This window comes from Cytophagales bacterium, from assembly GCA_019456305.1.
GTDB lineage: Bacteria > Bacteroidota > Bacteroidia > Cytophagales > VRUD01 > VRUD01.
In genome coordinates this window covers 1-57671 of sequence record VRUD01000017.1, presented here as the reverse complement: position 1 = coordinate 57671, position 57671 = coordinate 1, and the positions used below count along the sequence as shown (strand labels likewise).

Below are 57671 nucleotides of genomic sequence, written 5' to 3'. Positions count from 1 at the left end.
ACCCGTACGTACAGTGGTGTGAGAGCCTCACCCCGTCAGGATTTGGCGGGGCGGGCTACTCGATTGTGCTTAGTGCGGTTTCTGTCCGTTATTTATTCGGATTCTATTTTTGTTAGTCGTTTACGGGATTTTGACTTTCGTTTCTGTTTTAACTTACGTATATATTCACTTAAGTCAGTTTGTTCTTTAGCAGTCAACGGTCTACTCTGAATCATAAAGTCAACTCCCTTTGGCTCTTTTATTAGTCCCATGTTTTATGTTTTAAAATATTTGTCAATTAGTTTTTGTGCAGCATCAGTTGTAATGACCATTAATTGTCCTTTAAAATGGTACGCCCCTAATGTTCTTTTATAATGTTCTATTAGCTTACTCTTGGAATGAAACGAAACCAACCCGTCATTGTCATGCTGAAAAGATATTTTACAGGTAAACGCCACAAGATTTCCCGGTACTCCTTCGTAAACTTTGTCTTTTCCTCTGTTAAACGGTGAACTTTCCAAAAGATGCATGAATACATGGTCACTTTTAATAGTGAAGCTCAGTAGTCCCTGAATGATATCCGGATTGTTAAAAATTGTCAGTTTATAAACGTCCCTGTCATTTTGTTTAAGTTCACTTTTCCAGTCAAAAGCCCAACCATTCTTATTTGTCACCTGTTTTAAATCCAGTTTTGTTAGTCGTACAATATTGGTTTGAAAACTGTCCCCGCTATATGTGTTTAAAATTGAGTCGGTCAGCTGGTCAATGATAAAATCGAGCTCAGTGATTCTCTGCTTCTTCATATGACAAATTTACGAATTTTTTCTGAATATCGTAGGTGTTCAGTAGCATTAAGCAAAACGGTCAATGCTATGTGCCGTTGCGGTTTAAGAACTACGTCACTGTCTCCGAAATAAACCGCTTGTTGAAAACACTAAAGTACGAATATCCTCGTCAACCGCAATGGCATATAGATTATCTTCTGTTTTGCTCAATTTTCAGTCCACAGTGTTCTTATTTTTCCACTATCTTCTTCTGTCTCTTTTTCAGGTATCTTTCTTACTGCCGACTGCTGACTGCCGACTGCCAATTGCCGACTGCCGACTGCCAATTGCCGACTGCCGATTGCCGACTGCCAATTGCCGACTGCCAATTGCCGACTGCCAATTGCCGACTGCCAATTGCCGACTGCCGACTGCAGACTGCCAATTGCCGACTGCCGATTATATCCTCACCCCAATCACCAATATATCATCAAGCTGCTCTTCATTTCCTTTCCAGTCCTCAATAGTTTTATCAAGGACGTCATGTTGTTCAGACATCTTCTTATCCTGCACAGAAAATAACAGTTCCCTGAATTGACCGGGACTGAATTTCCCCCCCTCAGATCCACCAAACTGGTCTTGATAGCCATCTGAAAAAATGTAAAGAGTATCTCCCTTTCGCAGTTGCAGGTGGTGGTTGGTAAAAGGTTTTTCATTATCTCCATAATAACCAACAGGCTGTCTGTCCGCTTTTATTACCTCCAAACCATTCGCATTATCGCTGTTTTTTATATTCCGAAAGATATAAAGAGGATTGTATGCACCTGCGTATTGCAGTGTAGCGATGCCATCGCTCGTAGCGATGGCATCGCTTTTTCTAAACTTTAAACTTATTAGCGCCATATCCATACCATCCTGCTGCTTGCCTGTAGCCCCTGCCTTGCCAAACGCGTGTATCACACCCTTGCGGAGTTGATTTAATACCTGAGCTGCATCAGTGACTTTTTTGTCATATACGATGTCATCAAGCAACCGGCTGCCTATCATGCTCATAAAGGCGCCCGGTACGCCATGCCCCGTGCAATCACAGGCGGCTATTACAGTAGTATCCCTCACCTTTTAAAAAAATAGAAATCACCACTCACGATATCCTTTGGCTTATACAATATAAAAAAGCCTACATCTTCAACAGGCGAGAGTATTTCCCTGATGTACTCATCTGAAGGTAAGATTGCCTTTTGAATCCGTTCTGCGTAGTGAATGCTGTCGGTGATGTTTTTGTTTTGTTGTTTGATCTTTTCTTCCGCTTTTTTGCGTTCAGTAATATCACTACCAACTGAAATATATCGTATAATTTCACCGGCATCATCTAATACCGGAGTAACGTTAGTATAAAGCCAAACCGGCTCACCCTTTTTATTGTAATTGAGAATTTCTGATGTAAATGGCTTTTTTGTTTTTGCCATTTTATCAATTTTTTTTGCCACTTCAGGGTCTGTACCATCGCCTCTTAAAATAACGGAGGGATGCTGGCCTATAACGTTTTTCAGTTTAAAACCCGTAATGCGTGTAAACCCCTCATTAACCCATTCAATTTTATCATCTTTATCGGTAATTATCACGTAGTTGTCTGTTTTTCTCGCTACTAATGAAAGCTTATCTAATTCAATATTCATTGTTTCTAACTCTTCCTTTCGACTTTCCAATACCTCATTTTGCGTTAATATCTCTTCTTTTTGCGTCATAACTTCTGCGGTTCTTTCTTTAACCGTATGCTCAAGCTTCTTTTTGTCCTGTTCTAACTTATAGGCCCCTGCCTTTTGAACTCCGAATATGAACAGCGACAGCCCCAGCCAGATGCCTGCGTATATCAGGTATTTGAGGTAATACAGCGGGTTGGGGAGGTAGCTGAACATGTAGCGGTTTGCACCCCGCTGTACGAAAATATTGGGGTGCAGGTCTCCGTTTCGTTTAATTTCCAATGCTAAATGACCCCCTGTATTCGGTACATCCGCGGCAATGGGATGCGAAAAATCGTTGCGGACGATAATGATCCTTTGCATGTCCTCGCTAAAAAAACACAGTTCATCTTCCCCATCACCGTCTGCATCAATAAAGTGCGGAAAGGAGTGCACTAGCGGTTCAATTTTATATTCATTTATTGTTTCAAATTCTTCATTTAATTGTTCTATATTTCCTTTGAAATCAATTAAATACAATCTGTCTCTTTTTTCTGAATTAAGTGATATGATGTTTAGTGCTTTCCAGTTATATGCTTCAGGTAATATTTTTTCTTTTACTTTCTTTCCTTTGATGTTATATAGATATAAAGCCGGCTTTATATTTTCTGTTCCGGTATACCGGTATAAAACAGCAATGAATGTCTCGCCTTTTATTCTGTATGGAACTGCTAGTACATTGGATTGAAACAGGGGAAATTCAATCGGGTCAAAGAAAAAATTTAACTTATTGTCAAAGACCATCAGCCAGGCGCTGTTGTCTGAATACGGAAAATCTTCCGGCAAATTACCAGCTGCAGTATAGCCCTTAATAATTTCAATTTCCCCATCATTATTCAAATCATAGAAAATTGGACTGCCATAACCACTGTGAGCACCACTTTGAGGAGATTTCAAAATGGTGTCATTGATTATATCATAAGCATACATATTACGGGGCTGTTGTGCAAAACCGGTATGGATACTAAAAATCACTTCTTTGTATCCATCGCCATTCAAATCATAGAATTTGGCTTCCGAAATTCCGCCAATCTCATTTTTATTATTTTTCCATACTTTGTCAACGTATTTGGGTTTTGTAAGTTTTCCTTCGCATCCTTTTCCTTTGTAGGGGTCAATAAAGCGCTGAATAAAAATGGAGTCGTTCCTGAAAGTAAAAAAGTATATTTCATTGAACCCGTTATTGTCGCAGTCACCAAATGACACCCTGCTGCGGCGATGCAAGCGGGTTGTGAAATTCAACTGGCATATTACGCCATCTTTATTGTCAGATAGAATGAAATAATCATAACTCCCTGGTGATTGCAAGGATAAAATACCGCAGCGAACTTTCTCACTTTTCACGTCATTGTTGAGGTCGTTGTAAAGAACAATGCTCCATGATTTTTTGTCCGGTGTAACAAGAGCCGTCTGGCTGTCAATAAGTTCCATTTTGTATTTGTCAAAGGTTTGGGGTAAAAAGGGGATAATAATAGCGGCAACTACGAGAGCTATAAAGAGGGGGTTTTGGAGTATGTTTATTAACTTGTTCAATTGATTTTAAAATTGGGCAAAATAGAAGATAACGGGACGCGCATATGTTTCGTTGCGGTTTAAGAACTACGCACCTGTCCCAAAAACCAACCGCATATTGAAAGTGTAAAGATACATGTTTTTTCGTCAACCGCTATTGCTTATAGCCCTTGTTTTAGGGCAAATTTCTGTCTGCCGAAATACAGTTATTTTATACCAAATACCAAAAAATTTTGTTTTTTAGGGGGTATATTTTCTTCATGTGGCTGCGAAATGCGGCTATTCTTTTTCTAATATTTCCTTCATTTTATTCTCAAGTAATTTTTTGTCCGGGAGGTAAAGCTGGTATTTTGAAACAAATATCTTATTTGAAAGGCCACCTGTTGCATATTTTACCAATAGCTCATTCTTGTCTGCTGAAATGATAATGCCAATTGGTGCATTGTCGCCTTCTGTGTTTTCTTCTTCTATAAAATAATTCAGATAAAGATTCATTTGTCCTATGTCCTGATGCTTGACTTTTCTGATTTTCAGGTCAATCAATACAAAGCATTTTAGGATTCGGTGATAAAATACAAGGTCAACGTGAAAATGGTCATTATCAATGGTTACTCTGAATTGTCGGGCAACGAATGAAAATCCTTTTCCAAGTTCAAGAAGAAATGTTTGCAGGTTGTCAAGCAGCTTCTTTTCCAGTGCTTTTTCAGAAACTCTCTTGCTTTCCGGAATATTCAGGAACTCAAATACATATGGGTCTTTTACAATATCCTTTGTTGTCGCAATTTCGTGTCCGTGAGTGGATAGCTTTAAAACCCCTTCTTTGTCTTTGCTTAATGCGATCCGTTGAAAAAGTCCTGAAATTATCTGTCTTTTTAGCTCTCTTACCGACCAATTTTCTTTACTGCATTGTTTCTCATAGAAACTCCTGGTCAGGTCGTCCGAAATGCCAAGTAATTCACAATAATGCGACCAGGTCAATTTACCAGATGTCTGGTATTTTTGAGATTTACCAGACGTCTGGTGAATTTCAGACGATTGGAATTTTCCAGACTTCTGGAATTTTGGGTAATATTGATAAAACAACCGCATATATTGTAAATTGCTCACGCTGAATCCTTTGCCATAACGCATTTTTAGGTCATTAGATAAATCCTTTAATAATTCAGTCCCATATTCAGCCCTTTCAAGTCCGTGTTGCTCAAATTCAACAATGTATTGGCCGATTTTCCAATAGGTAGCAAGTAACCGCTCATTAATAGCTGCCAAAGCGTTTTCACGACCCATTTCAATAGCAAAACCAATGGAGGCAAGCAGTTCCGTGTATTTTTGGTTGGACGATATCTCGTTTTTTTTCTTAGCCATGTAAAAGTTTATATAGTGTTCCCAATTTTTGAAATTGTTTACTTTAAATTCCTTAATTATGTTTACAAAAGTAACTGTAGAATGGGGCTAAAACCGCAGCGAACTTTCTCACTTTTCCCGTCATTGTCAAGGTCGTTGTAAAGAATAATATTCCATGATTTTTTGTCCGGTGATACATAAACTGTTTCACTGTCAACAAGTTCCATTTTGTATTTGTCAAAGGACTGAGGTAAAAAGGGGATAATAATAGCGGCAACTACGAGAGCTATAAAGAGGGGGTTTTGGAGTATGTTTATTAACTTGTTCAATTGATTTTAAAATTGGGCAAAATAGAAGATAACGGTAGGCAAAAATTGCTAATGGGAGTCCCACTTATGGGAGTCCCACTTCCCGTGGGGCTCCCAATCAAGGGATTGGCAATCCTTTATTCGGAGCCCCACTTGGAGTGGGACTCCGAGAGTCGGGCTCCCAATAGGGGACTATGGCAATCTTCATTCGGAGCCCCACTTGGAGCAAGTAACTAATTTGTCAACTGTTAATCGTCAAGTAAAAAGTAAAAAGTAAAAAGTATAAATTCACTTTTTCCTTTTTCCTTTTTACTTTTTACTTGTCAACTGTCAATTTCTTTTCTACCCTAATACCAACCGCTAATATACCAGGCAACGGGTCTTTACGCATGTATTGCTTTAAGATTATTTTGTATGTGCCGGCAGCATTAAATTTAAGATCATGGAGTAATTCGAATTGATGATCATATATATCGCCAATACCGGAACCTAACGGTCTGCCTGTTTTCGCATCCATCAAAAACATTTCATGCAGATAAGTTGAAAGGGTTGAACCAACTGAATCTTCTAAATAATACCGGGTATAAAGATTATAATAGGGGTATGTATTCGCGTTACGAATGTTGTAGTAGATATTATACCTTAGGCTTGTATCCTGGATATTAAAACCAAATGTAAGCACCGAATCAACATACCAGCCTTCATTAGTCAATTCAACGTTTTGCTCATAAATACGGTTTTTATCGCAAGCAGTGAAGGCTAATAATATGGGTAACAGATATTTATAATAATTCACCGATAATGGTTATTAGTTTGTTAGTTTTTGGTTTTAGTTTGTTAATTTTAGATCAATTGTCATTAGTTTTGATAAACCAAAAAACTAAAACAAGTAACCAATCAACCATAACTAAAAACTAATAAACTAATAACTAAAGCGCTATGCGCTTAATGATCCCGGCTTTTCTCCTTTCTTATTCATCTGCATTATTTCATTTACCCTATCAGTAGTGATCGGGTGCCAGGTATTTTCATTTTCAAAAGCAAACCACATGATTTTTCTAAATATATCAGTCTTCTGGAGCTGGGCTTCTCCTGTTTTCGTTAATAATGGTTCTTCAACCGTTGGTATTTCTTTAAGAGCCTCCATATAAGTCTCTAATTCATAATTTAAACAGCATTTAAGTTTACCGCATTGGCCTGCCAGTTTGGTTGGATTGAGTGAAAGATTTTGGTAACGGGCTGCTGTTGTGAAAACAGATTGAAAATCGGTCAGCCAGGTAGAGCAACATAATTCTCTTCCGCAATCTCCTATACCTCCCAACCTTCCAGCTTCCACCCTCAGGCTAACCTGCAGCATTTCAACACGAATATTGAATTCGGCAGCGAGCATTTTGATTAATTCCCGGAAATCAACCCTTTCTTCTGCAGAATAATAAAATATGGCTTTGGTATTATCGGCCTGAAATTCTATGTCTGACAATTTCATTTCAAGTCCCAAATCTTTGATGATCTCCCTTGTTCTGAACAGACAGGAAAGTTCCCTTTCCTGTGTTTGTTTATATTTTTCTATCTCATTTTCAGAAGCTTGACGATAAATAATTCTTAGATCATCAGTTTCTGAAATTTTCTTTTTCTTCATCTGCAACCTTACCAGCTCTCCCTGTAAAGAGATAAATCCAAAGTGATGACCTTTCTGTTCCTCTACAATCACAGCATCACCTGTCACCAATTCAAGATCATTGGCATTGTGGTAATACCCCTTTCTGCCTCCTTTAAAACGAACCTCAACAATATTAAAAGTATCAGGACCGTAAGCATAATCCATATTGCCAAGCCAGTCAAATACATTCATTTTATTGCATCCGCCTGTTAAGCAACCCCCATTGTTATTGCAACCCGTTACTGTGTGACAGGCACCACCTGATGAACATGTATTACATCCCATAATTGTTTCGCTTAATTTGTCAAATCAAATCCTATATCTTTCCTGTAATATTTACCTTCCCAGTCAATCATTTCTGCCGCTGCATTAGAGAGATGCAGCGCTTCCTTCATATTTGAACCCAAGGCTGATAACGCCAATACTCTTCCCCCGTTTGTGATCACCTTGCCGTTGCCATTCGTTGTAGTACCTGCATGAAAAGCCATTACGAATGAAGAATTATTCGTAATTCGTAATTCGTCATTCGTCATTCTTTCAAGGCCTGTAATTTCTTTTCCTTTTAAATATTTCCCCGGATATCCTTCTGATACTAACATAACGGCAGCAGCGGTTCGCTCATCAAATTCAATATTAATTTCACTTAACCTGTTTTCAGCTGCAGCATAAAAAATATCCATAAGGTCTGTTTTTATTCTTGGTAAAACCACTTCGGCTTCCGGGTCGCCAAGTCTTACATTATATTCAATAACGTAAGGATCACCGTTTACGTTCATCAGACCAAAATAAATGAAGCCGCAGTAATCAATATTTTCCTGCTGCAGTCCCTCTATAGTCGGATCAACAATCCGCTCTGTAACTTTGCTCATAAAATTTTTATCAGCAAATGGTACCGGTGAAACAGCGCCCATACCACCCGTATTCGGCCCAGTATCTCCCTCACCAATACGCTTATAATCCTTAGCTTCCGGCAGCAGCTTATAACTGCGTCCATCTGTGATCGCAAAGACAGACACCTCTATGCCATCAAGATATTCCTCTATTACCACTTTAGCGCTTGCTTTGCCAAACTTTTCATTGGTGAGCATTTCTTTAAATGTTCTTTTTGCACTATGGATCGAATCTGCAATGATCACCCCTTTGCCAGCAGCTAATCCGTCTGCTTTTAATACGATATGCCCCGCCAGTTGGCGGGGCCATGCATCATGCGATTCTATATATTCCAATCCCTCCTGTAAAGAGTCCTTCGTGAAAGTTTTAGACTTTGCCGTTGGTATGCCATATTTACGCATGAAATTTTTGGCAAAATCCTTACTTCCTTCCAATTGCGCGCCTAGTTTACTTGGACCAATAATATTAATATTGTTCAAATCATCATTATCATTAAAATAATCCCAAATTCCTTCAACCAAAGGCGCTTCCGGTCCAACAACGATCATATCAATATCGTTTTGCTTTGAAAAAGAGGCAATTTTCTCAAAATCATTTACATCAATTGAGATGTTTTGAGCTATTTGTTGCGTGCCGGCATTACCCGGAGCTACGAACAGTTTTTTACCACCTTCCGCGTGGTCACCTGCAGCGTGAAATTTTCTGCTTTGCAATAGCTTCCAGGCAAGAACATGCTCCCTGCCCCCTGAGCCGAGGACTAAAATATTCATCCAATATCACTTAATTAAAGATCATTAAAAATTCAGTTATTGGTTTATTAGTTAATAGTTTTAGTTAGTTGGTTACTGGTTTTGGTTAGTTAGTTTTTTATAATTGCAACCCACCACTAATCAGGTTTTGAACCAGGATATTATTGTTTGCAAAAATATTTATTTTCAAATATCTAAAAAAAAACTCATTTATTGTTTTTTTATAACTTTTTTTTTATATTTGCACCGCACAAAATTTATCCCCCGGGCATTCCCCGAGAGGATCGGGGCAGGCGGGAGTATAGGTTGTGCGTGGGTTATTTAATAATCAGAAAATAAAAGCATTATGAAAAAAATCACTAAACTCTCGGTATTCATTACGTTGTGCGCCTTATTATATAGCAATAATAACTTTGCACAAGATGATTACGTTAAGCAAATTGAAAAATTAAGAAACAAGAAAGATGTTTTTTTCAAAAGCGACAAGGGCTCTCCGCTTTCTAAAGAGCGGAAAAGTAATTTTGAACATTTAGCCTATTTTGCTGTGACAGCTGAATATAAAATAAAAGGAGAATATAAAAAGTTGAAGAACCAGCCTCCTTTTATGATGACAGGCTCTACCGGCAAGTCATCTTTGTATGTTAAGCATGGAGTAATTTCTTTTAAGATCAATGGCGTTGATTGTAAGCTTTTTGCTTATCAGGATCCTAAGTTGGCTCAGAAAGCTAAGTGGGCAAATTATCTGTTCGTACCTTTCAGAGACCTGTCCAACGGGGAGGAAACGTTTGGAGGCGGCAGGTATATTCAATGGAGCATTCAGGATGCTGAAAAAGGCGAAATTGATTTTAACAATGCCTTTAATCCTAATTGTGTCTATAACATCAAAAAATTATGCCCCATACCCCCCGATGAAAATACACTTGACGTAAAGGTTGAAGCCGGAGAAAAGGATTTTGACTGGGAATCCGGAACTTAAGTATCACGTTGAAAAAGTTATCTTTTTTAAGGGCATATCTTCCCGAGCACTCGGGATTACACCTCAACCCTGCCTTTCTCCTGAATGGAGAAGGGTTAAGCGGAGTTTTTAGAGATGCCCTTAAATAAATATTATCTCTCTGAAATGGGCGGTGACTTCGGGTCCAATTTAAATCTGAAAATGAAACCACTAATTACACGAATTACACTAATTTAATTTGTGTAATTCGTGTAATTAGTGGTTTCATCCATCATCCTGGTTTCAGGAGCGCCTATCTCTATTGAAGCGCCGCTCACTTCTAAGGGTTTTTCTTATTCGCGTTTTTTTCCACTATTATTAAATATGAGATTAAATTCCAAACATCCTTACATTGTTAATGATCCCGGCATTTCCAAGGGTAGTCCTATTATTTCCGGAACCAGGATAAGAGTAATAGATATTGCAATAGAATATGACAAGCTAGGGCTTACTCCTGACCAGATTATAGATGCCCACCCTCATCTAAATTTGGAACAGATACACGGTGCACTATCTTATTATTATGAAAACATTTCTTATTTTAAAAAGAAAATAAGAGAGGAAAAAGAAACAATAAAAAAAATAATAAAAAAACACCCATCGATCATAAAAGAGTTCGTTGATTAAGATTACATTTTATACAAACGAAGGTGTCAATATAGCTATCTCTGATGGTCTAAAAAGAAGAGGTGTTAATGTCTTTTCAGCAAGAGATGCTAATAATCTTGGGCTTAGTGATGACGAACAGCTTGATTATGCAAAAAAAAATAATTTAGTTATTGTAACACATGATGTAGATTTTCTTACTATGGCAACGAAATATAAGCATAAAGGAATAATTTATGTCCATCAACAAAAATATAGCATTGGAGATTTAATAAGGAAATTGGAATTACTATATGATATTATTGATCAAAAAGAAATGGAAAACAGACTTGAGTTTTTGTAATTAATAGGGAATTTCATTCAAAAATACAACGGCAGCTATTTATCTAACGGGATCAACTGACAAGTAAGGCGCCAACTTTTCAAATTGCTCTTCTGATAGTACTTTGATGTTTTTTACTGCCTTTACAGATTCAAAAACTCCATGTTGTTTCCTGTAATCTACAATCGTTCTTGCCAGCTTATAAGAAACATAAGGATGCCGGCTTAGTTTATCAATAGCTGCGCTATTTATCAGTATTTTCTTTGGAATAAAATTATCTGCTATATAAGCATATTTTAAAAGTGCTTTCAGCGCTGCTAGCGCTGCTATAGAATCACGCCCATAATAAACTTCTCTTAACTGATCAAGTGAAACGAATCCCCCCAATTTATCTCTGAATTTGATAACTTTATTGGATAAAATTGTTCCAATTCCGTAAATCCGCTGGAGCTGTACCGTATCAGCTATATTGATGTTGAATCTTTCTATCTTTTCGGGTAGCGTGATGTATTTTTCTAATTGAGAAAAAAGTGTTTCAGGGAAGTCGTAAATTTTTTGAAGATCTTTTTTAGCTTTAAAACTGCCGCCTTTATTCCGGTATTTAATTATGTTGTTGGCTATCAGGCTGCTCATTCCTAACTGTCTCATTTCGTAATAAGAAACAGTGTTTGGATCAAAATCGAAGGGTTTGTTTGCCTCCTTAGAGACTTTGTCTCTATCAAGGTTTGCATCAATATCAAATGTTTCATCAGTGAGGTTAACGGGTGACTCATTGTTTAGAAAATTCGAGGCATTACGGGCTGTTAATTCCGGTAACACGATATAAACTTCTAATTGATAAAATAATAATTCAGGGAGGTCATAAATTTTTTGCAGGTCTTTTTTGGTAACGAATCTGCCGCCTTTGTTTCTAAATTTGATGATCCTTTTTGCTATCAGATCACTCATCCCTAATTGCCTCATAGCATCATAAGAAACGGTGTTGGGATCAAATTTAAAAAGTACTTTTTTGCCTGCTGAAGTATAAGGATCGCTGCTAATTTTACCGTCCGGTGAAATTGATCCTGGATCTATTTTAGCAACAAGGCTATCCAATAATTTTTGATCCGAAAGGTTATTATATTGCCTGCCAATAAAGCTTTTATACAACAGTGGCGCTACAAGTAACAGCGCCATTAAAATACTTAAAATAATAAAACCGTTGGTTTCTCTTTGTGTGAAGGAAAAGTAATTACGGATCCAAAATTTTATTTTTTTCACTTATTTTCCTGAAAGTAGTCAGTTATTCACTTGCAGTTGGATATGCTCCTAAAGCTAAACCTGCAACACCGGCAATTAATATGGCACCCACATCATCACTTCTTTCTTCTTTTATTTTTTGAGCTATTTGATCAAAATCTTTTGCCTCTTCATATTCTAAAAGCCGCTTTCCTTCCTGACATACTTTAACATATATCACCAAACGTTCTACTTCGCTTTTTGTTAAAGGATTAAAAGATGTAAGATTAATAATCGTATTATTATCAATTTTATCAAACTTTCCTCTCAACCACCATGCAAACCAAATTAAAGCTAAAAGAATAGTGGCTGAAAAAACTACATTAATAATATCCAAATACATAGTATTTTTTAATCAAAAAAGAATAATTAATATAAATATAAAACCTTGTTTTAATATTGGAAACGAATTCATCTATTGAAACCCCTTTAACATAATTTTCTATTTCGCAAATTGCATCAAGTATATGTTGTAACCGTGCTTTATCTCCGAAATAATTTTGTATCGCTTTCAACATCTTTGAATTAGTGACCATAATTTTGTAAAATTAATACTAAAAAATTCCAAATAAATTCAACAAGACAAGACCGATGACCAGAGGACAAATAACTTTGATAAAAAATACCCAAATGTGTGATAATGTTATTTTACCAAACAGGGGCTTACCAAAAACCGGAGCGCCAATATTTAATTCAAAAACTATCTTTTTTGTATCTATTGCCCAGCCGGCAAACAAGCTAAGTAATAAGCAAATAATTGTAATAACAGAAGTGCCCCAGATATGATCCATAATATCCAGGAAGCTCGTCTTACCTAAAAAGGACATTTTTGTAAGTGTTTCTGAACAACCCTGTGACAGCGCTGAAGGTAAGCCAAATACGAAAGCCAAACCACCAACGATCCACGCAGCATATTTTCGTTTTGTTTTATGTTCATCAACAAAATAAGAAACAGGTACCTCCAACATGGAAATGGAAGATGTCAACGCTGCTATCATAAGCAATAGAAAGAATAGCGCTCCTACTATGTTGCCAAAAGGCATTGCCTCAAAAACTTTGGGTAATACTTCAAAAGTTAATGTTGGCCCTTGTGCCGGTGATAGTCCAAGGGCAAAAACTGCAGGGAAGATCATCAAGCCGCCTAAAAGAGCCACCGAAGTATCGGCAAAAGCAATCCATACACCTGCTGAAACAATATTTTGGGTCTTAGGCAGGTAAGAGCCATAAGTGATCATAAGTCCCCAGCCTACACTCATGGAAAAGAATGCCTGCCCCAACGCAGCCAATACGACTTTACCATTTATTTTACCAAAATCAGGAATAAGATAGTATTTGATTCCTTCCATAGCTCCATCTAAGGTAACACTGCGGACAATCACAACAAGAATTAAAAACAGCAATACCGGCATCAACACTTTAGACCAGCGTTCTATACCTTTTTCAACTCCTCCCACAACAATAAGAATGGTCAATACAATAAATATTGCTAAAAGTGGGATAACATATTCAGGAGTTGCAATAAATGTATGAAAATCAGTTTCAATATTAAAGAGTGTAGTGTAGATATAACCGATAGTCCAGCCTGCGATCACACTGTAGTAGCTCATCACAAAAAAACAGGCTAAAATGCAAAGCAAACCTGTGATCACCCAGGCGCTTTTTGGTTTTAAATTTTGAAAAGCGCCGATAGGATTTTTACCGGTAAGCCGTCCCATTGCTATTTCATTGAATAACAGGGGTATTCCTATCAGAACTACACATAGCAGGTAAATAAGAACAAACGCTCCCCCGCCATTTTCACCTGTTATGTAAGGAAATCTCCATATATTTCCCAATCCTACTGCTGATCCTGAAGCTGCCAAAATGAAACCTAAGCTGGAACCCCATTGGCCGCGTTGTTGAGTTGGTAAAGCCATTTTTGTATTGATTAGTGAATTTTAAGTAATAAATACGGGCAAAAGTAATGATATTTGGGATATAACTTCGTAAATTCAGTTAATATTGGTTAATATTGGTTAATAGACGGTTAATAACGGTTACTTTTTGAAACGGGTTTTCCATTTACCTTCTCTATCCAACTTATATAAAGTTAATATCAGTTAACAAAGGTTAATATCGGTTAATACCAGTTACTTTTTGAAATGGGATTTCCGTTGCAACCATTTTTAACCGTTTTTAACTGCTATTAACCCAGATTGTATATCCTTTGCCTCACTACTTCATAAATAACAATTCCGGCAGCTACAGAGACGTTTAAAGATCCGATTTTTCCTGATAGTGGGATTTTTACAGTTGAATCTGCCAATTTAGTATATTGCGGATGAATACCATATTCTTCCGAACCCAATATAATTGCTACCGGATCACGAAAATCTGTGTCATAGATATATTTATCACCATTTTCCGTACAAGCTATTACCTGTAAACCGCTGTCTTTCAGGTACTCAATGGTTGATAGCAGGTTATTGGTCCTGCATACCGGCAAATAGTTCAAAGCGCCAGCAGATGTTTTGACAGCATCAGCATTGATACTGGCGCTTCCTTTACCAGGTATTATAATGGCATTTACACCAGCGCATTCTGCACTTCGTACTATAGCCCCGAAATTTTTTACATCTGTTATCCTGTCAAGGATCAATAAAAGTGGATTTTGAGCGCTCCGGAAAGTTTCATCAATAATGTGATGGAGTGAAGCAAAATTTATTGGTGAAATAATGCAGACAATCCCTTGATGATTTCCTTTTGTTAACCGGTTTAATTTTTCAGCAGGCACATTTAAAACAGGGATTTTCAGCTTTTGTGCTAATTTTATAAGCTCTGTTATTTTTTCATTGTTGAATCCACTTTTGATAAACAGTTTATCAATTTCCTTACCTGCAGTAAGAGCTTCAAGAACAGGTCTTATGCCATATATTAATTTTATATTTTCCATTTTCAATCCTCAATTACCTCAACATTCCCTTCCTCCATTGCTCAACCTCAGAATACCACTCTCTTTGATATGAAGGATACCTTATCAATTCATAATGATTGCCGGAAAAAATATTGGCTTTATGAACAAATGTAAAGGATAATTCCTCATGGAATGGACGGGCATCCCACTGGTTGATCACATACCTTGAATAGATCCATTTTTCTTTATCATCAAACTTATATACTTCTTCAGGCCTTCCATAGATTATATAGATCATCCCCCGGTCTGTCTTCCATCCTTCTTTATAGGATGTAAAATTACGATTGGCAAATTCTACCCGGTTATAATATAATTTTATGAGCCTGCGTGCATAATTTTCATTACGGGCGATATCAATCCAAAAATCATCTAAAGCTAACTTGGGATGTTTGGAATTGATCAATCGTTTTCTTTCTTCTTTAGTGGTAATATAAATAAGCTGTTCAATCAGGTCTTTGACTTTTGTTGCCTTTGGATACTTACCATCTAACACTAAAAAAGAAAAACCATCATTTCCATTTGTATCTTGTTGTACAAAATATAACCCTTTTTTGGGGAACATGAGTAGTGAATTAGAATGAACGGTATAAACAGTGTCTATCTTCAACGTTTTAGAGCTGCCGCTATGATCACGATCACGCGCCATCGGTGGCAGAGCCGGCTTAAAATTATGATCATAATGATAAATATACAGGCTGGTTACAGGTTGCCGGTCGGAGCGAATCGGAGATCCCGACTGAGGTACGGAGTCGGGAATGCTTGATTCGGAGATTTGTATCGTATCAGCAGGGTTGATGTAATCTTTAAACAAAGGATATTTGCCCGTTTTATCAAAAAGGTAAAATCTATCAGAAAATTTATTATCAAAATTTACAGGAGTCTCACAGATGAACCTTTCACTCTTACGTGGAATAAAGGTATATTTATCTACTTCTTTTATTCCAATAATCAGTAATGCATCTGTAGTTTTCCCGCTTTCGCCCCCCAATGAGCTCTCAGACTTTGTCCCCCCCGGGTAACCCGGGGAGGCAGGCGTGACAGGTTTTGATTTCGGAATTTTAAATGAAATATATTTATGTTGTAAGGAACCGGCATCCGGATTGAGCTCAAATTTTAATCTGAAAGTATCCGATAAAATTATATTACTGCTTCGATAATCATTAGTCAGCCAATAAAATATCTTAAAATCTCTGGCCTGAACACCTTTCATTTTATGTTGAATAGTAAGCTTCAAGTAAACATTTATACTATCTTTTTCATTTAATGAAAGGCAATTACAAGTTAAGTAGGTATTTTCATTATACAGATAAGCGATATCTCTGTTACTCAAACTTCTGTTGTCAACAACACAAGAAGTAAAAGGACAACAAAGCAAGATTATGAATGCAGTATTAAAATTGTACACCCGGATACTTTAAGAATGTTGGCTCTTTTCTAAATATTGGATGATCCCGAGTACTTGAGATCGGTTTTCGGTTCAGTAAATTCAATAAGTTGGCAAAATGCAGTTGGCAGTTGGCAAATCTTTCCTCGCCTTTGGCGAGGGAGTTTTTTGCCAACTGCCTATTGCCAACTGCCAACTTGAAAATGCCAACTGCTAACTGTTTTTATAATTACTATCAACCAATATTTAGAATAGAGCCAAAATGTTCTATTGTGTTAACAATAGCTTTTTAAATGCCTATTCTTCTTTCGATGAATTTAGCGTAGGAAAATTTTTTAATAAATAAATGATTTCAAAAACTGTATAAAATACGTAAAGAATAAAAAAGGTGACAATAAATTTCACCGTTTCCTCCGGGTAATTCAGTGTGTAAAAAATTATAGATGAAAAATAGAGCAGTAATTTAATAACCGTTGCCGTCACAAAAAATATGACAAAGCTATGGATACTTTTTTTTGTGGAAAGAAGCAGGATATAGTGAGAAATGCCGATGGTCATTATAAAAAATATGAATAAATACCCGGTTTCTAATGGAAGATAACCTGATGGCAAAAGATAGAAGGAGGCTAAGGTCATAATTCCCAGCAGTGATGATAAAATTATAAGACGTTTTAGGAAATGGAGATATGGATTTTTACTCATAAAATAAATGATTTTAAAAATTCAAATATAAGAATTTATTTTATTTATAATACTAACTAATCAAACAACGTATTCTGTTTGGAAGGAGGAAGCGCCCCTAAATGCTTATAAGCCAATTCAGTGGCTTCCCTGCCTCTTGCAGTTCTTTTAATATAACCTTCAAGGATAAGAAAGGGCTCATAAACCTCCTCTATGGTCTCCGCTTCGTCACCGCAGGCAGTGGCAATGGTAGATAAACCTACGGGCCCGCCATTAAATTTTTCAATGATGGTAGTTAATATCCTGTTATCCATTTCGTCCAGGCCATTTTGGTCTACATTGAGTGCAGCGAGCGCCATTTGAGCTATCTCCATCGTAATGATCCCTTTCCCTTTTATCTGGGCAAAATCCCTTATTCTCCTGAGCAGGTTATTAACGATCCGGGGAGTACCGCGGCTTCTCCTGGCAATTTCCCAGGCAGCATCGTCATGGAGTGAAGTTTCAAGGATGGTTGCCGCACGTTTCACTATTTTTGTAAGCTGGTTCGCGTCATAATACGATAAGCGGGAGTTAATGTTAAACCTGGAACGCAAGGGAGATGTTAACAAACCGGCTCTTGTGGTAGCTCCAATCAAAGTAAAAGGATTCAAATTTAGAGAAACGCTTCGTGCATGCGGGCCTGAATCGATCATAATGTCAATTTTATAATCTTCCATGGCTGAATAAAGAAACTCTTCAACAACCGGCTGGAGCCTGTGTATTTCATCTATGAAAAGTACGTCATGATCTTCCAGGTTTGTAAGCAGCCCTGCCAGATCACCGGGTTTATCAAGCACCGAGCCGGTTGTAACTTTTATTTTTGAATTCAATACGTTGGCAATAATGTAAGCGAGTGTGGTTTTTCCCAGCCCCGGAGGGCCATGCAATAAGACATGATCCAAAGCTTCCCCACGCTGTTTTGCTGCCGAAACAAAGACCTTTAGATTATCAACAACTTTTTGCTGGCCTGTGAAATCTTTGAAGCTTAAAGGGCGAAGGGTATTTTCAATCTCCTTTTCAGCCACGGTGAGCTGCTCATTTTCAGGATTCAAATAATCTTCACGCATGGCTAATGATTGATAAGTTAGTTAAATAATTAATCACCGCCAAAGTAGTGTTTTTATGAGAATAAATCAAAAAAAATCCCGAATATTTTAAAAATAAGTGGTTATGTTTGTGAGACTTTTTAGAGTGGACTCATCAAGTAAAAAGTAAAAAGTAAAAAAGAATAAAGAACCTAACTTCGTAAATTGACCCCGTGAGATAATTTCAACCCATGAGATAATTTCATAACTGGGTACTGGGTACTGGGCGCTTGGGTACTGTATATCAAATATTTAGTACTTAAAAATTAGAAATTATTAGTTACAAAAACTTTGAAACTAAATCTTTTTCTACAAGCAATAGAAAAAGATAAAACTTACTGGATACCGACAACCCAGAACCCAGTAACCAGAACCCAGAGCCAAGTGCCAAGAACCCAGAACCTGATTATTAAAAGCTAGAAAAATAAATTGAAGTACAAATCTTTAATAACTTTGAAATTCCCTGCCTGCGGCAGGCAGGCGATACAATAAATTATCTCCCATGGCAAAATTCCCCCACAAAAGCAAAATCTACCCCATTGTCCTGATCCTGATAATGGTTATTGTTTACTACTACAGGAAATCACGGAAACAACTTGTTGGAATTAATGGAACCACTATGGGAACCTACTATTCCATAAAATATTTCGGAAAGAGTGGAACAATTTTTAAAAAAGAAATAGATTTGTTACTGGTAGATTTCAATAATGCTTTATCCACCTATATTGCCGAATCAGAGATCTCACTATTTAATAACAATGACTCCATACACAAATTTTCATCAACCTATTTTTATCCTGTACTGCAAAAAAGCTACGAGGTATTCCATTATACTAAAGGCGCCTTTGATCCAACGGTGATGCCGCTTGTCAATGCCTGGGGTTTTGGATTTATAGAAGCAGAAATGCCCGATAGTGACGCTGTGGACTCTCTATTACAATACGTGTGCTTTGATAGCATATATTTCGATAGCCTGTCAATTCGTAAACCCAAACCTGGCTTCATGCTTGATTTTAGCGCCATAGCAAAAGGGTATGGTGTAGATGTAATAGCGGCTTTTTTAAGGTCTCGTAATATTGATAACTACCTCGTAGAAATAGGGGGAGAGGTAGCTTGCATGGGAAAAAATAAAGATGGAAAAGTCTGGACAATAGGCATCATCAGCCCCCCCATGCCCCCAAGTCCCTCTGAATCGGAGAAACGGAGAAACGGAGAAACGGAGAAACGGGGGAGGCAAGTCACCGATTCATCGATTCACCGATTCACCGATTCGGGGGGAGGGCGATGTCCAGTGGACATCGAGCCAGCATTGCGGGATGGGGGCTTGGGGTTTAGGGTGGCTTTCAAGCTTGATAACAAAGCCATCGCTACTTCCGGGAATTACCGTAATTATTATATCAAAGAAGGGTTAAAATACGCACACACGATTGACCCCAAAACCGGATATCCTGTAGAGCACAATTTGTTAAGCGTATCCGTATTTGCCGAAGATTGCATGACCGCTGATGCTTTCGCTACGGCATTCATGGTGGTGGGTAAAGATAAAGCAATTGAAATTATAAAACACAGGGATGACTTGGAAGCATATTTTATTTTTGAGGATGATAAAGGGAAAATAAACTCTTTTATGACAGAAGGATTGGAAGGCATAATTATTGAAGAATGACTAGTACTTAGTTGCAAAAGTAATAGTAATTATGACACTCAATTATACTCCTCAATTGTTTGCTTTCATTCGGCTGTAATTCAGTTGTTAATTCAGTTGTAATTCAGTTGTCAATAGTTTTTTACTTTTTTTTTACTTTTTACTTTTTACTTTTTACTTGATCAATTGTATAACCATTGTATAACCATTGTATGACCATCAAATTACTATTGAATTACTATTGAATTAAATTCCTAATGAACCTATTTCTATCATCCTTGGTCATCTTTGAAATATTCATAGCTATCCTTGCCGTTTTTTCTCTTCTAAGAAAAAAAAAATACACCACACCTGAATCATATGTTTACTCCATTATATTAATTTTTGCAACTTATTCTTTATCCATCCAGTTGTTCTTTCTATTAAGAATCCATCAATATTATTATTTCTTTGACTTTGGTATTCTGGCTTTTTCATTTTTTCAGATCCGGAAGAATAAACAGATCATTTTCGACTCATTCAAAGAGTCTGTTCAATTTTGCAAGACAAATAAGGCCATATCATTCATTTTAGTTTCAGTCTCAAGCTATCTTTTTTTACAATCCTTTCTTTTGCCTCCCGGCAACTGGGATGCCTTGACTTACAACCTGGCAAGAGTACTGTTGTTCCAGGAAGAAGGAAGCTTGTTTTTAAAAAACTTCAGCACTTACCGGCAAGTAATGCATCCCTGGGGATATGATATTTTGTCCTTTCTATTTTTAAGATTCTATTCAGACTTTGGCCTTGCTGTTTTTAGCTTTTTGAGCTATACGGCAGTGATAGCAGGCACCTTCGGACTGGTAAGGAAGATTTTCAATAATGCCAATTTAAGCTTAACCACCTCTTTCATTATCGCTTCTCTGTCAGGACTCATCCTGCAGGCTGTGACTACAAAAAATGATATTCCTGTGGCTGCTGTTGTGGTTGTATGTTTCCTTGCTGCACTTAACTTTTACTCTACTAAAAAATATTCTAATTTTTATATCATTGTTGTCGCCTTATTATTCGGATTATCTGTAAAAGCCTACTTCTTAGGATTTTTAGTCCCATTTTTATTTTTCTATGCACTGTTATTGATAAAAGAGTACAGGATAAAAAAAATGTTGTTTACAATAAGAAATATTCGTCCCGATAAGATCGGGATTTCGCTGATACTCAATCTGGCCACTTTCCTTCCCTATTTCCAACGTTTAGTGGCCGGACGAAGATTTCTATCTAAAATATCTTTCTTATTACCATTAGGGCTGATCTTTTGTTTGATGGTATTCTGGAACAACAATTTAAATAATTATGGCAGCATTTGGGGAGAAAGGGCTGGTGTAGAGCAGCACATAAATCAAGATGGGTTGGCAGGAGGCGCTATAAATGCAGGCAGGTATGTTTTACAAGCAATTGACCTGCCTGAAGAACTTGGCGGAAATCTGCTAACCGGATTCCATGATAAGATGCTGGGTAATCACAACTCAACGGGGGCGCTTTATCCGGTTAACCTTTCTGGTAAACCTTTTCCGGATGAGGATTTTTCATGGTACGGGCTGCTGGGTATTTTAATAATACCTGCTGTAATTTATTCTTCGATCAAGGGAAAAGGATTTATTCGTGTTATCTCACTTTCGCTTTTATGTTACTTCCTGATCCTTTCCTATACGGTAGCCTGGATGCCCTGGAACAGCCGTTTTTTTGCTTTATTCTTTGGAGGAAGCGGGGTATGTATTGCTTTTACGTGGCAAAGCTTGTCCCGGGCCCCGCCAAAGGCGGGGAGGCAACCCTATGCTATTGCGAAAACCTCTCAAACGATAGCGAGGCAACTCAAAAACATTATCTTGTTCCTTGCCCTTTTAACCATGCTTTACGCATCGCTTTTTAATATAAAGAAACCCTTTATCAATATTTATGAGTTGGGATATTTGATAAAAGAAAAGTTGGGAATAACAGGTCATTTTGAGGGCAAGCAAGCTGGGTTCGTATATCCGGGGCCTGTGATCTTTACCTGGGTTCACTTTGTGCTAAACAGGGATGCCTATTATGACATGCACTACCATAGTGATGTAGTAAAAAGGTTTACCAACCTGGTAGAACCAGGCAAGCGTTTACTGTTTTTAGCAGCAGAAGATAGCTGGAACTGGGTGTTTCCCTTCCTTATAAAACGCCCCGATCTGGAGGTGATTGTTGCCAGGCCGGATCATATCCTTATAGACGGTAAAATTTACAGCATTAACACAAAAGATGATCTTGTTTTTTTAAAAAAGAGATTTGATTACTTATTATGCAGCGAAGTGAAATTGGGTGTTCATAAAGAGCTTGTCATTCCGGGTGCAAGGCTGGCAGAAAGCGATGGCGCAAGCGAGCCTGCCCGCCCGCCTGTCTGGCGGACAGGCCAAAGCAAAGACAGCGCAATGGCAGGCGGGGAATCTCCTGTTAAAAAAGAAGATAGAATTTTTTGCAGTGACATAGACGTTGTTAAAAGGGGACCGGTTTGTCTTTATAGATTTTAGAGAAATATTTATTAGATTTGCGCTATGAAAATATTTAAGAAATGCCTAATGGTGGTATTTGCATTGGCTGTCCTCTATGTAAATGGTTAAAAACAGTTAATAGCGGTTAATAATGGTTAATATCGGTTACTTTTTCATATGCTTAATCTTGAAAAAAAGGAGCATATTGCAAAAAAGCAGTGTTTTAAGCAACCGTTGTTAACTGTTGTTAACTGTTATTAACTGTTATTAACTTTATGTGGGTGTTTTAGCACAAGCAGTTAATAAAAATCCCATTCAACATGGAAAAATACATTGAACAACTTTTAGCGGACATCGCTTACGCCACTGAAAATGTAAGTTTGCCTTTTATTGAGAGCGAAGAGTCATTGTTCGATTGGATACCGTGTGATGAAGAAGATAAAACCGCTCCTGTACGCTCTCTTGAAGAATGGACAGGCATCAGCAAGGTTCAACTGCCGCCTCCCGAAATGCTTACCGATGAACAGGTGCACCGTCTTCTTAACACTTTAATAAAAATGCTTGACGCTTACAACTGGCATTTTGTGCTTCAAATTGAAGTTCCGGAGCGCATTCAGTATGCCGCTCTCCGCGACAACTTCAATCAGGAAGCCAAAGTTAAACGCTGGAGCATGGGCTTCTTTGACCTTTGCCTCCCGGGTACCGAACACGGAAAATGCGCTCTGGGAGAATACTGTCATTGCCTCTTATTTGCCGAACTCTTTGCCGGAATGAGCGATGAAGAACTAAGCCCTGAAGAAGAACGGAAAATGGAATTAGAATGTGAAACAAGTCATATTAAGAGAAAATACGGAGACGACTGGATGAAGTATTACCCTTACCACCTTGACCCGGATTACGATGATGAAAACGGCAATCCCTACGACTACGGATTTGGCGATGGAGATGATGATGATGAAGATGATTGGTGGAGAAAGTAGTGTAGCAACAATTTAGTTTTGCAACATTAATTTGTAATAATATATTTTATGATTACAATATTGCGTAATTAAATTGTTGCTACATTAGCATCTTTTTTGCCCTGAACACCAAAAATTGTATTCTATGGGCATCTCTAAAAACTACACCATACATTCCCCTCTATCAAGAGGGGCAAGGGGTGTGTTTTAAAAAATATGTAGTTTTTAGAGATGCCCTTTAATCCAAACCAATTTTAAAGCTATGAAAAAACTTCTATTCTTATCCTTGTTTTTGCACATAATTTTTTGTGCAAAAGCCCAACCCGGCTCCATTGACCCCTCCTTTAACCCCACAGACATCGGCTTTGGTTTTGGGGATGGAGCAAACAGTACTGTCCGGACAACCTCTATACAAAGCGATGGGAAAATTATTATCGGTGGCGATTTCACTTCCTATAATGGAACAGCAAGAAATTATATTGCCCGCCTCAATGCGGATGGTACCCCTGACAGTACTTTTACCGTTGGTACTGGAGCAAACTGGACTGTCCAGACAACCTCTATACAAAACGATGGGAAAATTATTATCGGTGGACAGTTCACTTCCTATAATGGAACAGCAATAAACCGTATTGCCCGCCTCAATGCGGATGGTACCCTTGACGGAACTTTTACCGTTGGTACGGGAGCAAACGGTTATGTCTTGACAACCTCTATACAAAGCGATGGGAAAATTATTATCGGTGGCTTGTTCACTTCCTATAATGGAACAGCCATAAACCGTATTGCCCGCCTCAATGCGGATGGTACCCTTGACAGTACTTTTACCGTTGGTACGGGAGCAAGCTTTAGTGTCTCTACAACCTCTATACAAAACGATGGGAAAATTATTATCGGTGGTGACTTCTTTTTCTATAATGGAATATCGAGAAACCGTATTGCCCGCCTCAATACCGATGGTACCCTTGACAGTACTTTTAATGTTGGCACAGGAGCAAACGATGATGTCTTGACAACCTCTATACAAAGCGATGGGAAAATTATTATCGGTGGCTGGTTCACTTCCTATAATGGGACAGGGAGAAACCGGATTGCAAGATTGTTAAATGGTACCCCGGCAACAATTCCAACATCTGCCGCAATTTGTTCAGGATGCAGTATTTTAAAAATATATCCCAATCCCAATACCGGCGAGTTCAATATTGTAATGAACATAACACCTGCCCGTTCGGCAGGCGGGCAAGCAGAAAATTTAGAGCTAAAAATTGTCAACAACTTAGGACAGGTATTATTTAGAGAGAAGCTAAAACAATTTAAAGGCATCTATGAAAAGCAACTTGATTTAAACAAGTATCCGGTTGGCGTCTATAATCTCCAACTAATAAGTAATAAAGGAGTAATTAATAAACAGATAATAATATTGAACAATTAAGAAGAAAGCCCACTCTTCGCAGCTAAACACATTTGCCAGTCCCGAATATTCGGGATCAAATAAGTGTGGCTGCCCCTCCGCAAAAGACAAAAGAAAAAAAATAAAAAATCTTCTTCTCCCCCTAAAAAAATCTTTTAAGAGGTGATACTTGGGCAGAGACGCCCAATTTGGGCGTCTCTGCCCAAGTGGGGCTCCGAATGAAGATTGCCATAGTCCCCTATTGGGAGCCCGACTCTCGGAGTCCCACTCCAAGTGGGGCTCCGAATAAAGGATTGCCAATCCCTTGATTGGGAGCCCCACGGGAAGTGGGACTCCCATAAGTGGGACTCCCAATGGTAACCCGGTGGAAAGAATTTTGCCCCTACTTAGTACAATCATCCCGAGTACTCGGGACCGGAAATCCTAAATTCAAACATATTACTATCTTAAAAAGGGGACTCTGATGGGACTCAATTGTTTTTTGCCTTTTTGCAGACTGCTGATTGCCGACTGGAGACTGCCGATTTTATCAATTTCGTGTACATTTACAGCGCTAAGATACAGCTTAACACGCTATATTAAACTAAAGCCTTTTATTAGTGAAATTCGTGTAATTAGTGGTTTAGATCATTCAAGTCTGTTCTACAATACGCTCGGCCCTCCCCACACTTTCGTCCCTTCCGAGCAGTTCCTGCAAATATCAATTTCGCTGCGTGATATGAGCAATGCCTTTCTGAACTGATCGTATTTTTCTCCTTTCCAAAGCGTGCTAAAATTATCAGTTTTCACATCACCTAAACGATGCTGTGCATCTTTGTCAAAACAGCAAGGTACTACCTGTCCATCCCAGGTGATCACACAGGAGTGCCACATTTTCCAGCAACTGTTCAACAATTTATTTTTGATGCTGTATGTTCCATCATCATTTTGCTTATAACGTGAATATTTGTCTATGGTAGGCATTAGCGGTGATCCATTTTCGTAATCATATATTTGAGCGGTTTTTAATTTAACTTCATTCACACCCAGCTCTTTTGCTAAGCTATAGACCTCCTCTGTTTGATGCTGGTTTGGTTTTACTACTAAAAACTGGAATACCAGGTAGGGTGTTTTTGACTTTAGCTGCTTTTTCCATTTGACAATATTCTTAGTTCCTTCAATCACCCCCCTCAGACTCCCCCCTATTCTATACGCTTGATAAGTTTCCTCTGTTGTGCCGTCAATGGAGATGATAAGACGGTCAAGGCCCGATTCAACCGTTTTTCGGGCATTCTCATCACGCAGGAAGTGTGCGTTAGTCGAGGTAGCCGTATAGATACCTTTTTGGGAGGCATATTTTATTAACCTGGTAAATTCAGGGTGCAAATAAGGCTCTCCCTGGAAATAAAATGTCAGGTAAACTATATGTTTATACAGATCATCAATAATTTTGGTAAACAGCTCAGCCGTTAACATTCCTGTTGGGCGAGTAAAAGACCGCAACCCGCTCGGACATTCCGGACAGCGAAGATTACAGGAAGTAGTGGGTTCAATGGCAATGCTTATGGGAAAACCCCTGTGGTAGAGTTTTTTTGTCCACTTTGAAATGTAATAGCTTGTCAGTATCTGAATAGCATTCCAGATCCGCAGCAAGGTTAGCTTAGAGAAGAAATTGAGGGCGTCTGAAAATTTGTTCGTCATCGATTTAGATTTATTTTTGAATAAGTTTATTCGGGCACATATTCATAAGCTCCAATATCCGGCTTCGTATCGCGGGAATTTCCTGCAAGATCATTTGTAATACCGATATATAAACCTGAATCAATAGCAGGAGATAGTGCATCTAATTGAAAATTATAGTCTATCTGGTTAATAAATAATGGGTCATTATTTATTATATTCCCAAAATTATCTAATAACTTATCAGTGGTTTTAATTAAATTAGAATTAAATCCTACTGAAGTTTGAGGCGTATCAATAATACTCAGTAAAAATTCATCCTCTAAATTTCCCCAAATAATATTATTAATTAATATCACAGTTAAAGGTTCATTATTAAATCCCACTAAATTATCACTAAAAACAACTCCAGGATCAGTTCGGGAAAACATAGAAGTATTAGCAAAAGTACAATGTTTGAAATCATAATAACCACCAAGTAAACCCGCTACGGTATTGTTTTGACAATTGGTAACCAAACAATTATAACCCTCGATATCAACCGTATAACCCAAAATTCCAACATCGGTCATATTTTTGATGATCGTATTTGATATTGTCAATTCAGGAATTATATCGTTATCGTCCGGCGCTCCTAACCATACTCCCCGGAATGCATTTTTAATAATAGCCCAGTCAATGGTGTTATTTTTACTAGCTCCTAAAAAAAATATCCCCCCCCACTGCCCCGGTACATTATCAAATTTATCTTCTAACCTCACCCCACAAAATATTACAGGATCATCTACTGTACCTTCTACTTTTAATGTTCCTTTTACAATGATGAAAGTAGTGACATTTGAATAAATCCTTGCCCCTGCCTGAATAGTTAAACTACACGCACTATCAACCAGTATTGAATTGTAGATCACATAAGGTTTAACATTGTTCCAAACTATATTGCAATCTAAAATGGAATCGTTAAAAAAATACGCATCCTCCCCCCATGCTACCAGCTTCACATCCTGAAAATTTCCATTTGTATTAAAAACGATGGAATCTTTTTCTATGAACACCGTATCAATCCCTCCGGGAGTAATGGTTACTTTTACCAAAATATAAAGGCTGTCGCCCCCACGAAGGAAGTGATCAAGCGCAATATTGGTCTCCTGCCCATCAATAATTATAGAATAAGGGGAATTTGGATCAAGTGAGATACTTTTAATGTTTACCGCATTTTTATGGTCATTATACACTTTCAGCCTTTTGGTAACACTGCCTACAGAAGTAAAAACCGTATCAAACAAAATGGTCTCCGTAGAAAAGCGGAGCCTAATACCAGGATCAGTGATAATTATTTCATCGTCAGGTTTGCAAGAGAATAGTAGCGTTAGAAGAGAGAATAATATTAGCAACCATGTTTTCATTACCGACAAAACGAAGTGTAAATTAAAAAATTGCAAATCGTTTATTCTAAAAAGGAAATTTGTATTTAATATTTTTGTTTAAAACCAGAAGTTTTTGCATCCGACTTCGGTCTCCCGACTCCCGACTTTTGTCAACTTTCAACTAATCTTTCAGCGTTATCCGCAATCCTCAGCTTCTCACTAAAATCACTGATCTCCCCATCCATGATGGCAGCGAGGTTATGAACTGTATAGCCGATCCTATGGTCGGTCACGCGTCCCTGTGGATAATTGTATGTCCTTATTTTGTCAGAACGATCCCCGCTGCCAACCATAGACCTGCGTTGAGCGCCAACTTCTGCATTATGCTTTTCAACTTCCAGGTCATAAATTCTTGATCTTAGCACCTTCATTGCTTTCTCAGCGTTTTTGATCTGAGATTTTTCATCCTGGCACTGAACCACAACGCCCGTTGGGATATGCGTAAGCCTTACCGCTGAATAAGTGGTATTTACTGATTGACCGCCTGGCCCGGATGAGCAATAAGTATCTTTCCTTATATCATTCATATCAAGTTGCACATCTACTTCATCCATTTCGGGCAGCACTGCCACACTGGCTGCGGAAGTGTGGATGCGTCCTTGTGACTCGGTTACCGGTACCCGTTGTACCCGGTGTACCCCTGATTCGAATTTCATCATGCCGTAAACATCCTCTCCTGAGATTGTGCTTACAATCTCTTTATAACCTCCTGATGTTCCTTCGCTATAGTCTAACAGCTCCAGTTTCCAGCCCGTTTTTTCACAAAACTTTTGATACATCCTGTATAAGTCCCCGGCAAAGATGGAAGCTTCATCTCCTCCTGTTCCTGCCCTTATCTCCAAAATAATGTTTTTACTGTCATTGGGGTCCTTTGGGATGAGCATTAGCTTGATCTTTTCTTCTATTTCCTGCCTTTTAGGATATAGCGCCTCTAATTCTTCCTTAGCCATTTGACGAAAATCCGCATCTTTTTCTGTTTCAAGAATATGTTTTGTATGATCTATATTACTCAGCAGATCTTTATACTCCTTATATATGCTGACGGTTTTCTCCAGAGCCTTGTATTCCTTATTAAGCATAGAATACTGCTTCATATCAGCTATGGTCTCAGGTTGTACGAGCAGCTTCCCTACTTCCTCAAATCGCTGTTTAATTGATTCTAATTTTTTTAGCATTTTAACTAAATTTTTTTCAAGATCTTGCTTACCTGCCCGCCTGTCTTAGTGTCTAATATTTTTACTTCTGACATATTTTGGCAGAATATTTTTATACATTCTGAAACAAGTCCACAGTCTGCAGTCCACAGTCGCCAATGTTGCCGACTGCCGATTGCCGATTGCCGATTGCCGACTGCCGACTGCCGACTGCCGACTGTTGACTGTTGATTGTTGATTAATAACTTGTTTGGTTCTGGCTACGCCAGCTTAGGCAAACACCTGGCAAGCATGTAAGCGAGATCTTGAAAAAAATTTAGAACAAATGTACAATAGTTATTTTATAATAAAAAAACTTTCATAATTTTGTGCTTTATTAATAATTAATAACAAAAGATAAAATACCATGTCGAAGTCTAAGGTAATAAAAATTGATGCGCTTGACAAAAAAATTTTAAACCTTCTTTTAAATAATGCCAGGTGTTCATTTACTGATATAGCCAAAGAATTAAAAGTTTCTGGTGGCACGATCCATTTCAGGATGAAAAAATTGGAAAAAACAGGTCTTGTAAATGGAGCATTGCTGCAAATAGATACATCTAAACTCGGATATGACATAATAGCTTTCCTGGGATTACATCTCAAAAAAGGGCAATTGAGTAAAGAAGGCCGGAAAAAATTTCAAGATATCCCTGAGATCACCCAGTTATATTATACTGCCGGAGCTTATACATTGATGGCTAAAATTGTATGTAAAGACACCAGCGATCTGGCTAAGCTGATCACTGACAAAATACAAAGCATTGAAGAGGTCGAACGAACAGAAACCTTTATAACTTTAGAAGAGATAACAAACAGGCAGATCAGTATTAGCTAAGAAAAATTTTTGTTAATCAAGACTTATAAAGTTTTATGCCGGGAATAAATTTAAAATCTTTGGTATTATAGGTAAAAAGGGGTAATTTATATCTAACAGCAGATGCAGCAATAATAGCATCAGGGATCTCTAAATCTTGACTTAAATGGTATTTTTTGATATATTTTGTTGCCAATTTTGAAACTTCATCATTAAAATGCAGCCGCTGAATACCTTTTAACTTTTTGATCATTCTATTCAATTCAGTTTTGTTTCTCATTCCTTTGTATAATTCCATTACGGATATGTCAGAAATTAGAACATTATTTGCGCCAATTTGTTTATAAATATCAATAGTAGGTTGGTGATTGTCGAAAATATTGATAAAAATATTGCTATCACACAATACCAATCGATTATTTATGCCCTCCCTCCCCATGCTTTTTTACGTAATTCTTTTAAAGTGATATTTCTACCTTTCCAAATACCAGCTAAATCAAGAAAATCAACGTTTGGATCTCTTGGCTCAATAGGCAAATCCTTGTATTTATTTTTTTCAATCGAATTACTTTTTCTGGAAAAATCCATAAATTCCAGGAATTTCTTAAAGAACTGCAATTTTTTGACGCTTTTAAGACGTAATACAAACAACTCGTCTTTTGTATTGCTTTTGATGTTTACTTCTATAGTGTTCATAAGTAGTATTTTTTTACAAAATTAGAATAATATTGATTTAAAACAAAATCAGGGACGCTATACCTAACGCCCCTGATTTTTTATTCTTTTAAAAAAATATTCTTGTAGTTATTTACTGACAATTACAGCCTACACCTGCTGTACATGTACATACAACATTAGCAACTGTTACAGTGAAAATTTTGTCACAAGTACCATCTCCGAAATCAATAACTCTTTTATCTTTGTTGTCGGGCTTAACTTCAATAGTACCGCTAACAGGAATCACTGTTCTGTTTGCCGATGGTGTTGGATAGAACAAACATGCTCTTTTGCGTCTTAGTGGTTTTATGATGTTTACTAAAAATGAGATATTAGCACGGTTAACACCACTTGCACTACCGGTTATTTCAAATTCATCATCCTTCCACCAACCAGGTATCGGCCAATTTGTTTTAAAAAAGTGTTTTCTTATTCTATCTGTTTTCCATTGAATTATAGCTCCATCACTCAAAATAACCCTGGCCATTACAGCAGTGTCACCATTTTCTGCATATACTTTGATATTAAAAGTCATTGAATCAAAATTAGATACTGTGTTCATATTTTCGATTCTTTTTGTACCTTCTACTTTGTTACCATTAATATAAAAACTGTCTGTAGTAACCGTAACTACTGCTTGTGGAATTCTTAGCCGGGCAGTATAGGTAATATGAATTTTGCCTCTCCTTTCTTTTTCGTCATAACTGGTACATGTTGTATCTGGAAAATTAATATCAATTGTCTTAGCAATTGTATTGATTGTAACCCACGCACACCGCATTGAATCCCAAACTGTAATAACCACCGGTGCAGAAAGTCTGCCAATAGTACCTTTGTTTGTTTCCATCACTTCATCAGTAGTGGTATATACATCATCAAACTCACTTTGTGCCAGATCATTATCCGTAGTAGACTGCGTATCCGTAGTCGGTTTCGGCTCCTTTTCTTTTTCTTTTTTGCAGCCGGTTAATACCAAACCGCCTGCAAAGGCGAAGAATAACCCGATAAAAATTAACTTTTTCATAATTGTAAATTGTTTAAAGGTTAAAAATTGAACTGTTTACCCCGTCCATACAGACCGGGATTGATTTACCTCATTAAGACAACGGCAAAGGTAAAAGGTTTAATGGTTTTGTCAAAAAAAAATTATAAAAAAAATAAAAACTTTTCTATAATAGAGCATTTATTTAATTGAGGGTTGTATTTGAGATATAAGAATGGTAAATTTACGATTTAAATAATAGATGCTTTTTTAATCATGAAAACAAAAATTCTAATTCTAGCTGCATTAATGTTTGCGTCTCAGCTATTCGCTCAGAGATCAAATATAATATTGTTTACCGAACAGGGTGAGCAATTCACCGCCATCCTTAACGGAGTAAAACAAAATCCAAAACCCGAAACCAACGTAAAGATCACTGATCTGAACGCCAATTCCTATAAGCTCAAAGTGATCTTTGCAGATCAGTCATTGGGTGTGATGGACAAAAATCTCTACCTTGAACCAGGTACGGAGCGTGCATTCAACATCAAACTAAATAAAAAAGGGCAATATGTATTGCGGATGATCAGTGAAGTGCCTTTAGCGAGCGCCCCGCCACCTGCTCCAAATCAAGCTGTAATCGTTTACCATGCTGAGCCACTACCGGTAACTGAAGTTACCATTACAGAAACCACCACTACTACCACTACCACAGAAAATCAGGGAGGAAATACCGGGGGGGATAACGTATCCATAGGCATCAATGTGAGTGAAGATGGTGTTGGATTTAATATGAATGTAAATGTAGGCGCTGAAGGGACGAATACAGGCACCGATGAAGGTACTATAACCACCAGCACTACTGTTACAACCGGGCATCCACCGGGCTGCACCTGCCATCATTGTACATCAGCAGGTACTACTACTGGCGGTGATGTTGCCGGAAATAAGGTAACAATTTGCCACATACCACCCGGCAATCCCTCCATGGCGCATACGCTCAGTATTTCCAGGAATGCGCTGGAGTCACATCTTGCTCATGGTGATTATGTAGGCAGTTGTGGAAAGCCGGCAACCGGTGTTAATCCCGCCTTTGGCGGGACTATTTCAACTACCATTACAACGACCACTACAGAAGAAACTGCACCGCCACATGAGCATGTTTATGTGCTGCCTGGATATAATGGGCCTGTTGGCTGCCCTTTGCCTATGACCGACAACGATTTCAGAAATGCAAAAAATTCCATCGCTTCAAAATCTTTTTCAGACAGCAAGCTTACCATTGCCAGGCAAGTAACCAGCTCAAATTGCCTGCTCTCCTCACAGGTTAAGGAAATTATGCTTTTATTTGATTTTGAAGATACACGCATCAAGTATGCTAAATATGCTTACGGCTATACCTATGACCTGGGTAATTACTATAAGGTAAACGATGCTTTTGACTTTGAATCAAGTATTGAGGAATTGAATGAATATATAAATTCAAGATAGTTATAAATACTTTCCATAAAATGATAAGTCAAAGAAAAATTAATGAGGTTATAAACAAAATTGTTGAGAATTACAACCCTGAAAAAATCATTCTTTTTGGTTCTTATGCCAATAAAAACCCAAATGAACATAGTGATTTAGATTTATTGGTAATAAAAGATACTAAATTACCAAGGTATAAAAGAGGCAGTGAAGTAAGGAAATATTTTTGGAGATCAATGATACCTATTGATATCGTAATCTATACGAATAAAGAATTCAACGAAGATAAAGATTTAAGATTTACTTTTATTAATAATGTGTTAAAAACGGGTAAGGTAGTGTATGAAAAGTAAGCAAGAAATTATTAAAAATTGGATTATTAAAGGTGATCATGATTTAGGTACTTCAAAATTGACCCTTGAACACATTGCTGAATATAAAGATATTATCGGTTTTCATTGTCAGCAAGCCGTAGAAAAATATCTAAAAGGATACTTGATATTTTTAGATATTGATTTTGAACATAAACACAATCTTACATATCTATTGGATTTAATTAGCTCAAAAGACAAATTTTCAGATCAATATTATAAGATGGTTGACAAATTAGAAGATTATGCTGTTGAAATACGATACCCTGAAAAAATTGTTGAGCCAACTGATAAAGAACTGCAAGATGCAATTAATATAGCTGATAAATTTAGGAAAATAATTTTGGATAAAATGAACTTTTATGTCTAAATGAAAACCTACCTCAGACTACTTTCTTTTGCCAAACCTTTCAGCAGATTTGTACCCCTCTATTTCCTGTTCGCGATCCTCTCCATCATTTTCGGGCTGATGAATTTTGCTTTACTTATTCCTTTATTGAATGTTTTATTTGGAACAGTTGAAGATGAACAGCTTAATGCCATGCTTACTAAGCCTGAATTGGGTTTCGGGATCAATTACCTGAAAGAAATATTTTATTATTATTTCAGTCTTATTATTAATGCTTACGGTAAGATCGGTGCATTGAAGTTTGTATGTGGCGTCATTGTAGTTTCAGTCTTTTTAAATAATTTTTTCAAATATTTTGCGCAAAGGATCATTGGTAAAGTAAGGGCGCGTGTTGTCAGGAATATCCGTAAAACGGTTTTCGAAAAGATCACAGAATTGCATTTGGGCTATTTTTCCAGCAAAAGAAAGGGAGATATACTGTCCAGGCTTTCCAATGATGTACAGGAAATTGAAACTTCTGTGGTGAGTACCTTAACCGTAGTGTTCAGAGACCCCGCCACTATTATCGGCTTTTTTATCCTTTTATTCATCATGTCATTCAAGCTTACGATTTTTACACTTATAATCATGCCTACTATGGGAATTATTATTGTAGAGATCACAAAAAGATTAAAAAAACAGTCGGTTCGGGGTCAGCAATCCCTCGGTATCATATTAAGTATCATAGATGAAACCTTGACCGGGCTACGCGTGATAAAAGCGTTCAATGCGAGGCAATATATCATGGATAAATTCAACAAACAAAACAACAGGTATGCCGGCTATGTTAAATCCATGGCATATAAAAGAGACCTTGCCTCACCGCTTTCAGAATTTATGAGCGTGACCATAGTAGCAGGCATTTTACTATATGGAGGTACATTAGTATTAAGTGATCAATCTGACCTCTCTGCCAGTGAATTTATTGCTTATATCATTCTGTTTTCGCAGGTATTGGTACCTGCAAAAGCGATTTCATCTGCCTTCAGCAGTATCCAGCGCGGGCTTGTATCAGGAGAAAGGGTATTAAAAATTGTAGATACCAATACGGAAATTAAAGACAAAAAAGAGGCAATACATTTAACGGAATTTAAGGATAGCATCAGGTTCGAAAACGTTTCGTTCGCTTATGAAAAAAATCTGGTTCTAAGCAATATAAACCTGAAAATAGAGAAAGGAAAAAACATAGCGCTCGCAGGTCCGTCCGGAGGCGGCAAATCAACTTTGGCTGACCTGATCGTAAGGTTTTATGATCCTACTGAGGGCAAGGTTTTGATAGATAATATTTCCCTCAAAGAATATAATACCGGCTCTATCCGAAATTTTATGGGTATCGTTACGCAGGAATCTATCCTTTTCAATGATACCATTTTTAATAATATCGCATTTGGAATGCCTGATGCTGCTGAAGATGAAGTGGTAAAAGCAGCGAAAATAGCCAATGCCCACGATTTTATTATGCAAACAACATTCGGGTATCAGACCAATATTGGAGACAGGGGAGTAAAACTTTCAGGCGGGCAGAAACAGCGGATCAGCATCGCAAGAGCAATATTGAAAAATCCCCCCATTATTATCCTGGACGAGGCCACCTCCAGTCTTGATTCCGAATCTGAAAAGCTCGTGCAGCAGGCGCTCTCCAACCTGCTGAAAAACCGCACTTCCATCGTAATAGCACACCGCCTCAGCACCATTCAGCACGCTGATGAGATCATCGTGATAGATGATGGCAAGATCGTTGAAAGAGGCGCTCACCCGGAGCTGATGAAGACAAACGGGCTGTATAAGAAGCTTAATTTGATGCAGACGTTTGGGTGAGAAAATATAGCCACTAATTACACAAAATTGCCTTGAATACCTTTAAGTCGGCAATCTTCAGTCGGCAGTAGGCAGTCCACAATCTGCAGTCGGCAATCGGCAGTCCACAGTCTTTAGTCGGCAGTCCATCCCGAGTACTCGGGAGCAGTCGGCAATTGTTTTTTGCCGATTGGGGACTGTGGACTGCCGACTGGATACTTTATCAATTTTGCCTTTTTGCCGATTGCTCCCGAGTACTCGGGACCGATTTTATCAATTTCGTGTACGTTTACAGAGGTAAGATACAGTTTAACACGCTATATTAAACTAAAGCCAATTATTTCTATGGGATTATGTCAAAGTTAATTTAATTCGTGCAAATTAGTGTAATTCGTCCCGAGCATTCGGGATTGAAATTCCCTGCCTGCCTGCCCGCAAATTGGCAGGCGGGTGGCAGACAGGCGATACGTCCAATTAGTGGATTATGGATCCAGTTTATCAAAAAGCTCTAAAAATATTTTCCAGACTTTTTCAATATCATGATGTTTTAAAATATGTTCACGTGCTTTTTGGCCTAAAACTTTTCTTTTATTTCGATCAACAATCAATGATATAAGCAACCGGGATAAAGTTTTATGATCTTTTGCATCAAATAAGAGGCCGTTTTCACCATGTTTAATTACTTCAGGAATAGCTCCTACTTTGGAAGCAATGACCGGCAGACCAACTGCCATAGCTTCTAAAAGAGCGTTTGGAAGCCCCTCTCTATGTGAAGGCAAAACTAAAATATCACTGCTTTTCAGCATAGCTAGTTTCTTCTCAGGGCCGACCCAGCCTTTGAAAATTATTCTCTTGTCAAGTCCTAATTCATTTACAAGCTTTTTTGCAGAATTTATCTGAGAACCCATTCCACATATATGGAATAAGCAGTTTTTAAAGTCTGATTTATTTAACTCAACCGCTTTTATCAGGTCATAAATTCCTTTATATATTTCTATCCATCCTAAATATAATATATTAGCCCCCCCCAACCCCCCCGAGGCGGGGGCTTTGCCCTCGCTTTTGCCTTTGGCAATTGGGGTGGTAAAGTCCCCCCTTTGGGGAGGACGATGTCCAGTGGACATTGGGCCAGCATTGCGGGAGGCAGGGGGGCTGGGGCTGGTATATTCTTTAGAATTTATCCAATTACTGATCACCTGAAATTTGCTATCATCTTCTCCGGATATTGATTGATAAATATTTTTCCAGCTATTACTTTGACATATTACTAAATCTGAAGATCTGATCACTACTGCGACAAACCACTTCATAAACGAAGAATTTTCAATATCATTTATGATCAATCCTGAACGGGGACTAAAAATTGTTTTCTTCCCGGACAATTTTACAATTAGTATCATTATTCCTTTCTCAACAAAACTGAATCCGGAACTACAAAAAACCAATGCGATTCTAATCTTCTTATTATTGATTAAATAAATAAACCTGTAAATTCTGCTAATTGCCTTAAAAAGTCTTTTATACATTACAGGTGCAGGTACCGTATCCGATGTACTATCAATCAAATGCCAATGAACATATTGGGAAAGTTTGCTTTCAACGAGTGATCTACATGCAACCATGGTACCCCCTATGCTACCATCTTTACCTTCCTTCTTAAATGAACCGACAAATAGAATTGAATGTTTAGACATATTTGAAATTTATAGATATTATACTGATACCCCAAACCTTTTTACCCATCCAAACAAATGCATAATAGCCCACAATTGATGCGTAATTTGATAAACGCTAAAATCTCCTTTATCACTTTTCCTGGTAAATGCCAACTCTTTAACTATATTTATATACTGCTTTGAAAAAAGTTCACTGATTGGGTTGTTTTCATTGATCAATGAATTGGCTAGTTCTTCGTAAGCTTTATTTTGATATTTATGGAGCGGAATGCTAAAACCCGATTTTGGATGCTCAAAAACGATGCGAGGCAAACTGTTTTTCATAAGCTGCCTGATAATATATTTTCCTTTCCCGTTTTTTATCAAAAATTTGTCGGGTATTTTCATGCTTTCATCAAACAGATCAACGTCAAGAAAAGGGGTTCTTACTTCCAATGAATTTGCCATACTCATTCTGTCAACTTTAGTGAGCATATCCAATGGTAAATTATGTTTTAATCTGTAGTACATGAGGCGTTTTAACTGTGTCCAGTCTTCTGCTTCTTCGGGTAAATAAGTTAATAATGGCATTTGGCCATTAACATATTCCAAAGTAGTTTTGTCAACGATCATCTTATTTAACTGATGGGTATTAAACATGCTGTGCAATTCCACAGGAAGGTAATTATCATCAAATAATGAAATATTTGTTGCTTTTCTTATTTGTCGTAATTTCGATATTGCGAAAAACGGACTTGATGTTAACTTGTTTAGTACCCATGAATTAAACTTTCTTAAACCGGGAGGCATCTTTTTCAGAGATTGGATCTTATTACCCCACTGAAAAATATTATAGCCGGCAAAAACTTCGTCTCCCCCGTCACCCGAAAGGGCTACTTTGACGTATTTGCTTATTTCTTTTGTGATGATGTAGGTTGGTATTGCAGAAGAATCCGGAAAAGGAAGCCCGGTATGTTCTAAGATTGTCCAGAACATACCGGGTGTAAAATTCATATTAGGTATAGTGATCTCATGATGTTCTGTACCTAAATGTTGAGCAACCTGTTTAGCTATCTTACTTTCATCATAAGTTGATTCTTCAAACTTTACGGTAAAAGTTTTGATATTTTTTGATGAATTTTGCTGAAGCTTGGCAACTACTGTGCTTGAATCAATGCCCCCTGATAAAAAAGCCCCGATAGGTACGTCACTTATTGTCTGTCTTTTTACTGCCTTTTCAAGCACAGGATTGATCAAGTCTATGACATCTGATATGGTTTTTAGGTTTTTATCAGGTGCATAATCAATTTGATGATAAGATTTTACTTTAATATTGTCATCCTTATATTCAAGCCAGCATCCTGGAGGCAGGCTTTTGATATCTTTAAACAACGTGAGAGGTTCCGGAACAATGCTTACTTTCAGATAATAGCCTAAAGCTTCAAAATCAAGAATTCGCGGAACGGCAGGGTAACTTAACAAGCTCGCAATTTCGCTTGAAAAAGCTATTCCAACCCCTTTTTTGTAATAATAATATAAGGGCTTTTCACCAAAACGATCTCTGGCAAAAAAGAGCGCTTCATTTTTTATATCGCAGACACAAAAAGCGAACATTCCTTTTAAATACCTGGGCGTATCTGCTCCATATTCTTCGTATAAATGTACAATTACTTCTGTATCAGTATTAGTTTTAAACTTATGCCCTTTTGAACTTAAATCTTCTTTTAGTTCTTTATAGTTATATATTTCTCCATTAAAAATAACACAATACTGATCATTTTCATTGAATATGGGCTGTTTGCCGCCTTTCAGGTCAATTATTGACAGACGGCTCATTGCCAGCGTACAAAATCCTGAAGAATAAAATCCGTTTTCATCGGGTCCACGATGGGTGATTGCATTGTTCATTTTATGAACAATAGCATCACGTTCATTGAAATTCAGGGGAGAGGCAATTCCGCAGATTCCGCACATATTTATATTTTGAAAAGAATGAAAAGAGAAAGGTATTGTGTATGGAAAAAATAGTATTTTTATTTTATGCTTATATTTATGCCATTATATCACAATATTAACCATTTAAAACATAACCTTTCATTTTAATTTAGATTTTTAGGTTTAAATATATGTTCTTCATCCTTCCAAAAATATTATTGAAGAATCAGCGATTGAAATTTTGCAGTCGCTGGGTTGGGAAACAATAAGAATAAGAAAGCAGTATGAAAAATTAAAATCACAATGACGCATAATTCTCAAATAATAATTTACACCACCGAAACAGGCGAAACCAAATTAGAAGTTCGTTTGGAAAACGAAACCGTTTGGCTTACGCAAAAACTGATGGCAGAACTGTTTCAAACTACGCCACAAAACATAACCATTCACCTCAAAAATATTTTTGAAGAAGGTGAATTGAATGAAGCGGCAACTTGTAAGGATTTCTTACAAGTTGGAAAAGAAGGTGGACGAATGGTGGAACGGAATCAAAAATTCTACAACAATGAAATTGAAAGTGATTTTGACAAGGCAGTTAAGAAACTAAATCCACCAAAAAAGAAAAAGTAATTTGAAACCCATCACCGAAAATATCATTGTAGTGATTGCTGATGAAGCACACAGAACGCAATACGGCTTTGAAGCAAAACTGATTGATGAAAAAGATTATGATATTATCAGGAATACCATTGGAAGATATTATTCTTGATTTACAATCATTTTATTTTCATAGGTCAAAGCAAAATTGAAATGAACTTGGCTTTGCATACCCGCAAATTATAGTAGATACTTTAACAACTCCTTGCACCGTTCATGTATTTCATCCAAATCTTCTATCATAGCAAAAATCTCCGCCTCTTTTTCTTTATGGCTTCTTTTTTTATCATAGTTCAAATCCCCCTCATTCTTTTCTCCATGTGCAAAATAATTCCGAGAACAAATCAGTATTACTAAATATTTTTTATCCTTGTCAGATATTCCACCAAACAACTTTTTGACTTCACTGAACGAGTAGAAATCCATGATGGTTTTAAGCAGGATATCCCCGGCTCTTTTTTGCTGACCATTTTTCGATACAAATTCCTTTGTCTTCTTCAGAGAGCCATCATAGATATGAAAACATATTCTCTCAAATGCAGAAATATACAACAAGAAACAAGCAATGGTTGTTTTTCTGTCCAGAGCTGCTTCCAAAATAGAAGTCGGTTTACCAATCAAAGCATCTAACCTCTCATCAGTTAAATAGCTTTCCTTTCCCAGCTTAGTTTTAACATTATGCGAAGCGGTTTTTATGACCTGACAATAGTCCTTCAAATTGTCTAACTCCTCACAATATTCCTCGAATTTATCCGTAGATAACATCAGTGATTATATTTTCAAGCTGTGCCTTGTTAAATTCTATCCTGTCTCGAATATTACGGTCAAAAATAATTTCCCACCTATCCTTGCCGTTTCCTCTGAATCGAATAATCATTATCGGATCATGTCTTATTCCCTTAATCATCATATCAATTCTTCCATGACTTCCAATGACAAAAGTAGCTCTTGGAATAAGAACAATTTCCTTGTTCTTAATTAAGCTGATATGCAATTGATTGATACCGTATTGTCCTGTCAACTCCTCTGTAATTTTAATCCCCGTCATTTTTGTTGTAATGTTTGGAGCATATTTTTTCAACCAATCCGTTGAAATTGTATCAAACAGGTCATTTACTGCATTTTGCCAATTCTTAATTTCCTCTTTAATATTTACTCTGCTTTCTTCCTCTTTTTTTTTTATGCCATTTAAAATATCATCTAAGGTCTCGTAAAATACTGTCAGTTTACCCTTCCCATGCTGCTCTATTGTCGTTCTCCGACACTCTTCAATTCGATGAGAAAGCAAAACTGCAACTTTCCCAGTTTGCTTGTCCGTTCTAACATCAAAAGCTCCAGGAGTTAAGGCATTACCAGATGAACGCATGTCATACTTTGTGTTGATAAACAATGAGGAGTCCATCACTTCATCCATATTGGCTGCTTCAATTCGTCTAATTGTTATTGTATCTTCATCCAATTCAGCCAAGTCCTTAACTCGATTTTTTTCTGTATCAATTATAAAATGTTTCATTTTGCTTTGGTACTTTTTAATGTTTCATTTGAAAAAACGCTCAAAATTATAAAAATATTATCGTAATAAATGAATCGTTGTAAGATAAGTTTGTATCAGGACAAGACCCTTTTGTATAACTGCAAGACCTTATTTCGGTTTCCATTGACGCGTTTCCGAAAGACCCCAACGCTTCGCAGCACAGCACATTTGCAATTCCACAAATTCCGCACACGGTGTTTATAATCTTATTTAATACCAATATCTCCTGGCTGTGATTCAACAATTTTCAACTTTTCCCTTTCTTCATCTGAACGTTTGATGCCGGTAACACTTACCCAGCCTGCCCGTCCATTATGAAGTATTATGCGATCCATTCCTTCTGACAAAAACCAATGAAAAATATCTTTTCCCCTGTATTGATGAACAATTTTTGTTGCATAAGTATCATAAGTATCCAACATAGACCACGCTACCGGTAAAGTTTTATAGCAGGTGGAGGGAAAGAAATATCTGATGTATCAACTAAACCGGTATCTTGTTAATTATTATTTTAAATGCTACATTATTATTGCGCGGTGTCATCCCGAAAGTCTGACTTGTCGATTATCCCTTGATTAAAGATAGGATAGTTAGTGATAATATAAGTGGCTAAAGCAAAAAACAGCCAATAAATAGGACTTTTAAGCGATGTAGTAAAAATACCATTCACGACTAAACAACCAACAACAGCAATAAAAAATACATATATTTTATTATTCATATCAGAGCTCTTAATTAGTTGAGCTAAGTCTCTTAAAATCCAAAAAATGATCATAAGAAAAAGTATCAAATTATGCAGCCCGAATTCTGTAAATAAAGCTAAATAATCACTATGTGTTCCCCGTGAGCTTTGAGATAATAATTCAGGAGTGAATAAATAAGAGAGTTTTTCTAAATATTCATGATGATATGATGCGTATTGTGCAATGCCAACTCCTAAAAAATAATGGTCAAGGGCTAAAAGTGATGCGCTTCTCCATATATCTAACCTGCCGGAAGACTCTTTCATTTGTTCCCCTTGATATCTTCCCAGAACAGAATACGCTGATGCGGCTTCAATATTTTTATCATATAAATAATAAACACTTAAAGCAATGGTTATGGCAATAAACATGTGGAAAAACCTGTATCTGGTGGTTTTTAAATTAAAATAAAAAAATATTAATGATCCGGTAAATAATCCGACTACTGCTCCCCTTGCACCGGTATTAAAAATAGAGAAGAAAAAGAAAATGATCAACGCTGTTTTAAGTGAAATAATAAATGATCTTTTAAAATTAATATCATTAATTATTTGATATATCAGAATAAAAACCGACATAACTATAGATAAGGCAGTCGTGTTAGGATTTTTGAAGAAGCCGGATTCCCTTGTCAGTGCATCAGCAGTAACAAATAATTGAAAATAAAGTGTATTAATAAATACTGCTGCAACGAAAACAGAAAAAATATTCCGCATATTTTGGTGCGTTATAGGGAGATTTTTTATTGCCACAAAAATAAAATAGGTCTGAAATATTAATAGTGCATCGTTAGTAAGGGAATATAAATTCCCATAACCAAAAGCGTAGTAAATCATTCCCGCCATGAAGCCGTAAACATAAATAAAAAGCAATACTTTATCAAATTTATCAAATCGCAGCCTGGTTTTTGATAAAATAATGCTGACTACTACAAAAAGTGTTAAAATAATGCCCGTCACCCTGTATGGTTTAAAAATGTTTGTGATATCATACATTTTGACCAGAATATGTTCAAAAGGGATTAAAAACACGTAGAGATAAAGGAGGAATTTTAACAGGCGGTTCATTTTTCTGCTGTAATTCAGTTGTAATTTAATATAATACTTTTCAATTTCTTTGCAACATTTGGCCCATAAAATTGATCCGCTGCCTTAAAAGCATTTTTAACAAGCTGCCTGCATCTTTGGGGACTATCCACAAGTCTGTCGAGTGTTTCAACAATCACTTCTTCATCCGGTTGATCAACAATTTCAGCACAATCATATTTTCTGAGAAATTGATTTAAGAAACTTTCTTTAGGGCTATGAGCAAAAATTGGTTTACCCGATATCAAAAAAGGAATAGTACGTGTAGGAAAAATTGTCTGATACTCAACATCGCCATATAATCCACTAAATCCATGTGTTAAGAGCATAATATCATAATACTGTAATTCTGATAATAATTTGTCGTCATCTATAAAACCTTTATAAATCAGATTTTTACTTTTAACTCCTCTTATATTTAACAACCACTTGGGTACAGCGGTATAGATACTAACTTTATAGCTGTTATTTTTTTCGATCGCTTTCAACAATCTGGTTGTAGCCTCAACATTTGATTGATTAAAATTACCTACCAGAACAAGTTTAATATTCTTTTTACTGGTTTCTATAAAGGGCTCTTTATACTTATCAGACAAATATTTATCAAAAGTGTGAAGTAAGGGTTCAAATCTAATCCTTTTGTATTTATTTTCATAATAATTTTTCATTCCCTGGCTTATTACAAACACCACTTTTGATAGGGAGAATACTCGTGGTTGGAGCCATTTTGCAAATTTTGTGGATATAAAACCATTCCTGTTTTCAAGGTAAGTATTGTGAAAATATGTATAAAGGTCTATTTTTTTTTGTTTTGCTACTAAATATGCGGCAAAAAGATAGTATTCGTCAGGAAAAACTGCTAATATTACCCTACAAGATTCTTTTTTAACAATCTTATACATGCGAAAAAGTAAAATTGGGAATAATAGCCAGCGGATTAAGACAAAAAACCTTTTCCCTCTCCCTTTCAAACTTATTGAAGTTGGGCAGTAATAGAATTCAGGCAACCCGCTATCACGAATAATTGGTTTACTTTCTTTTTCTCCAAGCACAACCATTTCATCAGGAGAAAACTGCTTGGCTAATTTCTCAATAATAAATGAAGAGCCTCCTTTATAGGGAAGTATACCCCAGGAAACAAGCAATATTTTTTGGAGTGCCATTATTTGCAATTGATAAAATAAATTCTATTTTTTGTGTAGGGTTAGTAATTCAGGCAATCGGCAATTCTTTTTGCTCCCAAGCCACTACGATCTCTTCAACAATATCATCCAGACTTTTAGTTATATCCCATTCAGGATAATGAGCTTTCATTTTAGATAAATCAGAAATATAGCAAATATGATCCCCTTCCCTGTTTTTTTCAATATACTCATACTTCATTTTTTTACCTGATATATTTTCTGTTAATCTGAATGCTTCTAAAATTGAACAGGAATTGCCTCTGCCTCCGCCTAAATTATAAACTTCTGCTGCTTTGGGGTTACAAATGAAGAGATCAATAAAACGTGCTACATCGTAAGCGTGAATATTGTCTCTTACCTGCTTGCCCTTATACCCATAGATGTTGTAAACTCCACCGCTTACATTTACCTTTACCAGATAACTCAAAAAACCATGCAGTTCAACTCCGGAATGATTGGGGCCTGTAAGGCAGCCACCTCTCAGACAACAAGTATTCATACCAAAATAGCGGCCGTATTCCTGAACCATTATGTCAGCAGCCGCTTTGGAAGCGCCGAATAAAGAATGCTTGGATTGATCTATCGTAAAATCCTCTTTTATACCATTGTAATATGCTCTGTCAGCATAATCCCAACGGGTTTCTAATTCCTTCAAGTTCAGTTTGTTGGGAGCATCACCATATACCTTATTGGTTGACATAAAAACGAAAATCACTTCCGGGGTGTGTCTTCTGGCAGCTTCCAGGAGATTGAGCGTACCAACAGCATTCACATCGAAATCGTCAAAGGGCCTGCCGGCAGCCAGGTCATGGCTTGGCTGCGCAGCAGTATGCACGATTACATCTGGCTTTAAAGTATCTATCAGTTTTAAAATATCATTGCGGCTTCTGATATCTATTTCATGATGTTTGAAGTTCCGGCAGGTTTCTTCCAACCGGCGCTGATTCCATCTTGTGTCCCCTTTCTCACCAAAAAAATCGGCACGCATGTTGTTGTCTAGTCCATGAATCACCCACCCAAGTTTGTCAAAATAAGTGACTACTTCAGAACCTATTAATCCGCTTGAGCCGGTTACTAATAATTTTTTCACTATGAATTTTTGCTAAAATCACAACAACTTTTTATGTAGTGAATTCAATAAATCTTCAATTATTCTTTGAGTTCTTATTTTTCTTCCCAGATGTGTATGATGGTGAACAGTGTCAAAAAATAAGGTGTCGTCAAATACATACCTTTCAGGAACACAAATTAGAGGTACATGAAATTCGCTTTTTAATTGATTATAAATTGTTTCTGCTATTTCCTTTTTGTAGGCTGATTTTGCAACAGATGGAAATAAAAAAAATGCTTTTGCATTATGATTTTTTACAAAATTACTAAAATTATTTGTAAGAATAATAAATTCACTATTAACCTTATAATTCTTTTCAAATCTATTCATCCCTGTCCCCGCTAATTTCTTTCTTCTTTCAAGCTGTAAATGACTTGTAACATCTCCATATTGATTAAAAGCCTTACGATAATACACATCCCCTTTTCCAAAAAATCCTTTTCTCTTTTTTTTAATTTGCCTTATTAGTATCCTTTTAAATTTATTTTGTAATACCATTACAAATGATATTACAACTTCTGAATATATTTTAGGTTTATCAAGATATGTTATTGCACGTGGAAATACTTCAATAGCATCATAAAATGCGCCCCTATAAAATGGATAATCAAAAAGTAAATATTCAGGTATGATCAATATAATGTCTTCGCTATGTATGTACTCTTTTATTTCATTTAGCATATAATCATATCCTAAGCTGCCTTGTACGCCCATATTTACCACAGGCATATCAAATTTTTTTTCAATAGTTCTGCTATCTATGCCAAAAGCAATATTAGAACCTCCTATAATAATAATTTTTGGGGATTTTAGCGTTTTAATATAATTGTGCTTGTCAATTAAGCTAGCTGTATATATTTCTTTATCAGGAGCCACTCCAAAGAAAATACAACTGCACAATACTGATATTATACAAGTAAATGCAGCTAATTTTATAAATAAATTTCTTCCCATCTGTTAGTTTTAAAATTGAAAATATATAAATGCTTGTTTACCGAATTTGCCAAAAAGGATTATTGTCATTACCAGGAATGTGTAAATTCCCCATCTCAGTAATACAGGCTTATTTGACAATCTTAACCTTATATTGGGTTTATTTTCCTGAACTATGTGAATAACTTCCATTAATAATATTGCAGCAATAGAAATTAAAAAATCCAATCTTCCAAACGACAGCATTGCTTGATTAAATAAAGAAAAAGAAATCTTTGTTTGGGCAATATTACTAATTATAATAAGAGCATCACTAAGAGAATTTGACCTGAAAAATATCCAGGCAAACATTACTAAATTAAAAGTAATAAAAATACTTATGAGCCTGTTTAGCGCTGGTATTCTATCCAGACCAATAAAGGAAGTAAATGTGTTTCTAACCTTTAGGGTCATTAAACTAAAAACAAGATAAAAGCCATGCAATCCTCCCCAAATTAAAAATGTCCAATTTGCCCCGTGCCACAGGCCACTGACCAGAAATACGACTATTAAGTTATAGTACCAGCGCCATTTAACAACCCGATTACCTCCAAGCTGGATATAAAAATAATCCCGAAACCAGGTTGAGAGAGAAATATGCCATCTTTTCCAAAACTCACCAATAGATTGAGAAAAATATGGCCTTCGGAAATTTTCCATTAACTTATAGCCCATTATTAAAGCAGCGCCAATAGCAATATCAGAATATCCAGAGAAATCACAATAGATCTGAAAACCAAAAAAATAAGTGGCTAATAATGTTGTTATACCATCAGATGCTTCAGGATTATTATAAACTGTATCTACAAACCGGGCTATACTGTCAGCAATGACCAGCTTTTTAAAAAATCCCCATAGCATCAATAATAAACCGCTTTTTACCCTATCATAATCAAAGTCAAATTTTTGGAAAAACTGAGGTAATAATCTTTGTGAACGTTCAATAGGCCCGGCAACTAATTGAGGGAAAAATGAAACGTATAAAGCAAATATTCCTAAATTTGTTTGTGGTTCTGCTTTGCCATTATAAATATCAATTGTATAGCTCAACGTTTGGAATGTATAGAAGGATATCCCGACAGGTAACAGCACATTAAATAGGGGTACATTATAAAAAATATTAAAATAATCAAAAACCTGTTGTACATTTTCACTAAAAAAATTAAAATATTTGAATCCAAATAATAGTCCTAAATTTGTTAATAAACTTACATATAAATATTTTCTTCGTTTATGTTTCTCTTTGATCTTTCCCATCTGAATACCTGCATAAAAGTCAATTAATGTAGAGATTATTATTAAAATTATATATTCAACTTTCCAACACATATAAAAGTAATAGCTTGCTATTAATAATAGCAGCCAACGCCATTTATAAGGAATTGAAAAGTAAATTATGATGACTGCTGGAAGAAAGATTAGAAATTGTAAGGAGTTAAACAACATAGTTAGGGGAGATTTATTTTAACATATTAGTTTTTGAATTTAATATACTGACCTTCGCCTAATTGAAGAACATCGTCCAAATTCTGTATATTTATATTCATTTCTACTTCACTCTTTTTAAATACCCATCAGGCGCAACAGTAATTAACAATTTGTTTTCGATATTCTTATCAATAACAAATTTATCATTATAAATAATTGAGCAGGAATTATCTCTGCCTCCTCCTAAATTATAAACTAAAATTTACTAGAAACGACAACAGCAGGACGAACTTTTTATACAGCTATATCTGAGAAAGGGAATTTTACAAATAAATTATATGTTTTATTCTTTTTAATATTCTCAATCCAATTACCAGGTATTTGATAATAAGCGTTTTAAAATAGGATCTATACACGGGTTTTTTATTTATAAAATTTGAGAGCAAAAGGCTGGCTTCATATATGTTTGAAAAATAATCTATTGTATCTAAGGTAATGGTTTTTGGGAAATAATTAAATCCAGATATGGGTTTGTTTATAGAGTTAATAACATATTTATTTTTTTTGATTATTTTTTCACAATATTCTGTTAAGCCATTGATCTTTGCAACATTTTTGGTAGCATTGATAGTTTTCTGATAAGAAATCTTATCAGGTTTTAATAACGCTTCTTCAACTGATTTTTTTAGAACCATTTTAATATCTGGGGTTGGGATTTTTGGGTTTTGTTCATTTGCTTGCAATAATGTTTCTGCTATCACCATTGCCCAAGTATCGACTTCTTTAATATTTGGATGAAATGGCATATTATTTTCAGAAAAAAATTTTTTAACAGAGGCTGACTTTTCTTTATCATTTCTAAAGTAATTGGACATGGAGCTACTATGGTGAGAAATCCCGCAAATCGCAAATGGGTAATGACAAAAAATATATTTATCAACTTCTCCGGCAAGTATCATCCCTGCATAACAGTCTGGGATAGAAGAATGAAAAAAAGTAGTGTCTCTTTGTTTAATTTTATTTATAATATCCATACTTGCAATTCCGCCATGATATAGTATTGGAATACATTTTCCCATGCGGAAACCTGGTAAGGTAATTTCAAGTTTTTTAGCGGTATGGTTCAATGCTTTTTGAGAGTCAATAAAAAAATAACTTTTTAGCAATCTGGCGTACAGAACCCCTCGTCTATGTTCCATAGAAGATTTTGGCCAATGATAAACAGTAGGATCACATTTAATTACGTCAATATGATGTTTTTTAATAATATATGCAATATTGATCAAAGTATCTGGTACTAATCCATCATCATCCCCGATGAATGTTACGTATCCACTCTCAATATGGTCTAGTGCAAACTCCCAGTTATGGGTCATTGAAAAGCGTTTGGGGGTTTTCAAATAGATAATTTTAGGATTATTGAAATTATGGACAATTTCTGCAGTATTATCTGTGCTGCAATTATCACTTACCCAGATCTTGTAATTATTGTAATTCTGATTTAAACAGGTTTTTATCGTCCAATAAAGTGTATCAGCTCTTTCGCGGGTGGGTATGATTATATTGATTAAAGGCATAATAGTATAATTATTTAAGGAGTTTATTTTATTCTTTTTAAATATCCATCAGGCGCAACAGTAATCAACAATTTGTTTTCGATATTCTTATCAATAACAAATTTATCATTATTTTTCAAAAATTCCCACACTGCGGTTTTAGGGTTGTTTCCCTTTCCCCAATTTTTGTTTGAGAAGAAATCTTCAGGCATATCTTCTATTGCTGTATCAAAAACAACTACATAACTATTTTGTGAAACAAACTTTGAATACGACACTAACTCCTTTAATACATGATCGTGTGTATGATCAGAATCTAATGATACCAAAACTTTTTGATTTTTTTCAACAATGTTTTCTACTTGATTCAAAACATTTTCGGAGGTGGAAGGGCCCTCTATAAGTTTAATTCTTTTAAACATCGGATGATTTTCAATCACTTCCCGATTATGATCGCGGATATCTATATCAATGCCTACAATTTCACCCTTACCAATCATCTCAAGCAAGGACGCATAAAAAATTAATGAACCTCCATGTGCTATTCCTGTCTCTATGATTAAGTCTGGCTTTACTTCCCAAATAATTTCCTGCATGGCAATCATATCTTGAGGTACTTGAATAATTGGCACTCCCATCCAGGTGAAATTATAAGTATAATTATATTTGGAAGTATTTTTTAAAAAATCAATACCTGCCTTTTTAAGAACAATATCTTTAGACAGATTTTCAATATTATTCAATTTCTTTCTTTCAAATTCCTTCAATTCTTCCATAACTATTTGATTATACATACAAATATTACATTACAATCTTCCGGTCTTTCTTTGCCAATTTCATAACATGCTCTACAAAATTCCGATTTCCAATCTACGTTATCAACACCCTGCCTACCCCATCCATGACCTGCATTCCATAATCCATTCTTCAAAATCCAGTCCATTTGCGGTGTTGAAAACATTTTATAAAAAATCCCACCTGTTTTTTTAATTTTTAAGCCTGCAGCTAAAATATCTTCACTTAAGGTTTCCAAAGTGTACGATCTTCTGTGGCCTGCTATATTTATATCCCAAGGTGAGAGTTCATCACAAGTTTTAAGCGTGCCCATCTTTACTGCAATTTTTCTGTTTATGGCATTTGCATTTGGAACGTGAACAATTAATACACCATCATCTTTCATAAATGTTGCAGCTTTTTTTAACAACCCAACCGGGTCAATAACATGTTCAAGGATATCGAGCATAAAAACAGAGTCAAATTTTTCATTCAATTCCAGTTCTTCAATAAGGCACTCATGGAACCCGGCATCAGGCACACGTTTTTTAGCTTCTTTTAAATGAATGCCTGAAGCATCAACACCAACAATTCTGTCGAATTTTTTTGCAAACATCTTTGTCATTAAACCATCTCCGCAGGGCATATCTAATAAACTCGTCCCTTGCGAGTTCTCCATGCAAGATTCTACTTTATATTTGGCTAAATAATAATTATATTCGTTATGATATTTAGTTCTTGACCATGGATATTGCTCTTGTCTTTCTTTTTCTGTTGTATTTTTTTCCATAGTATTAGTTATTTGTGTAAGTGAGGATTATATCATTAAGTCCTTTAGAAAGAGAAATTCCTGGCTTCCATTGAATTTCTTTTAAGACTTTAGCCATATCAACAACAAAATTATCATTTTTAACGTGAATATGATGAATGCCTATTTTACTTTTAGAATCCAATTGATTTATAATTAAACTCGCTAAATCTTTTGTTGTAACCAGTTGACCGCTTCCAATGTTCAATTCACCTTTATATCCCTTTTTTAAAACAGATAAAATACATGAAATCAAGTCATTAATATTAAGCAAGTCTATTTTAGGATAACCGTTGAAATATTTATGGACAGTTATAAGTAAATCATTTTTTGCTTTATGAATAAAATCATATAAAAATCTCGGTTTTTTGCTGCCCGGGCCATAAACATTATTAATTCGGATCACTGTTGCTCTTAAATTAAACTTTTTTTGATAATGATTAATTAATGATTCACAAAGAAACTTAGTTTCTCCATTTATTCCATTCGGAAAAGGAGTACGGTTTTCTTTTACTATTAGATCATTGTTTTTATATGAACCATAAATATCCATGCTGGACAGATAAACCAACCAGCAATTATTTTCTACACAAATATCCAACATATTCTTTATCATTACCATTGATTCTCCAATAGAATTGTTGGTATTGACGATCCTTGGATTAGCTAAATGTATCAAACAATCTATGTGCTCTTCTTTTACTTTTAAATCTAATTCTACTAAATCATTAATGATATCAATTTCCTGACTGGATGGATCAAATATTTTATACTTACCTTTTAATTGGGCAATTAAATTAGAACCAATATAACCCGTTCCCCCTGTAACTAAAATTTTGTCTATTCTGTTTTTCTTGATCTTTTTAGAATTATTATTTTCTATTGCATTACGGACAACATTAATGACCTGAATCTTTATTTGGGTTTCGTTGGTAGCTTTAACAACTTGTCTAATTGCTTCATTAAAGGGAATTTTATACCATTTTGAAATTACACCTATAGCAATAGCATTGCTTCTTGACATTCCATAATCGCAGCAAATAATGATTTTCTTATTTAATTCTAAATATGCTAATGCCGCATCAATTTTATTATTTATTAAATCTGGAGAATTACCACGTTTATCAACCAAGTCTCTAACATCAATAATCTCTGCATCAGTCTTGTCTGTTTCTCCATAAGGGCCTGTACCAATCTCATCTGTAATCCATCTAATCATTCTTATTTTACTTTACCAGGAACATATTCTTGAGTAAAACTCCTTAAATAATATCCTTTTTTAATATTGCGATAACAACTATCATCGTATTTATTATGAATCAAATATTGTAAATAAACATCTATTTCATTCACCCCCGCCAGAGTGCGTAAATAGGTAGAAGCAGAAAACCGGGGATTAATTTCAAATGGTATAAATTTTCCATCTTTTACTCTGCCCTGAATATTAATAGGTCCCCTACTGCCAATAGATACAGCTATTTTTTCCGCTGTTTTTCTGTATTGAGGGAAGTCATCAATTAATCCCTGGCTATACCCACTGGAAATAAGCCCTAAATTACTTTTATGAGCTATTGATAATTTAGTGTTAAAAATACGTTTCATAGCTATGGAACCGACTATCGTCTTATCCGGTAATGACAAAACACCAATGGTAAATTCACCCTCATCAAGGGATATATATTCCTGAAGTATGATTGATCTTTTATTACGTTTTAATATTTCAACCATTACCGAGCACTCCTTTTTATCGGCTGCTAAAAATACCGAATCACTTCCACCTGTTCCAACTGATGGTTTAATAATGCATGGGAAAGGTATTTGGTCTAAATCTTTTTCTGTTTTATATTCTATCGTTTCAGGAATCGCAAATCCAAACTGCTTTAGTTTTACAAAAGTTTCTTTTTTTATTGAAAATGTTTTTACTACGTAAGGAGAATTAGAAACCAGGGTAATTTTCTCTTCTTTAAGAATATCTTCTTCCTCAACAAGCAATGTCATAGGAAGCTCTCCGCCAGGGATAATGTAAAATATTTTATGCTTTTTACAAATATTTAGAATTGATTCAATGTAATTTTTATCATTTGCTAGAAATGTTTGCTGAAATAAATTCATAAAATGCCCATAAGCTAATGGGGAAATATCACAGCCAAAAATTTGATAACGATTGGCTAAAGCTAAACATTTAGCTATTTCAGTCCCTAAAGATGCACCTCCAATTCCGGCAATTAATATTTCATGTTTCTGCAAAACCGATTATTTAGAAAAAACAAAACTTTTTACCTGTTCCACTACACGCTGCACATTGTCACTGCTTGTATCATAGCAACTCGGCAGATCAACGCCTCTATCATAAATACTGTAAGAAACAGATTTCTCTTTTTTTAATCACCAATTCATCTGCCCTTTCTATTTGTGCATAGCCCATGGCAGCTTGCAAGTTAGACATTTTATATTTATAGCCTTATTGTGCCATCCAAAAGGTCTTATTAATTTTAGGATCTTGTCCATGATTGTTAAGAATTGCTGCTTTTTCATAAAGTTCATCATTATTTGTAATTTGCAAATGAAGTTTCAAATATTTCAATTTGTGTCATAATGTTCATTAAATTGTACTATATTTTCAATCACATAATCTACCTCTTCTTCGGTAATATCTGAAAATAAAGGCAGCGTCATAATTTTTTTATATACTTTGTTAGCAATTGGGGTGTCATCTTGAAATGTTTTAAAAAGTGGATGCTGATTTAAAGGAGTATAATGCAATCCTGTTGCAATATCCTTGTTTTTTAAATACATCATAAGAGCATCCCGCTTATCACTTCTTAAACCAAATATATGGTAAGATGAGTTTTTGCTAAGATCATAGGGTAATAAAGGAGTGAGATAATTTATATTTTTTAGCCCCTCAACATAGCGTTTTATCGCTTTGAGACGATTGGCATTCATCAAATCAATCTTGTTTAATTGAACCAGACCGATAGATGCACATAGATCGTTCATATTGTATTTGTATCCAAGCAGCGCAATTTCATAATACCAGTGGCGGGCGTCTAAATCTTTGCCGGTGTATTTTGCACTTCTTTTCCAGGTATCCTTATCAATTCCAATCCATCGCATTGCATACAAAGGCTTAAGGAGTTTTTCATCATTTGAACAGATCATACCGCCATCTCCGGTAGTCATGCTTTTTTTTTCTTCAAAAGAAAAACATCCGATATGTCCCCATGTACCCAATTTTTTACCCAAAAATTCGCCACCGGCGCAATGAGCACAATCCTCAATTACTACTAAATTTTTTCGATCTGCAAACTCCATAATTTTATCCATTGGTAAGGGATGCCCACCCATGTGAACAGCCATTATAGCAACACAGTCTTCGGTTGTTTTTCTTTCTAAATCTTCTAAATCCAAACCCAGGGTATTCTCATCAATATCCACAAACACAGGCTCCAACCCATTATAAAGTGCAGCAGATGCAGTAGAAATAAAGGTTATTACAGGAACCAGTACCTTGGAACCTTTAGGAAAGTTAAATGCTGCCAATGCCAGGTGCAAAGCTGCTGTTCCGGAATTAACAGCTACAGAGGTAACGCAATTAATATATTTTGACCATTTTTTTTCAAATTCTCCGACCTTAGGTCCCAAACCCAGCCAGGATCTATCAAACACTTCCTTTATTGCATTGATTTCGTCTTGACCAATACTTGGTTTAAACAATCTGATTTTCATATTATATTTTAATTTTTTGCCAGCCTCTCAAAATCCTGATAATTTTTATCTTTTTCAGACAAAATAGGATCATTTGTAGGCCATTTAATGGAAAACTCAGGATCATTCCATCTTATTGCTCTTTCATTTTCAGGACTGTAAAAATTTGATACCTGGTAAGCAACTTCACAATTATCTTCAAGCGTAATAAAGCCATGAGCAAAACCTTCCGGCACATACAGCATTTTTAAATTATTTTCTGATAATTCAACACATTCATATTGACAATAGGTTTCGGATCGGGGTCTAATATCTATTATTACATCCCATATTTTTCCTTTGATACAACGCACCAATTTTACCTCCTGGAAGTCATTTATCTGATAATGCATGCCCCTTAGCGTATGTTTATGTAGAGATATTGAAAGATTACTCTGAACCATATTATAATTCAATCCGTGTTGCTTGAATTCATTGGCACAAAAAGTTCTTGCAAAGTTACCTCTCTCATCAGTATGAGGTTCTATTTCAATAATATAAGCGCCTTTTAATTCTGTTTCAATAAATTGCATGATAAAAGTCTAATGCCAAACTAACCGTTGTGTTTTAGCATCATTTACATATTGGTCTAAATCATCCACGGTACAAATCCTTTTTGATGTTATATATTCATTATACCAATCAACAGTTTTTTTAATGGTTTTATTAAGATCCCATACAGACGCCCATTTAAGATCATTAGCTGCTCTTGAGCTGTCAAGTCTGAGAAAATCAGCTTCATGGAACACATCCTGTTCTTTGGCGCTGGTTTTAAATTCAACTTTATCCCAATATTGTTGTATAAGTTTAACTACATTTTGCACTTCAACACGGGTCTTATCATCAGGGCCAAAATTCCATGCTGAAGCAAACACTTCCTTACCTTCCAGAAGTTTTTGTCCTAATAACAAATAACCTGATAATGGCTCCAGCACATGCTGCCAGGGACGAACTGAACCGGGATTTCTGATTTTAACTTTCTCTTTTTTAATAACTGCTCTGGCAATATCAGGGATCAGGCGGTCATTAGCCCAATCTCCACCTCCTATTACATTACCGGCTCTTGCAGTAGCTATCAAAATTTCGTGGATAGAGTTATTTAAAAATGAATTCCTGTAAGAAGACGTTAATATTTCAGAACAAGCTTTGGATGAACTGTAAGGGTCGAAACCTCCGAGATTATCCGTTTCCTTATATCCTAAATCCTGTTCTTTATTTTCATAAACTTTATCAGTTGTTACATTGACTATCGCTTTTACCGACTGACAATTCCTGGCTGCTTCAAGCAAATTTAAAGTGCCCATGACATTGGTTTCGTATGTTAAAACCGGATTTTTATATGATTCTATAACCAATGACTGAGCAGCTAAGTGAAATATTATATCGGGTTTATATGTAATAATCGTTTTTTTTAACATGTCCATATCTCTTATATCAGCAAATATGTTTTCTATATCAAGTTTCAGGTCAAAAAAATGATCTGTATTAGGGTATTCTCTTAAAGAATATCCAATAATATGTGCGCCTAATTTTTTTAGCCATAATGAAAGCCAGGAACCTTTAAATCCGGTATGGCCTGTTATCAGTACGGTCTTATTTTTATATATTCCATTGAAAAGTTTTATACTCATTAATATTATAGTTTTTTTAACCACTAATTTCACGAATTACCTGCCCGCCAAGGGCCTATGGCAGGCGGGCACTAAGATAATTAGTGAAATTAGTGCCTGCACGCCATAGTACGGGCTGACACAAGTTTCGGCACGCAGGCGTGTAATTCGTGGTTTCATTTTCTTCTTTCATTTCCATATTTTCCATTTGGCGTTACCGGTTTCCCACAATTGCTCCAATTCAATTTTATCTCTGATTGCATCCATACACTTCCAGAAGCCTGTATGCTTAAATGCTGCCAGTTGTCCCTCTCTTGTCAAATCTTCAAGCGGTTGCTGTTCCCACATCACAGAATCGGCATCATCTTTGAGATATTTGAAAACATCTGGTTTTAAAACAAAAAATCCACCATTGATCCATGAACCGCTTTGTTTTGGTTTTTCCTTAAAACTATGTACCACGTTATTTCCTTCAGTATCTAATATTCCATACCTGTCAATGATCTGTGTAGTTGTTATAGTAGCAATTTTACCATGAGAAAAATGAAATTTTACTAAATCCTTAATGTTAATATCAGAAAGGCCATCACCATAAGTGAGCATAAAATCTTCCTCTCCAATATGACTTTGTACCCTTTTCAAACGTCCGGCAGTTTTAGTATGTAATCCGGTATCAAGAAGAGTAATTTTAAATGATTCAGTATCTGTTTGATGTATTTCTACCTTATTGTTTTTTAAATTAATTGTAACATCAGAATTATGCATAAAATAATTCATAAAATATTCCTTGATCATATAACCTTTATATCCAAGGCATATAATAAAATCATTATGCCCATAAAATTCATAGAGTTTCATGATATGCCATAAAATTGGTTTTTCACCGATCTCAATCATAGGCTTGGGTCTGAAGTGAGATTCTTCAGAAATTCTTGTGCCTATTCCTCCTGCAAATATTACTACTTTCATTTTTTTCAATTGTTACTATATTAATACATTTTTTTGTTTTTTAATTCTTTAATATCTTTAATCAAATTATATGAGTTGGTAAATATATGAAGATATGATCTATATATCATATAAAAAGGTTTTCTGATCTTAGGAATAAAAACAGGAGGTAAAATTATTAGACTAAAATAGGATATTAATGTAGAAAAAGCCGCTCCCTTGATTCCATACATAGGTATTAGCAAAAGGTTTAATGAAATATTTATAGAAACTCCAATTAGATGTGGCAAAAATACATATTTTTG

General features: G+C 36.1%; 55 protein-coding genes and 3 pseudogenes (1 of these 58 running past the window's edge). 15 read left to right on the top strand and 43 right to left on the bottom strand.

The window, feature by feature from the left end:
* Window positions 1–22: the end of a group II intron reverse transcriptase/maturase gene (ltrA, locus tag FVQ77_05580; GenBank protein ID MBW8049801.1), read on the top strand. The gene continues 1295 nt to the left of window position 1, outside the view; only the last 22 of its 1317 coding nucleotides appear in the window; the start codon falls outside the window, past its left edge; the stop codon is at window positions 20–22.
* 232 nt (window positions 23–254) lie between these two features.
* Here the strand turns inward: ltrA and FVQ77_05575 are convergent, their stop codons facing one another.
* A complete protein-coding gene (locus tag FVQ77_05575; GenBank protein ID MBW8049800.1) occupies window positions 255–782 on the bottom strand; it encodes a hypothetical protein in 528 nt (175 codons plus the stop codon).
* A 259-nt stretch (window positions 783–1041) separates the two neighbouring features.
* Here FVQ77_05575 and FVQ77_05570 point away from each other — a divergent pair.
* Window positions 1042–1224: pseudogene (locus tag FVQ77_05570) on the top strand (hypothetical protein).
* On the opposite strand, the gene FVQ77_05565 reads toward FVQ77_05570, so the two are convergent.
* The 7 genes from FVQ77_05565 to purD all read right to left on the bottom strand — a co-directional run bounded on the left by FVQ77_05565 (window position 1203) and on the right by purD (window position 8964).
* Complete coding sequence (locus FVQ77_05565) at window positions 1203–1859, bottom strand: SpoIIE family protein phosphatase (protein ID MBW8049799.1); 657 nt, start codon at window positions 1857–1859, stop codon at window positions 1203–1205. The pseudogene FVQ77_05570 and the gene FVQ77_05565 overlap by 22 nt on opposite strands.
* Window positions 1856–4015 carry a PAS domain-containing protein gene (locus FVQ77_05560; GenBank protein MBW8049798.1) on the bottom strand — a complete coding sequence of 720 codons (2160 nt, stop codon included), beginning with the start codon at window positions 4013–4015 and terminating at the stop codon, window positions 1856–1858. Before FVQ77_05560 ends, FVQ77_05565 begins: the two co-directional genes overlap by 4 nt.
* Before the next feature lie 258 nt (window positions 4016–4273).
* On the bottom strand, window positions 4274–5356 hold the full coding sequence (locus tag FVQ77_05555; protein ID MBW8049797.1) for a DUF1016 domain-containing protein: 1083 nt from the start codon (window positions 5354–5356) through the stop codon (window positions 4274–4276).
* 62 nt (window positions 5357–5418) lie between these two features.
* The gene (locus FVQ77_05550; GenBank protein MBW8049796.1) at window positions 5419–5664 is read right to left on the bottom strand and encodes a hypothetical protein; all 246 of its coding nucleotides are present in this window, start codon (window positions 5662–5664) and stop codon (window positions 5419–5421) included.
* Between the two features lie 295 nt (window positions 5665–5959).
* A complete protein-coding gene (gldH, locus tag FVQ77_05545) occupies window positions 5960–6421 on the bottom strand; it encodes a gliding motility lipoprotein GldH (protein ID MBW8049795.1) in 462 nt (153 codons plus the stop codon).
* 159 nt (window positions 6422–6580) lie between these two features.
* Window positions 6581–7588: a Signal peptidase-like protein gene (locus FVQ77_05540; GenBank protein ID MBW8049794.1), complete on the bottom strand. Its 1008-nt coding sequence runs from the start codon at window positions 7586–7588 to the stop codon at window positions 6581–6583.
* 11 nt (window positions 7589–7599) lie between these two features.
* Window positions 7600–8964, bottom strand: coding sequence for a phosphoribosylamine--glycine ligase (gene purD / locus FVQ77_05535; GenBank protein ID MBW8049793.1), 1365 nt, complete (start codon window positions 8962–8964; stop codon window positions 7600–7602).
* Window positions 8965–9289: 325 nt separating this feature from the next.
* On the opposite strand from purD, the gene FVQ77_05530 reads away from it, so the two are divergent.
* From FVQ77_05530 to FVQ77_05520, 3 genes are all read left to right on the top strand, one after another.
* Window positions 9290–9919 carry a DUF1684 domain-containing protein gene (locus FVQ77_05530; protein MBW8049792.1) on the top strand — a complete coding sequence of 210 codons (630 nt, stop codon included), beginning with the start codon at window positions 9290–9292 and terminating at the stop codon, window positions 9917–9919.
* Between the two features lie 342 nt (window positions 9920–10261).
* Window positions 10262–10564 (top strand): DUF433 domain-containing protein, encoded by a 303-nt coding sequence (locus FVQ77_05525; GenBank protein MBW8049791.1) that lies wholly within the window; start codon window positions 10262–10264, stop codon window positions 10562–10564.
* Window positions 10557–10886 (top strand): hypothetical protein, encoded by a 330-nt coding sequence (locus tag FVQ77_05520; GenBank protein MBW8049790.1) that lies wholly within the window; start codon window positions 10557–10559, stop codon window positions 10884–10886. Before FVQ77_05525 ends, FVQ77_05520 begins: the two co-directional genes overlap by 8 nt.
* A gap of 39 nt (window positions 10887–10925) precedes the next feature.
* Here FVQ77_05520 and FVQ77_05515 read toward each other — a convergent pair whose 3' ends face one another.
* From FVQ77_05515 to ruvB, 7 genes are all read right to left on the bottom strand, one after another.
* Window positions 10926–12125, bottom strand: coding sequence for a helix-hairpin-helix domain-containing protein (locus FVQ77_05515; protein MBW8049789.1), 1200 nt, complete (start codon window positions 12123–12125; stop codon window positions 10926–10928).
* Window positions 12126–12147: 22 nt separating this feature from the next.
* On the bottom strand, window positions 12148–12480 hold the full coding sequence (locus FVQ77_05510; GenBank protein MBW8049788.1) for a hypothetical protein: 333 nt from the start codon (window positions 12478–12480) through the stop codon (window positions 12148–12150).
* 217 nt (window positions 12481–12697) lie between these two features.
* On the bottom strand, window positions 12698–14059 hold the full coding sequence (locus FVQ77_05505) for a sodium-dependent transporter (GenBank protein ID MBW8049787.1): 1362 nt from the start codon (window positions 14057–14059) through the stop codon (window positions 12698–12700).
* Window positions 14060–14328: 269 nt separating this feature from the next.
* Window positions 14329–15075: a 23S rRNA (guanosine(2251)-2'-O)-methyltransferase RlmB gene (rlmB, locus tag FVQ77_05500; protein MBW8049786.1), complete on the bottom strand. Its 747-nt coding sequence runs from the start codon at window positions 15073–15075 to the stop codon at window positions 14329–14331.
* 13 nt (window positions 15076–15088) lie between these two features.
* Window positions 15089–16426, bottom strand: coding sequence for a GWxTD domain-containing protein (locus tag FVQ77_05495; protein MBW8049785.1), 1338 nt, complete (start codon window positions 16424–16426; stop codon window positions 15089–15091).
* A gap of 351 nt (window positions 16427–16777) precedes the next feature.
* Window positions 16778–17182, bottom strand: a complete 405-nt coding sequence (locus FVQ77_05490; GenBank protein ID MBW8049784.1) for a hypothetical protein — start codon at window positions 17180–17182, stop codon at window positions 16778–16780.
* Between the two features lie 56 nt (window positions 17183–17238).
* Window positions 17239–18267: a Holliday junction branch migration DNA helicase RuvB gene (ruvB, locus tag FVQ77_05485; protein ID MBW8049783.1), complete on the bottom strand. Its 1029-nt coding sequence runs from the start codon at window positions 18265–18267 to the stop codon at window positions 17239–17241.
* A gap of 520 nt (window positions 18268–18787) precedes the next feature.
* Here ruvB and FVQ77_05480 point away from each other — a divergent pair.
* The 4 genes from FVQ77_05480 to FVQ77_05465 all read left to right on the top strand — a co-directional run bounded on the left by FVQ77_05480 (window position 18788) and on the right by FVQ77_05465 (window position 24816).
* The gene (locus FVQ77_05480) at window positions 18788–19951 is read left to right on the top strand and encodes an FAD:protein FMN transferase (protein ID MBW8049782.1); all 1164 of its coding nucleotides are present in this window, start codon (window positions 18788–18790) and stop codon (window positions 19949–19951) included.
* Between the two features lie 236 nt (window positions 19952–20187).
* Window positions 20188–22464: a hypothetical protein gene (locus FVQ77_05475; protein ID MBW8049781.1), complete on the top strand. Its 2277-nt coding sequence runs from the start codon at window positions 20188–20190 to the stop codon at window positions 22462–22464.
* 368 nt (window positions 22465–22832) lie between these two features.
* On the top strand, window positions 22833–23405 hold the full coding sequence (locus FVQ77_05470) for a hypothetical protein (GenBank protein ID MBW8049780.1): 573 nt from the start codon (window positions 22833–22835) through the stop codon (window positions 23403–23405).
* Window positions 23406–23646: 241 nt separating this feature from the next.
* A complete protein-coding gene (locus FVQ77_05465; protein ID MBW8049779.1) occupies window positions 23647–24816 on the top strand; it encodes a T9SS type A sorting domain-containing protein in 1170 nt (389 codons plus the stop codon).
* A 621-nt stretch (window positions 24817–25437) separates the two neighbouring features.
* On the opposite strand, the gene FVQ77_05460 is transcribed toward FVQ77_05465, so the two are convergent.
* From FVQ77_05460 to prfA, 3 genes are all read right to left on the bottom strand, one after another.
* Complete coding sequence (locus tag FVQ77_05460; protein MBW8049778.1) at window positions 25438–26475, bottom strand: radical SAM protein; 1038 nt, start codon at window positions 26473–26475, stop codon at window positions 25438–25440.
* 26 nt (window positions 26476–26501) lie between these two features.
* Window positions 26502–27860, bottom strand: coding sequence for a hypothetical protein (locus FVQ77_05455; GenBank protein ID MBW8049777.1), 1359 nt, complete (start codon window positions 27858–27860; stop codon window positions 26502–26504).
* A 131-nt stretch (window positions 27861–27991) separates the two neighbouring features.
* On the bottom strand, window positions 27992–29056 hold the full coding sequence (prfA, locus tag FVQ77_05450; protein MBW8049776.1) for a peptide chain release factor 1: 1065 nt from the start codon (window positions 29054–29056) through the stop codon (window positions 27992–27994).
* 385 nt (window positions 29057–29441) lie between these two features.
* Between prfA and FVQ77_05445 the strand changes: the two genes are divergently transcribed.
* Entirely contained in the window at window positions 29442–29912 is a 471-nt protein-coding gene (locus tag FVQ77_05445) for a winged helix-turn-helix transcriptional regulator (protein ID MBW8049775.1), read from the top strand.
* Window positions 29913–29928: 16 nt separating this feature from the next.
* Here the strand turns inward: FVQ77_05445 and FVQ77_05440 are convergent, their stop codons facing one another.
* The 3 genes from FVQ77_05440 to FVQ77_05430 all read right to left on the bottom strand — a co-directional run bounded on the left by FVQ77_05440 (window position 29929) and on the right by FVQ77_05430 (window position 31632).
* Window positions 29929–30330 carry a type II toxin-antitoxin system VapC family toxin gene (locus tag FVQ77_05440; GenBank protein MBW8049774.1) on the bottom strand — a complete coding sequence of 134 codons (402 nt, stop codon included), beginning with the start codon at window positions 30328–30330 and terminating at the stop codon, window positions 29929–29931.
* Window positions 30312–30587 (bottom strand): hypothetical protein, encoded by a 276-nt coding sequence (locus tag FVQ77_05435; GenBank protein ID MBW8049773.1) that lies wholly within the window; start codon window positions 30585–30587, stop codon window positions 30312–30314. The genes FVQ77_05440 and FVQ77_05435 overlap by 19 nt, the downstream gene beginning before the upstream one ends.
* Before the next feature lie 112 nt (window positions 30588–30699).
* Window positions 30700–31632: a hypothetical protein gene (locus FVQ77_05430; protein MBW8049772.1), complete on the bottom strand. Its 933-nt coding sequence runs from the start codon at window positions 31630–31632 to the stop codon at window positions 30700–30702.
* Window positions 31633–31866: 234 nt separating this feature from the next.
* Between FVQ77_05430 and FVQ77_05425 the strand changes: the two genes are divergently transcribed.
* From FVQ77_05425 to FVQ77_05410, 4 genes are read left to right on the top strand one after another with little or no spacing between them, the layout of a single operon-like run.
* Window positions 31867–33081 carry a DUF4476 domain-containing protein gene (locus tag FVQ77_05425; GenBank protein MBW8049771.1) on the top strand — a complete coding sequence of 405 codons (1215 nt, stop codon included), beginning with the start codon at window positions 31867–31869 and terminating at the stop codon, window positions 33079–33081.
* Between the two features lie 20 nt (window positions 33082–33101).
* The gene (locus tag FVQ77_05420; GenBank protein MBW8049770.1) at window positions 33102–33416 is read left to right on the top strand and encodes a nucleotidyltransferase domain-containing protein; all 315 of its coding nucleotides are present in this window, start codon (window positions 33102–33104) and stop codon (window positions 33414–33416) included.
* Window positions 33406–33804: a HEPN domain-containing protein gene (locus FVQ77_05415; protein MBW8049769.1), complete on the top strand. Its 399-nt coding sequence runs from the start codon at window positions 33406–33408 to the stop codon at window positions 33802–33804. The genes FVQ77_05420 and FVQ77_05415 overlap by 11 nt, the downstream gene beginning before the upstream one ends.
* The gene (locus FVQ77_05410; GenBank protein ID MBW8049768.1) at window positions 33805–35640 is read left to right on the top strand and encodes an ABC transporter ATP-binding protein; all 1836 of its coding nucleotides are present in this window, start codon (window positions 33805–33807) and stop codon (window positions 35638–35640) included.
* A 461-nt stretch (window positions 35641–36101) separates the two neighbouring features.
* Here the strand turns inward: FVQ77_05410 and FVQ77_05405 are convergent, their stop codons facing one another.
* Together FVQ77_05405 and asnB are read right to left on the bottom strand one after the other, a co-directional pair.
* The gene (locus FVQ77_05405) at window positions 36102–37313 is read right to left on the bottom strand and encodes a glycosyltransferase family 4 protein (GenBank protein ID MBW8049767.1); all 1212 of its coding nucleotides are present in this window, start codon (window positions 37311–37313) and stop codon (window positions 36102–36104) included.
* An 18-nt stretch (window positions 37314–37331) separates the two neighbouring features.
* The gene (asnB, locus tag FVQ77_05400) at window positions 37332–39248 is read right to left on the bottom strand and encodes an asparagine synthase (glutamine-hydrolyzing) (GenBank protein ID MBW8049766.1); all 1917 of its coding nucleotides are present in this window, start codon (window positions 39246–39248) and stop codon (window positions 37332–37334) included.
* Window positions 39249–39512: 264 nt separating this feature from the next.
* Here asnB and FVQ77_05395 point away from each other — a divergent pair.
* Window positions 39513–39773: pseudogene (locus tag FVQ77_05395) on the top strand (hydroxyacid dehydrogenase).
* 273 nt (window positions 39774–40046) lie between these two features.
* Here FVQ77_05395 and FVQ77_05390 read toward each other — a convergent pair.
* The 20 genes and pseudogenes from FVQ77_05390 to FVQ77_05295 form a co-directional block, all read right to left on the bottom strand.
* Window positions 40047–40631 (bottom strand): hypothetical protein, encoded by a 585-nt coding sequence (locus FVQ77_05390; GenBank protein MBW8049765.1) that lies wholly within the window; start codon window positions 40629–40631, stop codon window positions 40047–40049.
* Window positions 40615–41379: a hypothetical protein gene (locus FVQ77_05385; protein ID MBW8049764.1), complete on the bottom strand. Its 765-nt coding sequence runs from the start codon at window positions 41377–41379 to the stop codon at window positions 40615–40617. The genes FVQ77_05390 and FVQ77_05385 overlap by 17 nt, the downstream gene beginning before the upstream one ends.
* A 227-nt stretch (window positions 41380–41606) precedes the next feature.
* The gene (locus FVQ77_05380; protein ID MBW8049763.1) at window positions 41607–41822 is read right to left on the bottom strand and encodes a hypothetical protein; all 216 of its coding nucleotides are present in this window, start codon (window positions 41820–41822) and stop codon (window positions 41607–41609) included.
* Window positions 41823–41926: 104 nt separating this feature from the next.
* The gene (locus FVQ77_05375) at window positions 41927–43210 is read right to left on the bottom strand and encodes an O-antigen ligase family protein (GenBank protein ID MBW8049762.1); all 1284 of its coding nucleotides are present in this window, start codon (window positions 43208–43210) and stop codon (window positions 41927–41929) included.
* 14 nt (window positions 43211–43224) lie between these two features.
* Window positions 43225–44391 carry a glycosyltransferase family 4 protein gene (locus FVQ77_05370; GenBank protein ID MBW8049761.1) on the bottom strand — a complete coding sequence of 389 codons (1167 nt, stop codon included), beginning with the start codon at window positions 44389–44391 and terminating at the stop codon, window positions 43225–43227.
* 49 nt (window positions 44392–44440) lie between these two features.
* The gene (locus FVQ77_05365; GenBank protein ID MBW8049760.1) at window positions 44441–45502 is read right to left on the bottom strand and encodes an NAD-dependent epimerase/dehydratase family protein; all 1062 of its coding nucleotides are present in this window, start codon (window positions 45500–45502) and stop codon (window positions 44441–44443) included.
* 18 nt (window positions 45503–45520) lie between these two features.
* Window positions 45521–46477: a hypothetical protein gene (locus FVQ77_05360; protein ID MBW8049759.1), complete on the bottom strand. Its 957-nt coding sequence runs from the start codon at window positions 46475–46477 to the stop codon at window positions 45521–45523.
* A gap of 9 nt (window positions 46478–46486) precedes the next feature.
* Window positions 46487–47941, bottom strand: a complete 1455-nt coding sequence (locus tag FVQ77_05355; GenBank protein MBW8049758.1) for an MBOAT family protein — start codon at window positions 47939–47941, stop codon at window positions 46487–46489.
* A 103-nt stretch (window positions 47942–48044) separates the two neighbouring features.
* A pseudogene (locus FVQ77_05350) lies at window positions 48045–48131 on the bottom strand (cephalosporin hydroxylase).
* A 115-nt stretch (window positions 48132–48246) separates the two neighbouring features.
* On the bottom strand, window positions 48247–49500 hold the full coding sequence (locus FVQ77_05345; GenBank protein ID MBW8049757.1) for a glycosyltransferase family 2 protein: 1254 nt from the start codon (window positions 49498–49500) through the stop codon (window positions 48247–48249).
* Between the two features lie 23 nt (window positions 49501–49523).
* Window positions 49524–50255 (bottom strand): cephalosporin hydroxylase, encoded by a 732-nt coding sequence (locus FVQ77_05340; protein MBW8049756.1) that lies wholly within the window; start codon window positions 50253–50255, stop codon window positions 49524–49526.
* Window positions 50256–50257: 2 nt separating this feature from the next.
* Window positions 50258–51043: a class I SAM-dependent methyltransferase gene (locus FVQ77_05335; GenBank protein ID MBW8049755.1), complete on the bottom strand. Its 786-nt coding sequence runs from the start codon at window positions 51041–51043 to the stop codon at window positions 50258–50260.
* A 4-nt stretch (window positions 51044–51047) separates the two neighbouring features.
* On the bottom strand, window positions 51048–52280 hold the full coding sequence (locus FVQ77_05330) for an NAD-dependent epimerase/dehydratase family protein (GenBank protein MBW8049754.1): 1233 nt from the start codon (window positions 52278–52280) through the stop codon (window positions 51048–51050).
* Window positions 52281–52282: 2 nt separating this feature from the next.
* The gene (locus FVQ77_05325) at window positions 52283–53308 is read right to left on the bottom strand and encodes an ATP-grasp domain-containing protein (GenBank protein MBW8049753.1); all 1026 of its coding nucleotides are present in this window, start codon (window positions 53306–53308) and stop codon (window positions 52283–52285) included.
* A 100-nt stretch (window positions 53309–53408) separates the two neighbouring features.
* Complete coding sequence (locus FVQ77_05320) at window positions 53409–53507, bottom strand: hypothetical protein (GenBank protein ID MBW8049752.1); 99 nt, start codon at window positions 53505–53507, stop codon at window positions 53409–53411.
* Window positions 53508–53641: 134 nt separating this feature from the next.
* Window positions 53642–54790, bottom strand: a complete 1149-nt coding sequence (locus tag FVQ77_05315; protein ID MBW8049751.1) for a DegT/DnrJ/EryC1/StrS family aminotransferase — start codon at window positions 54788–54790, stop codon at window positions 53642–53644.
* Window positions 54791–54798: 8 nt separating this feature from the next.
* Complete coding sequence (rfbC, locus tag FVQ77_05310; GenBank protein MBW8049750.1) at window positions 54799–55341, bottom strand: dTDP-4-dehydrorhamnose 3,5-epimerase; 543 nt, start codon at window positions 55339–55341, stop codon at window positions 54799–54801.
* 9 nt (window positions 55342–55350) lie between these two features.
* Complete coding sequence (gene rfbG / locus FVQ77_05305) at window positions 55351–56439, bottom strand: CDP-glucose 4,6-dehydratase (GenBank protein ID MBW8049749.1); 1089 nt, start codon at window positions 56437–56439, stop codon at window positions 55351–55353.
* A 168-nt stretch (window positions 56440–56607) separates the two neighbouring features.
* On the bottom strand, window positions 56608–57387 hold the full coding sequence (gene rfbF / locus FVQ77_05300; GenBank protein ID MBW8049748.1) for a glucose-1-phosphate cytidylyltransferase: 780 nt from the start codon (window positions 57385–57387) through the stop codon (window positions 56608–56610).
* A gap of 20 nt (window positions 57388–57407) precedes the next feature.
* A partial coding sequence (locus FVQ77_05295; protein ID MBW8049747.1) for a hypothetical protein occupies window positions 57408–57671 on the bottom strand: 264 nt, incomplete at its 5' end.

Bases quoted from the DNA above. Each gene is read 5' to 3' on its own strand.
- purD (MBW8049793.1), bottom strand. From the start codon at position 8,964: ATGAATATTTTAGTCCTCGGCTCAGGGGGCAGGGAGCATGTTCTTGCC.
- rfbC (MBW8049750.1), bottom strand. From the start codon at position 55,341: ATGCAATTTATTGAAACAGAATTAAAAGGCGCTTATATTATTGAAATA.
- FVQ77_05475 (MBW8049781.1), top strand. From the start codon at position 20,188: ATGAACCTATTTCTATCATCCTTGGTCATCTTTGAAATATTCATAGCT.
- FVQ77_05555 (MBW8049797.1), bottom strand. From the start codon at position 5,356: ATGGCTAAGAAAAAAAACGAGATATCGTCCAACCAAAAATACACGGAA.
- FVQ77_05375 (MBW8049762.1), bottom strand. From the start codon at position 43,210: ATGAACCGCCTGTTAAAATTCCTCCTTTATCTCTACGTGTTTTTAATC.
- FVQ77_05410 (MBW8049768.1), top strand. From the start codon at position 33,805: ATGAAAACCTACCTCAGACTACTTTCTTTTGCCAAACCTTTCAGCAGA.
- FVQ77_05380 (MBW8049763.1), bottom strand. From the start codon at position 41,822: ATGTTGGATACTTATGATACTTATGCAACAAAAATTGTTCATCAATAC.
- FVQ77_05575 (MBW8049800.1), bottom strand. From the start codon at position 782: ATGAAGAAGCAGAGAATCACTGAGCTCGATTTTATCATTGACCAGCTG.
- FVQ77_05385 (MBW8049764.1), bottom strand. From the start codon at position 41,379: ATGAAACATTTTATAATTGATACAGAAAAAAATCGAGTTAAGGACTTG.
- FVQ77_05340 (MBW8049756.1), bottom strand. From the start codon at position 50,255: ATGGAAGAATTGAAGGAATTTGAAAGAAAGAAATTGAATAATATTGAA.
- rfbG (MBW8049749.1), bottom strand. From the start codon at position 56,439: ATGAGTATAAAACTTTTCAATGGAATATATAAAAATAAGACCGTACTG.
- ruvB (MBW8049783.1), bottom strand. From the start codon at position 18,267: ATGCGTGAAGATTATTTGAATCCTGAAAATGAGCAGCTCACCGTGGCT.
- rlmB (MBW8049786.1), bottom strand. From the start codon at position 15,075: ATGGAAAATATAAAATTAATATATGGCATAAGACCTGTTCTTGAAGCT.
- FVQ77_05355 (MBW8049758.1), bottom strand. From the start codon at position 47,941: ATGTTGTTTAACTCCTTACAATTTCTAATCTTTCTTCCAGCAGTCATC.
- FVQ77_05455 (MBW8049777.1), bottom strand. From the start codon at position 27,860: ATGAAAACATGGTTGCTAATATTATTCTCTCTTCTAACGCTACTATTC.
- FVQ77_05540 (MBW8049794.1), bottom strand. From the start codon at position 7,588: ATGGGATGTAATACATGTTCATCAGGTGGTGCCTGTCACACAGTAACG.
- asnB (MBW8049766.1), bottom strand. From the start codon at position 39,248: ATGTGCGGAATCTGCGGAATTGCCTCTCCCCTGAATTTCAATGAACGT.
- FVQ77_05420 (MBW8049770.1), top strand. From the start codon at position 33,102: ATGATAAGTCAAAGAAAAATTAATGAGGTTATAAACAAAATTGTTGAG.
- FVQ77_05390 (MBW8049765.1), bottom strand. From the start codon at position 40,631: ATGTTATCTACGGATAAATTCGAGGAATATTGTGAGGAGTTAGACAAT.
- prfA (MBW8049776.1), bottom strand. From the start codon at position 29,056: ATGCTAAAAAAATTAGAATCAATTAAACAGCGATTTGAGGAAGTAGGG.
- FVQ77_05320 (MBW8049752.1), bottom strand. From the start codon at position 53,507: ATGTCTAACTTGCAAGCTGCCATGGGCTATGCACAAATAGAAAGGGCA.
- FVQ77_05445 (MBW8049775.1), top strand. From the start codon at position 29,442: ATGTCGAAGTCTAAGGTAATAAAAATTGATGCGCTTGACAAAAAAATT.
- FVQ77_05465 (MBW8049779.1), top strand. From the start codon at position 23,647: ATGAAAAAACTTCTATTCTTATCCTTGTTTTTGCACATAATTTTTTGT.
- FVQ77_05435 (MBW8049773.1), bottom strand. From the start codon at position 30,587: ATGAACACTATAGAAGTAAACATCAAAAGCAATACAAAAGACGAGTTG.
- FVQ77_05480 (MBW8049782.1), top strand. From the start codon at position 18,788: ATGGCAAAATTCCCCCACAAAAGCAAAATCTACCCCATTGTCCTGATC.
- FVQ77_05360 (MBW8049759.1), bottom strand. From the start codon at position 46,477: ATGGGAAGAAATTTATTTATAAAATTAGCTGCATTTACTTGTATAATA.
- FVQ77_05345 (MBW8049757.1), bottom strand. From the start codon at position 49,500: ATGCCTTTAATCAATATAATCATACCCACCCGCGAAAGAGCTGATACA.
- FVQ77_05415 (MBW8049769.1), top strand. From the start codon at position 33,406: ATGAAAAGTAAGCAAGAAATTATTAAAAATTGGATTATTAAAGGTGAT.
- FVQ77_05335 (MBW8049755.1), bottom strand. From the start codon at position 51,043: ATGGAAAAAAATACAACAGAAAAAGAAAGACAAGAGCAATATCCATGG.
- FVQ77_05405 (MBW8049767.1), bottom strand. From the start codon at position 37,313: ATGTCTAAACATTCAATTCTATTTGTCGGTTCATTTAAGAAGGAAGGT.
- FVQ77_05315 (MBW8049751.1), bottom strand. From the start codon at position 54,790: ATGAAAATCAGATTGTTTAAACCAAGTATTGGTCAAGACGAAATCAAT.
- FVQ77_05430 (MBW8049772.1), bottom strand. From the start codon at position 31,632: ATGAAAAAGTTAATTTTTATCGGGTTATTCTTCGCCTTTGCAGGCGGT.
- FVQ77_05490 (MBW8049784.1), bottom strand. From the start codon at position 17,182: ATGAGTAAAAATCCATATCTCCATTTCCTAAAACGTCTTATAATTTTA.
- FVQ77_05505 (MBW8049787.1), bottom strand. From the start codon at position 14,059: ATGGCTTTACCAACTCAACAACGCGGCCAATGGGGTTCCAGCTTAGGT.
- FVQ77_05530 (MBW8049792.1), top strand. From the start codon at position 9,290: ATGAAAAAAATCACTAAACTCTCGGTATTCATTACGTTGTGCGCCTTA.
- FVQ77_05370 (MBW8049761.1), bottom strand. From the start codon at position 44,391: ATGGCACTCCAAAAAATATTGCTTGTTTCCTGGGGTATACTTCCCTAT.
- FVQ77_05425 (MBW8049771.1), top strand. From the start codon at position 31,867: ATGAAAACAAAAATTCTAATTCTAGCTGCATTAATGTTTGCGTCTCAG.
- FVQ77_05525 (MBW8049791.1), top strand. From the start codon at position 10,262: ATGAGATTAAATTCCAAACATCCTTACATTGTTAATGATCCCGGCATT.
- FVQ77_05460 (MBW8049778.1), bottom strand. From the start codon at position 26,475: ATGACGAACAAATTTTCAGACGCCCTCAATTTCTTCTCTAAGCTAACC.
- FVQ77_05440 (MBW8049774.1), bottom strand. From the start codon at position 30,330: ATGGGGAGGGAGGGCATAAATAATCGATTGGTATTGTGTGATAGCAAT.
- FVQ77_05330 (MBW8049754.1), bottom strand. From the start codon at position 52,280: ATGATTAGATGGATTACAGATGAGATTGGTACAGGCCCTTATGGAGAA.
- rfbF (MBW8049748.1), bottom strand. From the start codon at position 57,387: ATGAAAGTAGTAATATTTGCAGGAGGAATAGGCACAAGAATTTCTGAA.